The organism is Nonomuraea sp. B10E15 (assembly GCF_039871615.1).
In the GTDB taxonomy this organism is placed as follows: Bacteria; Actinomycetota; Actinomycetes; order Streptosporangiales; family Streptosporangiaceae; genus Nonomuraea.
Window position 1 is genome coordinate 1 of the sequence record NZ_JBDPMB010000009.1, and the last position, 56,853, is coordinate 56,853.

Below are 56,853 nucleotides of genomic sequence, written 5' to 3' on the forward strand. Positions count from 1 at the left end.
CACCCAAGACGGCCTGTCCAAGAAAGAGATCATCCGCTGCCTCAAGCGCTACATCGCCCGCGAGCTCTATCGGGTCATCACCAGAACTGATCATGAACCCAGTGCTTGACATCAATAGGAGCATCCCGACCCTCGGCCCGCGCGCCGGCTCCCGTACGGTTCCGTCCATGACAGAGCGACGCGCGATTCTCAGCGGCTCCACCTTCGAGGAGCAGATCGGGTACGCCCGCGCCGTGGTGGACGGCGACCGGGTGCACGTGTCGGGAACGACCGGCTTCGACTACGCGACGATGACCATCTCGGACGACGTGGTGGAGCAGGCCGCCCAGTGCCTGCGCACCATCGGGGACGCCCTGGCCGAGGCCGGCTGCACCTTCGCCGACGTCGTACGAGTGCGCTACCTCCTGCCCGACCGTGCGGACTTCGAGCCCTGCTGGCCGGTCCTGCGCCGGTGTTTCGGCGACGTGCGGCCGGCCGCCACCATGCTCGTGTGCGGTCTCGCCGACCCGCGCATGAAGATCGAGATCGAGGTGGACGCGCGGTGGGGCGGCGCCGCATGAGCGTCTCGCCGCGCTGGAGAGAGCTGCACCGCGACCGCGTGGACGAGGCGGTGCGGAGGTTGTCCGCGATCCCCGGCGTGCACGGCCTGATCGTCGGCGGCAGCGTCGGACGCGGCGAACCCTGGCCGATGTCCGACATCGACGTGCTCCCCCTCTACGACGGCGACCCCGAGCGGACCGCGGCGCACGTCGAACGCGAGCAGGCCGAGCTCGTGGACTGGTGGGCCGCCAGCGGCCGGGCTCAGACGCTCGACCTCGGCTGGCTGGCGTTCACCGTCGCGGAGGCGGGGGAGGCGGTGTCGGCGGACGCGGCGTGGGCGGTGGAACGGCTGACGCGTGACCGGCGCTGGTTCCACGGGATGGACAAGGCCTTCCGTGGACGTCCCGCCGACCTCGGCGACCTGCTCACGGGCCGCTTCGTGGCCTGGCTGACGGAGATGCGCTTCCATCCCGCCGTGGTCGAGGCCAGGATCGGCTGGTGGTCGCGGAGCGCGGCCGAGGCCCGCGATCGGGCCCATCGGGAACGCGCGGCGCAGCGCCTGGACGCGGCCACGTACGAGCTGCGGGAGGCGGCGCGGGCCCTTCGCCTGGCCGTGCTGGAGCGGTGGGGCGAGCGGCTGGGCTCCATGGGCAGGGAATGGACCAGGTTCGAGCGGATGGCGGCCGCTCGTGGGGAGGAGGCCCTGGCCGAGCGCATCGCCCTCCTGGCCGGCGCGCGTGCCGGCGACGCGGCCGAGCGTGAACGGCTGGCGCCGCCGTGGTTGCGTGAGCGGATCGACCTGTGCTGGGAGGCCCGCCAGGCCGTGGGGGAGCAGGTCACGTACCAGCAGAACGCCCGCGACCAGCTGGCCGCTTTCGACGTGCACGTCGCCCGCCACCGCCCGGATCTGGCGGGCCCCTGGACGGGCAGCCCGGACCCCGCCCTCGACGACCGGCTCCGCCGGCTCGACGTCCTGCTCGCCGAGCATTCCGACGGCCGGTCCTCAGATATCTAAGTGCTGTTACATTTATCCAAGCACTGTTACATTTGAGAGGGACCGCCTTGAATTCCCCCATCGAGCCGTACGAACACGGCATGCTCGACGTCGGTGACGGCAACCTCGTCTACTGGGAGGTCTGCGGCAACCCGGAGGGCAAACCCGCTCTCGTCGTGCACGGCGGGCCGGGCTCGGGCTGCTCGACCAACGTGCGCCGCACCTTCGACCCCGAGCGTTACCGGATCGTCCTGTTCGACCAGCGCAACTGCGGGCGCAGCCGCCCCCATGCCGCCGACCCGGCGACCGACCTGAGCGCCAACACCACCCACCACCTGATCGCCGACATGGAACTGCTGCGCGAGCACCTCGGGATCGACAGGTGGTTGCTGTACGGAGGGTCGTGGGGGTCGACGCTGATCCTCGCCTACGCCGAGACCCACCCCGAGCGGGTGTCGGAGATCGTCATCCCCGCCGTCACGACCACCCGCCGCTACGAGATCGACTGGCTCTACCGGGGCGTCGGGCGGTTCTTCCCCGATGCGCTGGAGCGGTTCAGGGAAGGAGTGCCCGAGGCCGACCGTGGCGGCGACACGTTCGCGCTGCTGGCGGCGTACGCGCGGCTGCTGTCCGACCCCGATCCCAAGGTGCGGGAGAAGGCCGCCACCGACTGGATCACCTGGGAGGACGCGGTGATCTCCATGGAGGTCAACGGCAAGCCGAACGCCTACAGCGACCGGCCCGCCGACGCGGTGATGGCCATGACGCGCATCTGCTCCCACTACTTCTCCAACGGCGCGTGGCTGGAGGAGGGAGCGCTGCTGCGCGACGCCCACAAGCTGGCCGGCATCCCCGGCGTGCTGATCCACGGCCGCCTCGACATGGGCGGCCCGCTGGAGACGGCCTACCAGCTCGCCCAGGCCTGGCCCGGCGCCGAACTGGTCGTGGTGGAGGACTCCGGGCACACCGGCAGCACGACGTTCAGAGACGCGATCTTCGCGGCTCTCGACCGTTTCGCCGGCACGTGAGAGCGAACCCGCGGCTCGGGATCATCTGGGGGATCAGGACGGTGCCCCTGGTGACCATCGCCTCGCCGTCGGTCGGGTGAGCCGCGGGTTCGTACGGCCCGCAGGGGAAAGGGCGCGGCCAAGCACCGGCGTCCGCATCGCCGTGCCCCGGCCCCCGTGCTGACCTGCTGTTACGCTAACCGCGGCGGACGTGCGCACACCACCGGTTTTTCGCCTGCGGCCGGTGCGCGCGCTCCGGTCGCGGATCAGGGACGGGCCGCCACGCCGCGCGGAGCCCGCCCGACCGTGCCCGCGGCTCCCGCCACGACCAGCGCGGCGACCACCAGCGCGGCGCTCACCCACAGCGGAGAGCGGAAGCCGAGCCCGGCCCCGATGGCGAGCCCGCCGAGCCAGGGCCCGGCTGTGGCGCCGACGTTGAGCGCCGCCGTCGCGAAGCCGCCGCCCAGGGTGGGCGCCTCCGACGCCGCGTAGAGCGCCTGGGAGATCAGCGTGGAGCCGACGGCGAACGACAACGTTCCCTGCACGAAGACGAGCACGATCGCCGGCGCCGGCTCCCCGGCCGTCATCGCGAACGCCGCCCATCCGGCGGCCAGCGCCACCCCGCCGCCCACCAGCAGCCCGATCGGACGCACGTCGGCGAGCCGCCCGCTGATCGTCACCCCGGCGAACGACCCCAGCCCGAACAGGGCCAGCATCGCCGGCATCCAGCCCGGCCCGATCCCGGTGGCCTCGGTGAGCAGCGGGGCGAGGTAGGTGAACGTGCAGAAGGTGGCGCCGTTCACCAGCGCGCCCAGGAGCAGCAGCACCAGCAGGCGCGGGCTGCGCAGCGCCCGCGACTCGCCCCGAGCAGTGGGCCCGTGGAGGTCAGCGGGGGCGGCGGGGACCGATCGTACGACCGCGACGATGGCCGGGAGCAGGGCGGCGGCCACCGCCCAGAACGCCGAGCGCCACCCCCACACCTCGCCCAGCAGGGCGCCTGCGGGCACGCCCGCGACGCACGCGAGCGTGATGCCGCCGAGCAGGACGGAGGTGGCGCGGCCCTTGGCGTCCGGCGGGGCCAGGCCGATCGCGGTCGCCATGGCCACGGCCAGGAAACCGGCGTTGGCCAGCGCCGCCACGACCCGGCTGACCAGCAGGACCTCGTAGCCGGGAGTGACCGCGCCGGCCACGTGGGCCAGCAGGAACGTGAGCAGGAAGGCCAGCAGCGCGCGCCGCCGGGGCCAGCGCAGGCTCAGCACCGCCATCAGCGGCGCGCCGGCCACCATTCCCACGGCGAAGGCCGACGTCAGCAGCCCCGCGGCGGGGACGGATATGTGCAGGTCTCGCGCGATGCCCGGCACCAGCCCGGACAGCATGAACTCGGACGTGCCCTGGGCGAAGACCGCCAGCGCGAGCAGGTAAACGGCGAATGGCATGAGAAGAACTCCGCGACCACGATCGGGCAGGCCGGACGTCGGCCCGCCGATGGAAGAAGAACCTGACGGCGGCGCGCGAGAGCGGCGCACGGCTCAGGTGGGAAACAGCCCGCAGCGGTGATCCGAGTGGCGAGCGGTCGCGGGACAGCGAGGATCCCGGCCTCAGCGAGGCCGGGCGAGGCGACAGCGCGAATCAGCCACCGGACGACCGGTGGCTAGCGTCTTGACGCCTCAGGGCTGGACATACGCGGCAACCTAGCAACCCTGCGGGCGGCCCGTCCAACGCTTTCCTCGCCTCATGCCCTTCCCGGTGCCGGCGATCACCGGTCTCTGCCAGGGAAGAAGTCCGCGCTCTGGACGTACTCCATCGCTTTCGTGAACTCCGGGTCACCCAGGCGGCGCTCCATCTCCTCCTCCGAGACGTCCTCGATGTGGGTCTGGATCCAGTAGAGGTTGCCGAACGGGTCACGCACACGCCCCACCCGGTCGCCGAAGAACAGATGGGTGACCTCGGTGACCGACGTCCCACCCGCCTCGACGGCCCGGCGGTGGACGGCGTCGGCGTCGGGGACGTACAGGCGCAGGAAGGCGGGGGTGGGCGGCCAGTCGGGCTGGGCGTCGAACATCATCACCACCGCGTCGCCGACGCGGACCTCCGCGTGCCCGATGCGCCCGTCGGCGCCGGTCATGCGGCCCAGCTCGACGGCGTCGAAAGCGGCCTTCAGCCAGTCGATCAGGCCGGCCGTGTCGTGGCCGATGATCCACGGCGTGACGCTGGTGTAGCCCTCGGGTATCGCGCTGACGGTCATGATTCCTCCTGGTGCGAGTGGGTGCGGACCACGCTAGACGCCCAGTAGGTCAGGACTTGTCCTATATGTCGGGCATGCTGAGATTTATGAGCGACTCCCGCCTCCTGACCCTGCTGTCCCTGCTCCAGACCCCGCGCGAGTGGCCGGGGGGCGAACTGGCCGAACGACTCGGGGTCAGCCGCCGCACGGTCCGGCGCGACGTCGAACGCCTGCGCGCCCTCGGCTACCCGGTAGCGGCCAGCATGGGCGCCGACGGCGGATACCGGCTGGTCGCCGGCACCGCGATGCCGCCCCTGCTGCTGGACGACGAGGAGGCGGTGGCCATCACCGTCGGCCTGTCCACCGCCGCCCGGCATCCGGTGCAGGGCATCGAGGAGGCTTCGGTACGCGCCCTGGCCAAGCTCGAACAGGTGCTGCCGGCCCGCCTGCGCCATCGCGTCGGCGCGCTCGGCGCCGCCACCGTGCCGATGCCCGTGCCCGGCGCGCCCGAGGTCGATCCCGAACTGCTCGCCGCCCTGTCGATGGCCGTGACGGGAAAGGAACGCGTGCGCTTCGTGTACCGGACCAACGACGGCACGACGGGCGGGCGGCTGGTCGACCCGCACCGGCTGGTCGCGGCCGGGCGGCGATGGTACCTGCTCGGGCACGACCGCGACCGCGACGACTGGCGGATCTTCCGCATCGACCGCATCGCTGATCTGCTGCGGACGGGCGCCAGGATCGCACCGCGCGAGCCGCCGGCCGACGCCGCCGCCTACGTCGCGGACCAGCTCTACTCCACCGCCCCCGCGTACGAGGCCGTCGTCACGCTGCACGGCCCCGGCACGGAGGTCGTCAGGGCGCTCGGCGAGGTCGTCGGCGAGGACGAGCGGACCTGCCGGCTGCGCATGCACGCCGACACCCTGGACTGGCTCGCCTTCCGGCTGCTCTCGCTGGGCTGCGAGTTCGAGGTGCACGAACCGGCCGAGCTGGCCGCGCACCTGCGGAAACTGGCCGCCCGCCTCACCCGGGCCGCCGGCTAGACCGCGCGGACCGCGCCGCTCAGCCCTGCGCCGGCCAGCTCTCCCGGTCGGCGACGAAACTGCCCCGTTGCGGCAGGGTCATCACCCAGCCTTCCTCGCGCAACAGGGCAACGGCCTGACGGGCCGTGTCACGCGCCACCCCATGGTCTCGGACCATCTCTGATTCGGACGGAAGCCGGTCGCGAGGGCCCAGCTCTCCGTTCTTGATCCGCTCCCTGATGATCGCCGCCACCTGCTGGTAGATCGGCGTTGGGTCAAACCTGTCCACACGTCTCGATCCGGGCCGCGACTTCCCCGCCTGCCTGGATCTTTCCGCCTGGTACGGCGACGGCGAGCAACGCGCCACTATCGCCACCACGTCCCGGCACGTGGAATTGGCCCAGGTCCAAGCCGTGTACTACCGGCGGCCCACCCCGTACCTCCACGGACCCGCCGCACCACAGCACGCCCGGTTCACCGCGGCGCAGGCACGATTCGGGCTCGGGGGTGTTCTGGCGTCGCTAAGGTGTCCGTACATCAACCATCCATGGCGGATCGCGGCAGCCGAACACAAGCCGCTGCAACTCGCCACCGCTCGTACCGCAGGATTCACGATCCCGGCGACGCTGATCACGAACCGCATGGCTGACGCACGCGCCTTCGCCGATGAGCATGGGCCGATCATCTACAAGCCGCTGCGTATGACACCCCTCGACGGCGCGGACGGGCAGCCGGCAACCATCTGGGCGACGCCAGTGAACTCCGACCAGCTCGACCAACGGGTGAACCACGCTGCCCATCTGTTCCAGGCCCGTGTCCACAAAGCCGCCGACATCCGAATCACAGCCGTAGGAAATCGCTTGTTCTGCGTCCGCATCGAATCCGGGATGCTGGACTGGCGGCAGGACTACGAGAAACATCGTTATGTGGTCGTCGACCCTCCTCCTACCATCACCGAGGCGTGCATGGCCTATCTCAAGCACCTGGACCTGCGCTTCGCCGCGTTCGACTTCGCCGTGACCGACGATGGGCGGTGGGTGTTCCTCGAAGCCAATCCGAACGGTCAATGGGCATGGCTGCAAGACGCCACCCGGCTACCGATCGCACCTGCGATCGCTGACCTGCTCCTGGAGGGGAAGTGAACGCACACCACGGCGAGGACCTGGGGATGCGGCTACGCCGTGGCTTGGCCGACCAGCTGAGGGAAGGTCGCGACCTCCGCAGCCCACTGTGGCGTCGCGCGGTCGAGACAGTGCCCCGCGAGGCATTTCTGCCGGACGACGTGTTCCGCAACATCGACGGACGGTGGGAGCCGGTCTGTCGTGCCCAGTTCGGTGACGAAGCGTGGCTGCGTCTGGTCTACGAGGACCGGACCATCGTCACGCAGCGCAATGAGATCGGCGAGCCGACCTCTTCTTCGACGCTGCCCGGCCTGGTCGTTCGCATGTTGGAATACCTTGACCTGCACGAAGGGGACAAGGTGCTGGAGATCGGCACAGGCACCGGCTATTCCACGGCGCTCATGTGCCAGCGACTCGGCCCCGAACTGGTCACCTCCATCGAAATAGACCCCGCCGTGGCCGAACGCGCCGCCGCGGCACTGCGCGGGCTCGGTCACGAACCAGAGCTGATCACTGGGGACGGACTCCACGGCCATCCGGGCAGCGCACCCTACGACCGGATCATCGCAACGTGTGCCGTGCGCCACATCCCCAGGGCATGGCTGCGGCAGAGCCGTACGGGCGCGATCATCCTGGCCACCTTGTCGGGCTGGCAGCACGGATTCGGCCTGGCCAAGATGACAGTTGACGGTCCCGGCAGCGCGCATGGCGAATTCCTGCCCGGCCACGTGTCGTTCATGATGGCTCGCCCTCACCGCGCCCCGCTGCCGGACGCCGGCCTGCCGGGCAGGGGCGGGTCACTCCGCCCGGCAAGCCTCGACCCCAACGACATCTGGGCAGACTGGACCTCCACCTGGGTGGCTCAGCTCGCCGCCCCCGACACCCAGCACTCGCTGGTCCTCGCCGATGACGGGCCCGCCGAGCATCTGCTCACCGACCACGTCTCACGGTCATGGGCGTGGATCTCGGCGAACGGCGAGGGGTGGGTGGTCCGCCAGAACGGTCCACAACGATTGTGGGATGTCATCGAGAGGGCGATCCACACCTGGGACGGCGCAGGACGCCCCCACCAGTCCGCGTTCGGGATCACCATCACGCCCAGCGCCCAACAGGTATGGCTGGGAACCCCTGACGGCCCGAGCTGGCATCTGCCCACCTCCGCCGGTTGATCCCCGGCCGTACGTCAGTGAACGGCGGCGGCGAAGCCGCGTACGTGGCGGGCCGGCTCTACTCCTCAATCAGGCCGCGCGGGCCGAGCCGGCCAGGAACTCCAGCACCAGCGGGCTCGCGACCTCGCGGAACTCCTCGAAGTACGCGTGCCGCGCCCCCTCCACCATCCGCAGCCGCGCGTCCGGGATGCGTTCGGCCAGCAGCGGCGCGTTGGCCGCCGGGTTGAACACGTCGTCGGTGCCGTGCACGATCAGCGTGGGGGCGGTGATGGAGGGAAGCGCATCCCAGCTGTCGTGCCCGGCGCTGGCGGCCAGGTGGCGGCGCCGCGCGTACGCCGGCATGCTCGGGTCGCCGACGGTGCGATGCGGGCCGGGGTGCGTGGCCAGCCAGGCGGGGGTGTACATGAGCTCCAGCAGCGCCCGCTCGGCCGCGGCCCGGTCCGGCTGGGCCAGCGACCTGCGGACGTCGTCGTCCCGCTCGAACCCGTGGGCGCCGCCCGGCGAGCTGCACCCGAGCACCAGCGCCCCGACCCGATCCGGATGGTCGGCCGCCAGCCACTGGGCCACCCGCCCGCCCATCGACGTGCCGTAGATGTGCGCCCGTTCCACGTCCAGCTCGTCGAGCACGGCCAGCACGTCGGAGGCGAACCCGCGGGTCGTGTACGGCTCGTCGGGCTTGTCGCTGTGGCCGGTGCCGCGGTAGTCGAAGGTGATCGTGGTGTACGACGACCCGAAGTCGGCCCGCACCGGGTCCCACCAGCGGTGGTCGTTGGCCTGGCCCTGCAGCAGCACGAGGGGCGGCCCTGCGCCGCGGATCTGGTAGGACAGCTTGACGCCGGTGGCGTTCGCGTATGGCACGCCTTCGATGGTGCCCTACGCGCGGGCCCGTACGTCATCGGGGCGGTCACGGGCGTGGACGGCGGCGGCGTGCTCGTGTGAATCTTTTCCGGGAACGTGTCCGGCACGCGGCCTCGGCTCCGACGTCCCTGGCGAGAGGCAACGGAGGAAGGAATCACCACGATGAAGTACATGATCCTTTCGTACGGCTCGCAGCGTGACTACGACGTGCTGTCGGGCAAGGACTCCGGCGGCGAGGCCGCGTGGAAGCCGGAGGCCGTGGAGGCGATGGTCGCGTTCATGACCGAGTTCAACAGGGAACTGGAGGAGTCGGGGGAGCTCGTCGAGACCCGGGGCCTGGCGGCGCCCGTACACACCAGGAGGCTGGAGTCGAAGGACGGCCGGCCGGTCGTCACCGACGGGCCGTACGCGGAGACCCAGGAGGTTCTCGCCGGCTACTGGATCGTCGACTGCGAGAGCTTCGACCGCGCCACCGAGATCGCCGCCAGACTGGGGCGGTGCCCCTACCCCGGCGGCGCCTACGACGACGCCTACGCCGACGTCAGGCCCATCGTCGACGCCGCGGCCGACATGGGGTTCTGAGTGACGGACGAGCCGGTGACCGAGGACCTGCTGCGCGAGCTGGCGCCGCAGGTCCTCGGCGCGCTCGTCCGGCGGTACGGGCACTTCGCGACCGCCGAGGACGCCGTGCAGGAGGCGCTGCTCGCGGCCGCCCTGCAGTGGCCGGACGAGGGCATGCCGGACGACCCGCGGGCCTGGCTGATCACCGTGGCGTCGCGGCGGCTGACCGACCTGCTCCGCAGCGAGCAGGCGCGCCGGCGCCGCGAGGACACCCTCGCCTCGTGGACGCTGCCGGAGGAGTGGCTGTCGCCCGCCGCCGACCAGCCCGCCCCGGCGGCGGACGACACGCTGGTCCTGCTGTTCATGTGCTGCCACCCGTCGCTCGCGCCCGCCTCGCAGATCGCGCTCACGCTCCGCGCGGTGGGCGGCCTCACCACGCGGGAGATCGCCCGCGCCTTCATGGTGTCGGAGCACACCATGACGCGCCGCATCACCAGGGCGAAGAACCAGGTCAAGCGGAGCGGGGTGCCGTTCCGGCTGCCCGGTGAGGGCGAGCGGTCCGTACGCCTCGGCGCGGTGCTGCACGTGCTCTACCTGATCTTCAACGAGGGCTATTCCAGCTCCTCGGGGCCGCACCTGCAGCGCGCGGAGCTGGCGGCGGAGGCGATCAGGCTCGCCCGCGTGGTCCACCGGCTGCTGCCCGACGACACCGAGGCGGCCGGGCTGCTCGCGCTCATGCTGCTCACCGACGCGCGGCGACCGGCGCGTACGGGCCCTGACGGCGCGCTCATCCCGATGGCCGAGCAGGACCGCGGCCTGTGGGACGCCGCCGCCATCGAGGAGGGCATCGCTCTCGTCACCGCCGCGCTCTCCCGCCGCACGCCCGGCCCCTACCAGCTCCAGGCGGCGATCGCGGCGCTGCACGACGAGGCGCGCACCGCGGAGGAGACCGACTGGCCGCAGATCGTGGCACTGTACGAGCGGCTGCTGGAGATGTCCGGCAACCCCATGGTGGCGCTCAACCACGCCGTCGCCGTGGCCATGGCCCGCGGCCCTCAGTCGGGCCTCGACCTGCTCGAACGCCTCCAGCACGACGACCGGCTGGCCGGTGACCACCGGCCGTACGCGGTCCGCGCGCACCTGCTGGAGATGTCCGGCGACCACGCGGCCGCCCGCGAGGCGTACGAGGAGGCGGCCGGTCGCGCGATGAGCGGGCCCCAGGAGCGCTACCTGCACGCCAGGGCCGCCCGGCTCGCGCCCGACGGCGCCCCCCGCGCATGAGCCGCCGGGAAAAATCGCCTGACGGGGAATGTCCGGCCGCCTGGCGGGGTTATATGACGCGTGGCCGGTGTGATCAGTGTCCCCGGGCCTCACCTATTGCCTTCGCGGACTACCGTTCGGCTGGAGCCGCGTTGTGCCTTTCGCCGAGAGGCGACCTGCACACCGGTGCGCACTCGTGGAGCGCCCGCCCTCTCCGGAGGGCGGGCGCTTCGCGCTTTTCAGGCCCTCCCGTAGTAGGGGTCGGTCACGCCGCCCGGGGAGGCCAGGGCCTCGGTGTCGAGCCGGGTCAGCCTGGCGCCCGCCAGGTAGGCGCTGTCGAGGAACTCCAGCACCGCCGCCACCGGGTCTTCCATGCCCCGCACGTCGTCGTAGCGGAGCACGGCCAGGTGGCTGCCCCTGGCCGGCAGCCATTCGGCCTGCGCGGGCCGCAGCGGCTCGCGCTCCAGCCCTTCGGGCTCGGGCGCGGTGTAGGAGTAGAACGCCGGCCATGGACGTTCTTTGTCGCCGAACCAGAAGCCCGAGCTGATGACCTCCCAGCTGTAGGCCTCGCGGGTCACCGGGTCGGTGTCGGGCGAGACCCGGACCACGCGCCCGGTGAACCGGGTGACGGCGACGTCGAACGTGTGCCAGAAGTGGTGCACCGGGCTCGTCTTGCCGGCGAATCCGGCGGCGAACCGGTCGAGGAGCTGCACCACCTGCGACAGGATCCGCCAGTAGCGGTTGATCAGCACGGGGTCGTAGCGGGCGTGCAGGCTGTCCTCGGGGAACGGCGTGTCGTCCCCCATGTCGAACGGCACCGCCCAGATCTCGGGCCGGATGCCCAGCCCGGCCAGGGTCTCGAACAGCCGGTCGTGGAACGACGCCACGGACCGCCCGATCAGGCCGAACTCCGCGCTGCGCCCGTCGAGCACGTCGATCAGCAGGCGGTGGCGGACGAGGTCGAAGTCGATGCAGAACAGCGGCTGCTCGCCCAGGCCGCCCATGGGTCGCGTGGTGAGCCCTCGCCCGGTCGGGTGGAAGGGCACCTGCCACCAGTGGTTGCGCCGGTTGCTCGACGCCAGCCGGATCTTGCCCACGATCTGCGCGAACCTGTGAAAGGTCTCCTTGGCCTCCGTCCACTCCGCGAGCGGCATGGCAGGGAACAGCTCCATGACGGCCCCCCTTCTGGTGCTGCCCCGCCATCGTAACTACCGCACGTGTTCGAACAGCTCTCCGGGGTCATGGGCGGAGGCCGGAGCTCATCCCGAGCTGACGTATTTCCTCGGCCGCAGCGCGTGTGCGCGCAGCGCCGCCAGCGCGGCCAGCTGGCCCGGGCGGCGCATCCGCACCGCCAGCTCGTCGCTGTAGGCCAGCTCCAGCGCCGTGAGCTGGGCGACCAGGTCGGTCACGGGCGCGGCGACGTCCTCCAGGCTCGTCGCGGGATGCCAGCCCTCACCGCCGACCACCTCCGCCACCCGCTCGCGCAGCTCGGCGGGCGACATCAGGGTGCCGTCGGCCAGCAGCATGAGCGCGGCCTCGCGGGCCGACACCTCGAACTCGTGCTCGCCCCTGGCCAGCAGCAGCTTGGTGACCGCCCTCCACATCGCCTTCGGGGACTTGAGCAGGCGCTTGCCGCGCTCGGTGATGATCAGCTTGGCGCCGTCGCGGCTGATCGCGCCCAGCTCGCGTTCGGCGAGCTCGCGCAGCCTGAGCGCCTCCGGAGACGGGGCCAGCCGCAGCGGCAGGCTGCCTTCCGAGGCGGCGGCCAGGGAGAGCAGCCGGTGCAGGGCGGGCAGGGGTTGCGGGGTCACGGGCGCGTGCAGGCGCACCTCGAACGGCTGGGCCAGCTCGCGCCTGGCCGGGCCGCGGCCCAGCACCCAGCGGTTGAGCCGCTCGCCGTGCACCCGGTTGAGCCAGCTGTCGCCGCCCAGCTCGGCCCGTGGCTCGGTGAGCCAGCGGCGGGTCAGCGCGGTGCGGTCGACGCTCGCGCGGGCGACGATGGCCAGCTCGAGCGCGGCGGAGCAGGCCAGGTGGGCGCCCAGCTCCTCCGGGCCCATGATCATGCTCCACTGGAGTTCCGGCACGTCGGGCGGGAGCACGCCCGTGGCCTCGAGCGCCTGCTGGTAGGCGCTCGCGCCGGCGTCCTCGCCATCGCGGGTGTACGTGCGCAGGATCTTGATCGTCGTGGGGGACGTGCACAGGTCGGCGTACCGCTCCAGCCCGCCGAGCCGCAGCAGTTGGCCGAGCGAACGTGCGAGGCGCTCGTGGTCGCCTCCGGGCTTGAGCGGCCCTACCTTGATCGGCAGGGTATACCAGAGAAACTCGCAGACGTCGAGCTGGGTTACCGTCTCCAACGGCTCCCCACCCGTCAACCATTCGACGGCGGTCCTGGCCTCTTCGGCAAGGTCCGGCTGAGAGCGCTCCAACTCGGCGAGAAGGGCGGTGACATCCGGTGCACTCATGCCTCGAAGTTTGCCGTATCGACCCCGGACCTGACGATGTCCGAAGGTGGTGCGTATCGGGTCTTGCACTGCGACTGCCCTAATAAACCACTATTGAGCCGACGAAAACGTGATCATATCCACTGCTTCTCGAACAGCATGCGGGCCTTCCACTCGACGTACGGGATCAGCTCACCCGACAGGACGGGATGCAGCCACCAGAAGTTGATCAGAGCGAGCAGGGCGAAGGCGCCGACGACGGCGGCAGCGGCCGGCCGGCGATAGTAGGGGTATCCCGGCACCCTCTTGCCCGCGCGCCCGATCATCAGCCCCGCGCACAGCGTGATGGCCAGCACCATGAACGGCACCATCGGGATGGCGTAGAACAGGAACATGGTGCGGTTGCCGGCGATGGCGAAGTAGAACCACGGCAGCCAGCCCATGCCGTAGGCCAGCAGCACGGCGCCGGCCCGCCAGTCGCGCGAGGAGACGTACCACGCGATGAGGGCCACCAGCGCCGCCGCCGCGCCGAACCAGATCACCGGGGTGCCCACGCCCAGCACCGCCTCCGAGCAGTCCTTGACGCCGCAGGCGTTCTGCCTGGCCTCGTAGTAGAAGGCCACGGGACGCAGCAGCAGCGGCCACTGCCACGGCTCGGACATGTAGGGGTGCGAGGTCTCCAGCCCGCTGTGGAAGGTGAAGACCTGCCATTGGTACTGGACCCACGACCGCATCGAGTCGAAGACGAAGTAGAGCGGCCCGGACGAGGTGGCCTGGTCCCAGTTGCGGCCGTAGCCGGTGGCGTTGACGAACCAGCCCGTCCAGGTGGCCATGTACGCCACGAACGGCACCGCCAAGAACGCCAGCGCCCCCTGCGGCACGTCCCTGTTGAACGCCCCCATGTACGGGCTGCGCAGCCCCACGGCCCTGCGCGCCCCGAAGTCCCACATCAGCGACATGATCGCGAACGCCACCGCGAACGCCAGCCCTGACCACTTGACCGACATCGCGAAGGCGAGGCACACGCCGGCGGCGATCCGCCACCACCTGATGCCCAGCCACGGCCCCTGCGGCGACAGCGGCGAGCTCTCGTACCAGGCGACCAGCCGTTCCCGTGCCTGGTCGCGGTCGGCCACCAGGCAGGCGAACGCGGCCAGCACCCAGAACATGAGGAAGATGTCGAGCAGCGCCGTGCGGGAGAGCACGAAGTGCAGGCCGTCGAGGGCCAGCAGCAGACCGGCGAAGCAGCCGAGCAGCGTCGAGCGGGTCATCCGCCGCGCCACCCTGGCCAGGACGAGGATCGACAGGGTGCCGATCAGCGCGGCGGCGAAGCGCCAGCCGAACGGGTTGAGCCCGAACAACCACTCGCCGGCGCCGATCATCCACTTGCCCAGGGGCGGGTGCACGACATAGGAGGCGCACTTGTCCATGGTCTCGGCCGTGCACGACTGCCAGATGCCGCCGGTGTCGCCGGCGATGATGGCCTTGTCGGCGTCCTTGACCGTGACCCGCTCGACCCCCCAGGTGATCAGCGAGTAGCCGTCCTTCATGTAGTACGTCTCGTCGAACACCACGGCCTTGGGATGGCCGAGATCGAGGAAACGGAGGACCCCGCCGAACACGGTGACCAGCAGCGGGCCGAGCCACCCCCACAGCACGCTTCCGCGCATGGGAGGAATCACCCGATCGCGTACGGACCGGGCGGCCTCGTGCTGGCCGTCGCCGGCCTCCGAGTCGTCAAAGGCCTGGTACGAGGAGTCGGTCACCGCCATTCGGCCATCGTACGGGCCCCCAGCGGAAAGCCATGCAGAAACACCGTCTAATAGGGATAGCCTGCCACAATGGTCGGGTGACTGGAGAGCGCGGCAGGCTGGTGCTGGCAGGAGCCCCCATAGGCCAGGCGGGCGACGTCTCGCCCCGCCTGCGCGAGGCGCTCGAAGACGCCGACGTGGTCGCCGCCGAGGACACCCGCCGGCTGCGCAGGCTCGCCGCGGAGCTGGGGGCGGAGATCACCGGCCGGATCGTGTCCTACTACGACCAGAACGAAGCGGGCCGGGCCCAGGAACTCGTCGAGGTGCTGCGGGAGGGCCGCACGGTCGTCGTGATCACCGACGCGGGGATGCCGGGCGTGTCGGACCCGGGCTACCGCCTGACGACCCTCGCGGTCGAGGCGGGCGTCACGGTCACCGCGCTGCCGGGCCCGAGCGCCGTCACCACCGCCCTGGCCGTGTCGGGGCTGCCGAGCGACCGGTTCTGCTTCGAGGGTTTCCCGCCGCGCAAGCCGGGCGAGCGCGCCCGCCGCCTGGCCGCGCTGGCGGGCGAGGAACGCACGATGGTCTTCTTCGAGGCGCCGCACCGGCTGGCGAGCTCCCTCACGGCCATGGCGGAGGCGTTCGGGCCCGGCCGCGAGGCGGCGGTCTGCCGCGAGCTGACCAAGACGTACGAGGAGGTGCGCCGGGGCGGCCTCGGCGAGCTGGCCGCGTGGGCCGAGGGCGGCGTCAAGGGCGAGATCACGGTCGTGGTCGCCGGTCACGTCGCGCGGGCGGAGGAGCAGGACATGGACGCGCTCGTCGCGCAGGTCGACCGGATGGTCGCCGAGGGCGCGCAGCGCAAGCTGGCCGTCGCCGAGGTGGCCAAGGGGGCGGGCATTCCCAAGCGCGAGCTTTACGATCTGGTGCACAGGAGATCAGCGACACCATAAGGTGCGCTTCGTGAGTAAATGGGGGGCTTCACCGCGTCGACTGATCCCGCCCATGCAGGACGGCGTCCTGCTGGGGTGGGTCGGGCCGATCGTGGTGGCGATCTTCGGCGGCATCCTCAGGTTCGTCAGGCTCGGCGATCCCAAGTCCGTCGCCTTCGACGAGACGTACTACGTCAAGGACGCCTACTCGCTGCTGCTCCACGGCGTCGAGCGGACCATGCTCGGCGACGCCGACAACCCCATCGCCGACCGCCGGCTCATCGCCGGCAACCTGGACATCTTCAAGCAGTGCGCGCAGCCCTCCGACTGCGCGTCGTTCGTGGCCCATCCGCCGCTCGGCAAGTGGATGATCGGCGCGGGCGAGTGGTTGTTCGGGATGAACCCGTTCGGCTGGCGCTTCGCCGCCGCGCTGATCGGCACCCTGTCGATCCTGATCATGGCCAGGGTGGCGCGGCGGATGACCCGCTCGACGCTGCTCGGCTGCCTGGGCGGGCTGCTGCTGGCGCTCGACGGGCTGCACCTGGTGTTGTCGCGCACCGGGCTGCTGGACATCTTCCTCATGTTCTGGGTGCTGGCCGGATTCGCCTGCCTGGTGGCCGACCGCGACCAGGCGCGGGAACGGCTGGTCGCCTGGTACGAGAGCTCGCCCGTCGCCGGCATGGGGCCGCGGCTCGGGCTCAGGCCCTGGCGGATCGCCGCGGGTGTCTGCCTCGGCGCCGCGTGCGCGGTCAAGTGGTCGGGCATCTTCTTCCTGCTCGCGTTCGCCGTCATGAGCCTCATGTGGGACATGGGGGCCAGGCGGGCGCTGGGGGCGCGCGAGCCGGTCAGGGGGGCGCTGGCGTACGACCTGCCGGGCGGGTTCGGGGCGATGGCGCTCGCGTCCGCGGCGACGTTCACGGCGTCGTGGGCCGGGTGGTTCGTCAGCGCGGACGGCTGGGGACGCAACTGGGCGCAGGCCACCTCGTCGGGGCCCGCGTTCTTCGTGGTCGACTCGGTGCGGTCGTGGCTGCAGTACCAGCTGCAGGTGCTCGGCTTCCACAGCGGGCTGGACACCTACCACCAGTACATGTCGGAGCCCTGGCAGTGGCCCGTGCTGCTGCGGCCCGTCACCTTCCACTACGCCGGTGACCTGCCGCCGTCGGCGTGCGGGGCCGACAAGTGCTCGCAGGCCGTGATCGGGGCCGGCACCCCCGCCCTCTGGTACGGGGCCGCGCTCGCACTGATCGCCCTCGTCGTGTGGTATTTCAACACCCGCGACTGGCGGGCCGGCGCCGTGCTGCTGGCCTACGCGGTCGGCTGGCTGCCGTGGTTCTACTACGCCATCGCCGACAACCGCACCATGTACCTGTTCTACATGATCCCCGTCGTGCCGTTCATGGTGCTGGCGCTCGTGCTGGTGGCAGGGCTGATCCTGGGCAAGGCCGCGGCCACGCCCGCGCGCAGGGCGTTCGGGGCCGCGGTCGTGGGCGCGTTCACGCTCATCGCCCTGGTCAACCTCTGGTGGCTTTACCCCGTGCTGACCGCCGAGACCATCGCACACGCAGAATGGTGGGCCCGGATGTTCCTGCGCTCCTGGGTGACCGTCGCACCGAAGTGACGCCCTTGCGCAGCGTGATCGCCGCCGCGATGCAGGCCAGCGGCACGGCCGGAAGCACGTAGCGGTAGTCGAACTCCGCCGTCGCGGCCGGGGCCAGCAGCAGCCCGAACGCGCCGAGCCACGGAAGCACGACCGGGCCGCCGAACTTGCGCCACCGGACCGCGACGCCGTACAGGCCGATCAGCAGGATCCCGCCGAGCACGATGCCGCGCAGGTAGAACACCTTCTGGTAGCCGCTCATGATGTCGGCCCACGGATGCACGATCCTCGTCTCGGGCGGGCCCTGCTCGTAGCTGAACGCGTCGGTGTCGGTGCGGCCGCCCGCGTACGACGACCACTTCGGCAGCCGCTTGGGCTGGCCGTTCGCGTCGATCTCGTAGTAGGGCTTGAACTGGTACATGTTGTACGTGGACTCGTCGGGGAAGCGCGGCCGGGCCCAGTGGAACGAACGGAAGAAGTCGCGCACGACCACCTGCAGATAGTCGCCGGGCTGCGACAGGATCGCCCGCGTGGCGAACTTGCTGGCCGCCTCGTTGGTGATCTCGCTGAACTTCTTGTTGGTGCCCCAGCGGTGCAGCACCTCGCCCGTGCCCGTGCCGTCGCCGTTGCCCTGCCCCCACAGATACCACTGGGCATAGTCTTTGCGCTGGCTGACCGGGTCGTTGATGCAGAGCAGCAGCAGCTGCACCTCGGTGTACTTGTCGATGTCCATCTTGTTGCAGTCGGCGAAGATGGCCGTGCGCATGTACAGGATGAGGCCGTCGCTGTTGGTCATGGCGAATTTGCCGTACGCGGAGGCGAACCAGCCCATGTAGGCCAGCACCGGGATCGCGCAGGCCGTGATGACGGCCGTGACGGGCCGCCAGCCGGTGCGCTTGACCAGGAGATAGAGCACCACCAGGGCCAGGATGGGCAGGCCGATCGAGCGGGTCAGCCACGTCAGCGACAGCAGCAGGCCGATCACGGTGCCCGCCTGCCACGTCAGCCGCCGCTTCCACAACACCATCGTGATGACGCCGACCACGAGCAGCATGAACATGGTGTCGGACATCACCAGCTGCTCCAGCTGGATCTGGTAGGCGTCGAACAACACCGGCGCGGCGGCCAGCGTCGCCCCCCACTTCGGCAGCCTGAACTTGATGCGCAGCAGCGCGTAGATCAGGCAGGCCGTGGCCAGGCCCATCAGGTGCTGCGTCAAGACCACCAGGGTGAAACTGTGGAACGGCTTGAGCAGCATCAGCCAGAAGCTGTAACCGTCGGGCCTGATCGGGTGGGGCCTCGGGTGCAGGGCCACCGAGACGTACTCGTAGGAGTCGTTGAACCACATGGCCGGGCCGTAGCCGAGCATGGTGATGAGCCGCAGCACGGCGCCGACGCCGAAGGCCGCGGCGAACACCCGATGCCGGCGCACCATGGACAGCGCACGGGCTGCCGGGCCGGGAGCGGAGTGGTCCACAGGGGTAATCTCCGCGACGCTCACCATGCTGTAAAGAATGCCAGTCGTTTGTGGGTCTTGACCCGACCACACTCGGGCACAGGGCATGATGGTTGACTGGAACAGCCTTAACTGAAGGGTAGACACGTGGAACTGACGGTGGTCATGCCCTGCCTCAACGAGGCGGAGACCGTGGAAGTCTGTGTGCGCAAAGCACTGGCGTGCATGGAGGAGCACGGCATCGAGGGCGAAGTCCTGATCGCCGACAACGGCAGCACGGACGGCTCGCAACAGCTGGCCCGTGATGCCGGCGCCCGCGTTGTCCACGTCGATGAGAAGGGCTACGGCAACGCCCTCATGGGCGGGATCCGGGCGGCGCGCGGCAAGTTCGTGATCATGGGCGACGCTGACGACTCCTACGACTTCACCTCGTTGCTGCCGTTCGTCGAGCAGTTGCGCGACGGCGCCGACCTGGTGATGGGCAACCGCTTCAAGGGCGGCATCGCCCCGGGGGCCATGCCCCCGCTCCACCGCTATCTCGGCAACCCGGTGTTGTCGTTCATCGGCAGGCTGTTCTTCCCGTCGGCGATCGGCGACTTCCACTGCGGGCTGCGCGGCTTCAGGCGCGAGTCCATCCTGCGGCTGCAACTGCAGACCGGCGGCATGGAGTTCGCCTCGGAGATGGTGGTCCGCTCCACGCTGTCCGGCCTCGACGTGCGCGAGGTGCCCACGACGCTCTCGCCCGACGGCCGCTCACGCCCGCCGCACCTGCGCTCGTGGCGCGACGGCTGGCGTCACCTGCGCTTCCTGCTCCTCTACAGCCCCAAGTGGCTGTTCTTCTACCCCGGCGTGCTGATGATGATCATCGGCCTGGTCGCGAGCACCGCGCTGACGTTCGGCCCGGTCGAGATCGGCGAGCTGGCCTTCGACGTCGACACGCTGGTCGGCACGTCCGCGCTGATGGTGATCGGCTTCCAGGCCGCGCTGTTCGCGCTGTTCACGAAGGTCTACGCGGCCGAGGAGGGCTTCCTGCCGGAGTCGCCGCGCATCCGCAGGATCATCGACATCGTTACCCTGGAGAAGGGGCTCGTGGTGGGCGGCCTGCTGGCGCTGGCCGGCCTGGTCGGGCTGGTGATGTCGCTGGTGCACTGGCAGGTGCGCAGCTTCGGCGAGCTCAACCCCCGCGAGTCGCTGCGGCTCGTCGTGCCGTCGGCGACGGCGCTCGTCATGAGCTTCCAGACGATCTTCGCCTCGCTGTTCATCAGCATCCTGGGCATCCGCCGCACCCGCGAGAGCTCCATCGACGTGGCCGCCAAGGCAGCCGAGGAGGCCGCCGAGGCGCTCTCCCTCGAGAAGTCCAAGCAGTAGACATCTTTCACGCGTTGCCAGGACCGGCCACCCGCCGACCCTGGCTCGCCTCTGTCCAGGGAAACGCCCTCTGACCGGTGTGTGGATAAGTATCTTTTACGCGTTGCCAGGGCCGGCCGTCCGCCGACGAGGGTTCCCGTCTGTCCAGGGAAACGCCCTCTGACCGGTCAGTGGCGGGCCGCCGTTACGGAGCGACCCGCCCGCCCGGGCCGTGGTCAAGGCGTGGACCACGGGACACAGGCAAGGGTGGCTCGCGTTGCGGCGGGTCGGTGGTGAAGGGTCAGCGGGCGTTTCCTGGAGGGCCCTCAGCCGGAGTGCGGCGGGTGGCGGGCCGCCGGTGACCGTAACGAGAAAGTCGAAGACGTGCGGGTGGCGGGCCGTCGGTGACCGTAACGAGAAAGTCGAAGACGTGCGGGTGGCGGGCTGTCGGCGACCGTAACAAATGATCTTCAGGGACCCCGTAGGCTTAGGACATGTCCCAGCACATCTTGACCGCCGTCGCGTGGCCGTACGCTAACGGCCCTCGCCACATCGGGCACGTTTCAGGTTTCGGCGTGCCGTCCGACATCTTCAGCCGCTACCAGCGGATGGCGGGCAACAAGGTGCTGATGGTCTCCGGCACCGACGAGCACGGCACGCCGATCCAGGTGCAGGCCGACAAGGAGGGCGTCAGCGCCAAGGAGCTGGCCGACCGCTACAACCGCGTCATCGCCGAAGACCTGACCGGGCTCGGGCTCGCCTACGACCTGTTCACCAGGACGACGACGAAGAACCACTACGCCGTCACGCAGGAGATCTTCAAGGGTCTCTATGCCAACGGCTACATTTTCCCCCAGACCACGATGGGCGCCATCTCGCCGTCGACGGGCCGTACGCTGCCCGACCGCTACATCGAGGGCACCTGCCCCATCTGCGGCTACGACGGCGCGCGCGGCGACCAGTGCGACAACTGCGGCAACCAGCTCGACCCGATCCAGCTGATCAACCCGGTGAGCCGCATCAACGGCGAGACGCCGGTGTTCACCGAGACCGAGCACTTCATGCTCGACCTGCCCGCCTTCGCCGAGGTGCTCGGCTCCTACCTGCAGTCCAAGCAGGGCGAGTGGCGGCCCAACGTGCTGAAGTTCGCCCTCAACCTGCTCGGCGACCTGCAGCCGCGGGCGATCAGCCGTGACCTCGACTGGGGGGTGCCGATCCCGCTCGACGGCTGGCGCGACCAGCCCAACAAGCGGCTCTACGTGTGGTTCGACGCCGTCATCGGCTACCTGTCGGCCTCGATCGAGTGGGCCAGGCGCTCAGGAGACCCCGACGCGTGGCGCCAGTGGTGGCAGAATCCCGACGCCCGCGGCTACTACTTCATGGGCAAGGACAACATCGTCTTCCACGCCGAGATCTGGCCGGCGATGTTGTTCGGCTACAGCGGGCGGGGCGACCGCGGCGGCACGCCCGGCTCGCTGGGTGCGCTCGACGCGCCGTCCGAGGTGGTCTCCAGCGAGTTCCTGACGATGGAGGGCCGCAAGTTCTCCTCCTCCCGCCAGGTCGTCATCTACGTGCGCGACTTCCTCGAGCGCTACGACGCCGACGCCCTGCGCTACTACATCGCGGTGGCCGGCCCGGAAAACCAGGACACCGACTTCACCTGGCAGGAGTTCGTCAACCGCAACAACGGCGAGCTGGTCGCGGCGTGGGGCAACCTGGTCAACCGGTCGATCTCGATGGCGGCGAAGAACTTCGGGGCCGTGCCCGAGGCCGGCGACCTGACCGACGCCGACCGGGCGCTGCTGGAGCGCTCGCGCAACGCGTTCGGCCCGGTGGGCGAGGAGCTCGGCAGGTCGAGGTTCAAGAACGCGATCGGCGAGGCGCTCGACGTGGTCCGCGAGGCCAACAAATACCTGGCCGAGCAGGAGCCGTGGAAGCTCAAGGGAGACCCCGGGCGGCAGAAGTCGATCCTGCACGTGGCGCTCCAGGTGGTCGACGACGCGAAGACGATGCTGACGCCGTTCCTGCCCAGCTCGTCCAACAAGGTCCACGCCATGCTGGGCGGCGAGGGCGTGTGGGCGGGCATGCCGGAGATCCACGAGGTCGACGAGGACGGCGGCGACCCCTACCCGGTGATCACCGGCGACTACGACGGGGCGGCCCGCTGGGAGCACCAGCCCATCAAGCCGGGCACGCCGCTCGCGGCGCCGGTGCCGCTGTTCAAGAAGCTGGACCCGAAGGTCGTCGACGAGGAGCTCGCCAGGCTGGGGGAGTGACCGTCTGACGGAGACGCACACGCCAAGGCGCCGTCCCTGCGGGCGGCGCCTTGGCGTGTGCGCGGCCCTCGTGGGCGGCGCCGGGGCCGGGGGCGGCTACCTTGGATGCCGTGAGCAAGCTTCCCGCCGCGCCTGAGCCGCTTTCCTCGCCCGTGTTCGACAGCCACTGCCACCTCGACATCATGGTGGGCGACAGGCAGGCGTCGTCGGGCGATCCGGTGGCGCAGGCCGCGCAGGCGGCTTCGGCCGGCGTGCGCGGCATCCTGGAGGCCGCCAGGGCGGTCGGCGTGACCCGGCTGGTCACGATCGGCTACGACCTGGCCTCCTCCCGGTGGAACGCGCGGGTGGCGGCCGGGCAGGAAGGCGTCTACGCCGGCGTGGCCGTCCATCCCAACGAGGCCCACGAGGCCACGCCCGAGGTGCTGGCCGAGATCGAGGCGCTGGCCCGGCGGCCGGAGGTGCGCGCGGTGGGGGAGACGGGGCTCGACTACTACCGCGACTGGTCGAGCAGGGACGACCAGCACGCGAGCTTCCGCGCCCACATCGAGATCGCCAAGCGCACCGGCAAGGCGCTGGTCATCCATGACCGCGAGGCGCACGACGACGTGCTGAAGGTGCTGGCCGAGGAGGGGGCGCCGGAGAAGGTGGTGTTTCACAGCTTCTCCGGCGACGCCGAGATGGCGAAAAAATGCGCCGAAGCGGGATATTTCATGTCGTTCTCTGGCCCGGTGACGTACAAGAACGCCGGCTACCTGCGCGAGGCCGCCGAGGTCGCGCCCGAGCAGCTCATGCTGGTCGAGACCGATGCCCCCTACCTGCCGCCCGTCCCGCACCGCGGCAAGCCCAACGCCCCCTACCTCATCCCGCTCACCCTTCGCTGCCTCGCGGAGGTCAAGGGCGCCCATCCTGACCGGTTGTGCGAGGCGATCAGCGCCAACGGAGTCACGGTCTTCGGCGAGTGGTGACCATCGTTTGGTGAACCGGCGGATCCGGCGGCACGACCACCGCTAGCGTTCGGGCGTTTCCCGCCCGTAACCGGAGGTGGTCCGTGCGAGGTAAGAGGCGCGCGCCGCGCCCGCCGATCCCGTGGCGCTCCCCGTGGACGCCCGTCGTGTGCCTGGCGGGCGCGGTGGCGCTCGGCACGCTCGTGGCGGTGTCGCTGCTGGTCAAAGAGGTCGTCGTCATCGTGGACGGCGAACAGGCAACCGTCCGCGCCTTCGCGGGGACCGTGGAGGAGGTGCTCACCGACGCCGGGATCTCGATGGGCACGGGCGACGTCGTGCGCCCGGCCGCACGGGAGCACGTCGCCGACGGCGCCGTCATCGAGGTGCGCCGCGCCCGCCCGCTCACGGTGACCGTGGACGGCCGCACGAGCACGCATCTCGTCACCGCGACGAACGTCGCCGACGCCCTGACCGAGCTGGACATCGAGGCGGCGCGCGGCACGCTCTCCGCGTCGCCCGGCCACGCGGTGCCGCTGTCGGGGATGGCGCTCACCGTCCACACCAGGCGCGAGGTGCACATCGTCGCGGGCAACCGGCGGCTCACCTCGCGGACGACCGCCAGGACCGTACGGCGGGTGCTCGAGCAGCAGCACATCGCGCCGCGCCACGGCTACCACGTGAGCCCGCCGCTGGGCAGCTTCCCCGAGGACGGCACGGTCATCACGCTCACCCCGCAGCACGTCGAGCCGGTCGAACCCGCCGTGACGCGGCTCGACTGGCCCGCCCTGGCCGAATGCGTCGCCCACGGCGACCCGCTCGCCTACAACCCCGACGGCCCTCACTACGGGATGTACCAGTTCAGCACGCGCATGTGGGAGGCCGTGGGCGGCATGGGGCTGCCGAGTGACTGGCCCGCCGACGAGCAGACCTACCGGGCCCAGATCCTCTACCAGCGGGAGGGCGGCGGGGAGAGCCAGTGGCCGGCCTGCGGCGACCGCCTGTTCCCCTAGCCGGTCACCGCTGGTCGCGCCGGCGGGCGATCGCCTGTCGCGCTGACCTCGTGACCCGCTAACCGGCCACCGACACCCCGAAGTCGGCCCCCTTGGCCGGCTGCAGCGGCCGCGGCGTCTCCGCGTTGCGGCCCGTCACCGCCACCCTCCCGTACGGCTGCGCGTCCGGCTGCCCCACGAAGAGCTTGTTGCCGCTGAAGGCCACCGACCAGCCGAACAGCCCGTCGCGGGTCGGCAGGATGCGTTCCTCGGAAGGGTCCTGCCACGACACCACCCGGACGCCGCCGCCGTAGGGCGCGCCGACGGCCAGCCTGCCGTCATCGGATGTGGCCAGAGAGAAGCCGAACGCCTGCTCGCCCGGCTGCGCCACCGTGCGCACCGGCTTCCTGTTCTCGTCGAGAAGCTGCACGTTCCCCGGGCCCGGCGAGCTCACCGCGTACCCGGCGCCGTCGGCGTAGGCCACCGCGTAGCCGTACCTGTCGCCCGAGGCGTCGGTCGGCGAGTCCAGTTTCACCGTCGTCAGCCTGGTCGCCAGGACGTCGTCGATGAAGACGACGGAGCCCGAGTCGATCTTGCCGTCCTCGACCTGGCGGCCCAGGCCGTCGTCGTTCTCGTACGGGACGCCGACGAGCAGCCCGTTCCCCGGCCCGTACACCAGCGACCAGCCGAACTGGTCGCCCACCTCGCTGTTGCCCCGCACGTCCACGGACTCCTGGCTGATCCTGCGCAGCTCGCCCGTGCCCTTGCGCACGTAGACGGCTCCCACGTCGAGCAGCCGGTTCTCGTCCTCGTACGGCGCGCCGATCGCCACCAGGTCGCCACGCGCCGCCAGCGACCAGCCGAAGTGTGCGAACCGTTGCGGCCGCGCCGCCGTCAGCCGCTGCGGGGGCGAGGAGCCGGCGCCGTAGACGACGTACGCGGCCCCGGCGTCCTCGGCGCCGTCGACGTCCGCGTACGGGGCGCCGATCACGAGGTCGGCGCAGGCGTCACCGTCGACCTTGGCCAGCCGCACCGACCAGCCGAACGCGTCGCCCCTGGCCAGGCCGGGAACGGTGACGGGAACGACCTTGCCGCCCGACAGCACGTGCACCGACCCCTTCTGCCCGTCGCCGAACGGGTCGCCCACCGCGACGTCGGCCACGCCGTCACCGTCGAAGTCGGACCCTCCCGCGCACGCGGCCGCTGAGGCTGGCACGAGCGGCATCACCGCGGCGAGCAGGAGCGCGACGAGGGCGGACCGGATCATCACAGCGTGACCTCGATCTGCCTGCCGTTCTCCAGCACGGTCGCCGTCACCTTCGCGGGTTTGCGGTAGTTGGGCAGGTCGAACACGAACGCGCTGTCCACCCGCCCGCCGGGCAGGATGGCCGGAGGAAGGGTGACGGCTGCCGGATCATGCTCGGCGCCCCGGTCGTCGACCATGGAAACGACGGGCTGGACCAGCGGTTGCCGCTCGCCACCCGGGTTGATCATCGTCCAGCGGACGACGCAGAACTGGCCCCTGGACGCCGCCGTCCCCTCGTACGTCTTCAGCCCGCACTCCGGGGCGGAGGCGACGACGGCGACGGGGTCGTCGAAGTCCGCGCCCAGCGCGAACCTGCGGCCCACGTCATTGGGGCGCGCGCCGGTCGGGGAGGCGGCGCCCGCGTCGCCGGGGGTGGTGCCGGTACGGCCGGTGGTCACGATCAGCACGCCGGCCGTCACGACGATGGCCAGCACGGCGGCCGCGGCGGCGATGAGCCAGCGGGTGCCGGACGTCCTCGAGCCGCCGAGCGTGGCCGGCTCGCCGGCGGGCGTGGAGGCGCCCTGCTCCCCGGGCCAGGTGTCCGTACGGGTGGCGGGCGCCGCATCCGGCCGCACCTGCTCTTCGGCGGGCGTCGCGCCCGATCGCGCCGCCCGCGTCCCGGTCCCGCCGGGCGAGCTCTCGCGAGGGCTTTCCACAGCGGGCTGAGGCCTGCCAGGCGGGACGCCGGAGTCACGCGGATCGCCCTGCGGGGGCGAATCCGGGTCAGGAGGGACGCCCGGGCCGCCGATCACCCTCTCCCGGCGCGTGGTGTCGCCCGGCGAGGGAGCCGTGAACGCGGCCGTGACGTCCTGATCGTCCTCCTGCGGCGGCCGCCAGTCGTCCAGCATCTCGGTCGCCACCAGCGTGGGCGGGTTGATCGACGGTGTGGGCGTGTTCCCTCCCACCAGCGCGATCAGCAGATCCTGCGCCGTCGGGCGCTGCGCGACGTCCATCGAGGTGGCCAGCCGGACGAGGTCGTCCAGCGGCGCGGGCAGCGTACCCAGGTCGGGAGGGGTGTTCAGGACACGGTGGGCCAGCGTGATGGGGTCGCCCCGGCCGAACGGGTGCCGCCCGTTGCCCGCGTACGCCACCAGGCAGCCCCAGGCGAAGATGTCCGCGGCCGGGCTGACCGGCTCGCCGCGCACCTGCTCGGGCGCCCACCAGCCCGGGCTTCCCAGGAGTTCGCCGGAGAGCGTGAACCCGCTCTCCCGGTCGAGCGCCCTGGCGATCCCGAAGTCGATCACCCGGGGCCCGGACAGCGAGAGGATCACGTTCGCCGGTTTGAGGTCCCGGTGCACGAGCTCGGCGACGTGGATGGCCGCCAGCGCCGCCGCGACCCCGAGCGCGACGCCGTGCAGCGGGCCAGGGTCCAGCGAGCCGTGCCTGGAGATCTGGTCGGACAGGGGGGTGCCCGCGATGTACTCGGTCACCATGTAGGGCCTGCCGTCCCCGGTGTTGCCGTTGTCCAGCACCTGGGCCGTACAGAACGAGGCCACCCGCCGGGCGCTGTCGACCTCCGCGTGGAACCTGGCCGCGAACCCCTCCTGGTTGGCGAACTCCGCCTTCACGACCTTGAGCGCCACGAACCGCCCCGTCGGCGCCCGTGCGAGGAACACGGTCCCCATGCCCCCCTCGCCCAACCGCCCGAGCAGGCGGTACGGCCCGACCTCCCGCAAGTCCGTCGGGCGTAGGGGCGCGGCGCCCGTTGGCTCCATGCGGTGCGTCCCTTCCTGTTCCACGCCATCCTCTCCTTTGGTCTCCCCGTACGCCATCGCAGGTTCTTCGATGCGGGAGACTGATGGGATGATGAGGCTGTTGGGCCCTGCGGAAATACGTATTTTGGCGAACAAGCTAGATCTTCGTCCGACAAAAAAGCTAGGGCAGAACTTCGTGATCGACGGGGGCACCGTCCGCCGCATCGTACGCGTGGCCGATCTGTCCCCGGACGACGTCGTCATCGAGGTGGGCCCCGGCCTCGGCTCGCTCACGCTGGAACTCCTGGCGTCCGCCGCGCACGTCGTGGCCGTCGAGATCGACCCGGTGCTCGCCCAGCAGCTTCCCCTCACCGTCGCCGACCGAGGCGCCTCCGACCGGCTCACGGTGATCAACGCCGACGCCATGAAGATCTCCGAGACCGACCTGCTGGGCTTCGCCCCCACCGCCCTGGTGGCCAACCTCCCCTACAACGTGGCCGTCCCGGTGGTGCTCCACCTCCTGGAGGCCCTGCCGTCGCTGCGCAAGGGCCTGGTCATGGTGCAGTCGGAGGTGGCCGACCGCCTGGCCGCCGGTCCCGGCTCCAAGGTGTACGGCGTTCCGTCGGTCAAGGCCGCCTGGTACGCGGACGTGCGCAGGGCGGGCCCCGTCGGCCGGTCGGTCTTCTGGCCCGCGCCCAACGTGGATTCCGGGCTGGTCTCCCTGGTCCGCCGCGACCCGCCCGCGGCGACGGCGTCGAGGGAAGAGGTGTTCGCGGTGATCGACGCGGCCTTCGCGCAGCGCCGCAAGACCCTGCGCGCGGCCCTGGCCTCGTGGGCGGGCAGCCCGGCCCAGGCGGAGGCCGCGCTCAGAGCCGCAGGGGTGGACCCTTCGGCGCGCGGCGAGCAACTCGACATCCAGGCCTTCGTCCGCATAGCCGAATCCGCCCCCTGACCGAACGCCCCGAGCATCTCCGTGTTCCCGAACCGCATCGGGGCGCGCCACGCTGGTTGAATCGCAGGGGTGGAGACAAGAACCCAGGGCCTGAACGATCTCGCTGATGTGGCTGAAGAATCCTCAGGCGGCTCGACGGACTCGTCGGCGCGGTGTGTCGTGATGATGTGCGGGATCGCGGGATCAGGCAAGTCGACCTATGCACAGGCGTTGGAGCGACACGGCTATGTCAGGCTGTCGATCGATGAAGTGATCTGGTCCCGGTTCGGGCGCGATGCCGTCGAGTTCGATTCGGCAGAGTACGAAGGCCACAAGGCGGCTGCCGAGGAAGCGTTGAGGAAGCGGCTCGTAGACCTGATGAAAGCCGGCCAACCGGTGGTCTTGGACTACAGCTTCTGGCGCCGGACGACTCGTGATGGCTACAAGGCCCTGATCGAGAGTCATGGGTGCCGGTGGAAACTGATCTATCTCAAGGCAAGCCCGGAGACGCTGCGCCAGCGGCTGGCGGTACGCAACAAGCTGCACGGGGCCAACTCTGTGACCGTGTCCGAGGATCTGCTCAACAGGTACCTGGCCGGATTTGAGGAGCCCGTCGACGAAGGGGAGCTCACGATCCTGCAGGACTGATGCGACAGGCGTACGACATCGTTCGTGAATGCGCCGGCAAGAGGCGACGTTCTTCGTGCCGGGGTGTGCGAACCTGCGGCAGTGCCTTTCCACAGCCCGCCTGCTGTCGCCACTCTTCATCCACAGAACCCCGCTCGGCCCCAGGTCCCCTCGCCCCGCCGGATCATCCTGGCCTCCCGCGAAGTCACGTACGAACCCGGGAGGCTCACATGCTCCGACGCATCGCTCTCATCTGGCTCGCCCTCGGCGGAGGCCTGTGCACCACGCTCGTCGCCGTCCCCGATCCCGCCCTGGCGCAGCTGAAACGCACCCCGACCAGAGGCGAGACGGCCGCCGCCGCGGCCCTCAGCCAGTTGGGCGTCTCCTTCTCCTGGGGAGGAGGCTCGGTCAAGGGCCCCACCATCGGCATCGGGCGAGGAGCCGCCACGACCGGCTTCGACTGCAGCGGCCTGACCCTTTACGCCTGGTCCAGAGCCGGGGTGCGGCTGAGCCACTACACCGGCGCCCAGTTCCGCCAGGGCCGCAGGATCCCGCTCAGCGCTCGCCGCCGAGGTGACCTGTTGTTCTTCGGCGGTGGCACGGGCGACCCCACCCACGTGGCCCTGTTCCTCGGCGGCGGCGTCATGATCCATGCTCCCAAGACGGGCGACGTGGTGCGCCGGGCCAACTTCCTCCGCTCGCCCTACTTCCGCTCCGCGTTCCGCGGCGCCGTGCGTCCGGGCTGACCGCTGGCGCCGGCCGCCGTGCCGAGCGAAGAGCCGACTGCTGGGTCGAGCGGGGTGCCGTGGCAAGGCCGCGACCGCGTCCACGAGGGCCGCGGCATCCGCCTCCAGGGCATGCCGGATCCCTCGGGCCGCGACGAACTCCGCCTCCGCGGTGTCGAGATCGCGCCCGCCGGCCCGCACGATCCGCTCCGGCGGTACCGCCACCTCCGGCACCAACCCTCCGGGGCCCTCTCCGGTGAGCGCGCGCAGCACCATCCCGTGATAAGCCCCGGAAGGCGACGACTCAGGCGTGTTGAGATCCCCATCAGAGTCTCCCGAGGGGACCGTCGACTTGAGGCGACGGGGGATCGGGAGCGGGAGGGCCGTCGATGCCTGTGCGTGCCCTTACCTGTCGGGTCCGCACATCAGGGATGTCCTTCCTGGGTTTGTCGGCGGCAGCCGGTATCGTGGTGGTGTCGTTACCGAATGTGATGGGGGTGGGGTGTGCGCAGGTCGTTCCGGTTCCTGTTGCGCCCCACCGCCCGGCAGGCGGCGGCGCTGGCGGCGTGCCTGGAGGACCACCGCCAGCTCTACAACGCCGCTCTGGAGCACCGCCGCACCGCCTACGCCAAGGCGGGCGTGAGCGTCCGGTACGGCGAGCAGTCGGCCGAGCTGAAACACATCCGCGCCGGTGATGCGGACGGGCAGGCGCGTTGGTCGTTCTCGTCCCAGCAGGCCACGCTGCGACGGCTCGACAAGGCGTTTCGCGCGTTCTTCGACCGGGTCAGGGCCGGACGCGCGCCGGGGTTCCCGCGGTTCAAGGGGCGTGGCCGGTTCGACACGGTCGAATGGCCGAAGGACGGCGACGGCTGCCGGTGGGATGCTCAGCCCGGCCACCCCACCACGACCTACGTGCGGCTGCAGGGTGTCGGGCATGTGCGCGTCCACCGGCACCGGCCCGTGCACGGCCAGGTGAAGACGGTCAGCGTCAAGCGCGAGGGCTCCCGCTGGTTCGTGGTCCTGTCGTGCGACGACGTGCCCGCCGGACCGCTGCCCGCCACCGGCGCGGTCGCCGGGATCGACATGGGCGTGGCCTCGCTCGTCACGACCAGCGACGGACAGCATCTGACCAACTCCCGTCACCTGGCTGCGTCCGCTGACCGGCTGGCCGCCGCGCAGCGGGCTCTGGCCCGCAAGGAACGGGGTTCCAAGCGGCGGCGCAAGGCGGTGGCCCGCGTGGCCGCGCTGCACGCCAGGGTGCGCAGGCAACGTCTGGACGGCGCGCACAAGGCCGCGCTCGCCCTGGTGACCGCCTATGACGTGATCGTGCACGAGGACCTGCGGATCGCGAACATGACCCGCTCGGCGTCCGGCACGATCGAAGTCCCCGGCCGGAATGTCGCGCAGAAGTCCGGCCTCAACCGGAGCATCCTGGACGCGGGCTGGGGGGTGTTCCTGACGATCCTGTCGTACAAGGCTGAAAGCGCCGGTCGCAAGCTGATCGCGGTGAACCCCGCCGGCACCTCCCGCACCTGCGCCCGCTGCGGGCACAGCGCACGGGAGAACCGCGTCACCCAGGCCGGGTTCGCCTGTACGGCGTGCGGTCATACCGCGCACGCCGACGTCAACGCGGCCAAGAACATTCTCAGGGCAGGGCTTGCCCTTCGCCAGGCTGCGCAAGCGGCTTAGCGAGAAGCCACTCCCTTCAGGGAGCGGAGGAGTCACCTTCCGAGAACCGCATGTCAGGGCGGCGTGCCCCGATAACATCGAGTGTCCTTGACCCCGGCAAGTGATGAAAGTGGCAGAAGATCGATGAGTTCGGTGACCGTACGTGTGCCTGCGAAGGTCAACGTGCAACTTTCTGTCGGCCCGCTCAGGGAGGACGGCTTCCACGACCTGGTCAACGTCTTTCACGCCGTATCGATCTTCGATGAGGTGACGGCCAAGGAGTCCGAGGCGATCACGGTGTCGGTGCCGGGGAAGTGGTCCGGTCAGGTGCCGGTCGACGACGGCAACCTGGCGATCAGGGCTGCCCGCGCGCTCGCCAAACACGCGGGCCGCGGCTACGGCGCCGACCTGCTCATCCAGAAGGACATCCCGGTCGCCGGCGGGATGGCGGGCGGCAGCGCCGACGCGGCGGGCGCGCTGGTGGCCTGCAATGAGCTGTGGGGGATCGGGCTGCCCTTCGAAGACCTCATGGAGATCGCCGCCGACCTCGGCAGCGACGTGCCGTTCTCCCTGCTCGGGGGCACGGCGGTCGGCACGGGCCGCGGCGAGCAGCTGAGCGAGTTGCCCACCGGGGGCTTGTTCCACTGGGTGTTCGCGCTGGCGGACGGTGGGCTCTCCACGGCCAGCGTCTACGCGGAGTGCGACCGCCTCAGGGAGGCTTCGGCCGCCGAGGTGCCCTGGCCCCAGATCGACGACTCGCTGATGGAGGCTCTGGGCACCGGCGACGCCTACGCTCTGGGCGCCCACCTGAGCAACGACCTCCAGGAGGCCGCGCTCAGCCTCCGCCCGGAGCTCGCGCCGACCCTCGAAGCAGGGCGCCAGCACGGAGCGCTGGGGGCGATCGTCTCCGGCTCCGGTCCGACGTGTGCATTCCTGGCCATCGACGCCCTGCACGCCCGCGATCTGGCCCGTGGCCTGACCACGACAGGCGCCGCCCACACCGCCGTCCCCGCCCACGGCCCCGTCGCCGGCGCCACCCTCCTCTGACCACCGCCGCCATCCAGTTCCCGTCCGAGGAACCGCCCTTCCGCCCTCCTTGTGGTGGCCGCCACCCCCTTCCGCTCCCGTACGGTGGCCGCTGCCACCGTTCGGCGACCGTCGCGCCTCTCGTTCACCGCCGGCCCGCCCGGGTGGCGGACCGCTCTTCGCTGTCGGCCGGCTTGCCACGAGCCGATACCCTGGGATTGCCATGAATCTGGTCAACCTTGAGTCGGTCTCCCATGCTTACGGGCCCAAGCCACTCCTCAGCGACGTCTCCCTGGGCGTGGAAGCGGGGGAGCGCATCGGGGTTGTCGGGCGCAACGGGGGCGGTAAGACGACGCTGCTGTCCGTCATCGCCGGGGCGGTGCGGCCGGACACCGGCCGGGTCACCCACAACCGCGGGCTCCGCGTGGGCTTCCTGTCGCAGCGCGACGAGCTCGACCCCGGCGCTGCCGTGAAGGAGATCGTGCTCGGCGGGCTGGCGGAGCACGAGTGGGCCGGCGACCAGCGGGTTCGCGAGATCCTGGCCAACCTGATCGGCGACCTCGACCTGGATGCCAGGGCCGCCGATCTGTCCGGTGGCGAGCGCAGGCGTACGGCGCTGGCGCAGTTGCTGATCGACGACCACGACCTGGTCATGCTCGACGAGCCCACCAACCACCTCGACATCGAGGCGATCGCCTGGCTGGCCGGGCATCTGGCGGGCCGGAAGAGCGCGCTGGTGGTCGTGACGCACGACCGGTGGTTTCTCGACGCGGTGTCCACCCGCACGTGGGAAGTCGTGGACGGACGGGTCGAGCGGTATGAGGGCGGATATGCCGCTTACGTGCTGGCCAAGGCGGAGCGGGCACGGATCGCCCAGGCCGCCGAAGAGCGCCGCCAGAACCTCATGCGCAAGGAGATCGCGTGGCTGCGGCGCGGTCCGCCCGCCCGCACGTCGAAGCCGAAGTTCCGCATCGAGGCCGCCCAGGCGCTGATCGCGAACGAGCCGCCGGCGCGGGAGACCGTGGAGTTGATGCGGTTCGCCGCGGCCCGCCTCGGCAAGACGGTCTACGACCTCGACGACGTCACCCTCCACGCGGGCGGGCCGGGCAGCGGGCCGCTGGTGCTCGATCGCCTGACGTGGCAGTTCGGCCCGGGAGACCGGATCGGTCTGATCGGCGTCAACGGATCCGGCAAGTCGTCGGTGTTGCGGCTGCTCGCCGACACGGTCAAGCCCGACGAGGGCCGGGTGGTCAAGGGCAAGACGGTGCGCCTGGCGCACCTGTCGCAGGAGCTGGCCGAGCTCGACCCGCAGCGGCGGGTGCTGGAGTCGGTGGAGGAAATACGCAAATACCTCCAGGTCGGCAAGAAGGAATGGTCGGCGTCCCAGCTGCTCGAACGTCTGGGGTTCAAGGGCGAGGCGCAGTGGAAGGTCGTCGGCTCCCTTTCGGGTGGTGAGCGGCGACGGCTGCAGCTGCTCCGGCTCCTCATGGACGACCCCAACGTGCTGCTGCTCGACGAGCCCACCAACGATCTCGACATCGAGACGCTCAACGAGCTCGAAGACCTGCTGGACGGCTGGCCCGGCACGCTGATCCTGGTGAGCCACGACCGCTACTTCCTCGAGCGGGTGACCGATCGCTGCGTCGCGCTGCTGGGTGACGGGAAGTTGTCGCTGCTGCCCGGCGGGGTCGACGAATATCTCGAACGCCGCGCCGCCGGCACGGCCCTGACGGCCCGTGTGGCCGGCACCACCACGACGACCACCACGACCACGGGTCCCGGCGCCGCCGGCTCCCCTGCGTCGGATCCGGCCCCTGCTGCTCAGAGCGGGCTCTCGGCCAAGGAGGAGCGCGAGCTCCGCAAGGAGCTCAACCGCCTCGAACGCCAGCTCGACAAGCTGAGCGACCAGGAGTCCAGGCTGCACGCCGCGATGGCCGATGCGGCCACCGACTATGCCAGGCTGGGCAGCCTCGACGCCGAGCTCCGCGAGATCACCGCCCAGAAGGACACCATCGAAGCCGAGTGGCTGGAGACCGCCGACCGTCTCGGCGACTGACCTCACCACCTGGCGTTCTGGTGCCGCCGCGGCGAAGCGGACGGTGAAGGGACGCTCGTGACGGCGAGTGCGCCGTTGGCCCTCACGACCGGCGCGTGACGGAGGGCCGCTGACGTCGGCGGGGCGGGTAACTCGGCTTGCCGTACAACAAGCTGGGGCGCGCGCGAGCCGACCCGGGCAGCGCCGCCGGCTCGACCCGCCACGGCGGGCGCTGAGCGGGTGGGCGGGGGACGGCGCTGCGGAGAGGGGCCGAGCGGGTGGAAGAGGGGTGAGGGGCCCGCCCGGGGGAGAGGCTCACGGCGGAGAGTCGAACGGGGTGAGGAGGGTGCGGAGGAGGGAGGCGAGGGCGCGCTGGTCGGTGGGGCCGAGGCCGGACAGGAGGTCGTGTTCGCGGCGGAGCAGGTCGGAGAAGGCGGCGTCGACGCGGGCGAGGCCGGTCTCGGTGAGGGAGACGAGCACGCCGCGCCGGTCTTCGGGGTCGGGGCGACGCCGCACGTGCCCGGCCTGTGCGAGGCGGTCGATGCGGTTGGTCATCGTGCCGGAGGTCACGAGCGTGGCCCGCAGCAGGGCGCCCGGGCTGAGTTCGTACGGTTTGCCGGCCCGCCGCAGCGCTGTCAGCACGTCGAACTCCCACGGCTCCAGGTCGTGTTCGGCGAACGCCGCCCGTCGAGCCCTGTCGAGATGCTTGGCCAGTCGTGACACCCTGGAGAGCACCTGGAGCGGTTCGACGTCGAGGTCGGGGCGCTCCGTCCGCCAAGCCGCGACGAGGCGGTCGACCTCGTCTCTAGCATCCTCGGTCATGACACAAGAGTGTACTGTCTTGACATCGAGATATCTCTCTCGATATCAATTATCTTCATGTCAAGAGATATGTGGGACCCTGTAACGTACGCCGTCTATGCGGACGAGCGGTCGAGGCCCTTCATCGAGCTGATCTCCAGGGTAGGGGCGGTCGATCCCGACTATGTCGTGGACGCCGGCTGCGGCAGCGGCGAGCTCACCGCCCAGCTGGGCGCTCGCTGGCCCGGCGCGACCGTGGAGGGTTTCGACTCCTCGCCCGCGATGATCTCCAAGGCGCGGCGGCTGGAGACGAAGGCCAGGTTCGCGGTCGCCGACGTGGCCATGTGGCGGCCCGACCGGTCGGTGGACGTGATCGTCTCCAACGCCGTGCTGCAGTGGGTGCCCGATCACCACTCCGTGCTGGAGCACTGGGTCGAGGAGCTGGCGCCGGGCGGCTGGCTGGCCTTCCAGGTGCCGGGCAACTTCGATGCGCCCAGCCATGTCGCGATCCGCGAGCTGTGTGCCTCCCGCGCCTGGTCCGACCGGCTCGGCGACGTGCTCAGGGGGAAGCCGGTCGACGAGCCCTTCGACTACCTCGACCTGCTCAACCAGGGCGGCTCTCAGGTCGACGCCTGGGAGACGACCTACATCCACGTGCTCCACGGCGAGAATCCGGTGCTCGACTGGGTGTCGGGCACCGCCCTGCGGCCGGTTTTCGACCGCCTCGCCCCGGACGAGCAGCGGCGGTTCAAGCGCGACCTCGCCCCGGCGCTCGCCGACGCCTATCCGGCCAGAAATTACGGTACGCCCTTTCCGTTCAGAAGAATCTTCGTCGTGCTGCAGAAATGAGGCAGGGAAAATGATGATCAGAGCACTGCATCACGTTCAGCTCGCCGCGCCCGCGGGGAGCGAGCCGCTGCTGCGAGAGTTCTACGCGGGCGTGCTCGGCCTGGAGGAGGTGCCCAAGCCGCCCGAGCTGGCCAGGCGCGGCGGCGCGTGGTTCAGGGGCGAGGGCGTGGAGGTGCACCTCGGCATCGAGGACGGCTTCAGGCCCGCCCGTAAGGCCCACCCCGCGTTCCTGGTGGACGACATCGACGCCTACGCCGCGAAGATCCCCGGAGCCGTGCCGGACGACCTCTTTCCCGGCTTCCGCCGCATCTACGTCTCCGACCCGGTGGGCAACAGAATCGAGCTCCTGCAATTCGCCTGATGTTCACCTAAGGGTGGCATTATTGTCCTAAATCGGACTTTTGCGAGGCGTAGTGGGAATCGAGATCGAGGACAAGTTCGATGTCACCGCAGAGTACGAGATTCCGGACCTGAGTGGGCTGGCCGAGATCGTCGGTCCGAAGACTTACCAGCTCGTGGCGCTCTACTATGACACGCCCGATCTGCGGCTGGCCTCCCGGGGCGTCACCCTCAGACGACGACGAGGGGGCGCCGATTCCGGCTGGCACCTCAAGCTGCCCAAAGCCAAGGGCGCGCGCCAGGAGATCACCCGTCCCCTCACCCGCAGCACCAAGATTGTGCCGGCGGAGCTGGCCGAGCTCGTCCGCGCCTTCACCCGCGGCGCCGCGCTCCGGCCGGTCGCCCAGCTCGACACGCGCAGGAGCGTCACGGTCCTGTTCGACGGCGACACGAGGCTCGTCGAGGTCGCCGACGACCGCGTGAAGGGCACCGTCTTCGGCGTGGAGCCCATGGTCGTGCGGTGGCGCGAGGTCGAGGCCGAGCTGCTCGAAGGCGGCGACAAGGCGCTCCTGGCCAAGGTCGGCAAGCGGCTCAGGAAGGCGGGCGCGACCCCGTCGGCCTCCTCCAGCAAGCTCGCCAAGCTCCTCGAACCCGCCCCGCTCCCCAAAGCCCTCACCGAGCCGGGCACGGCCGGCGAGATCGTCGTCGCCTACCTGGCCGGCCAGGTGGCCGCCCTCCTCTCGCAGGACCCCCGCGTACGCAGGGCGGAGGACGACGCGGTGCACCAGATGCGGGTGGCCGCCCGCAGGATGCGCAGCGCGCTCAAAGCGTTCAAGACCGTCGTGACCGGCACAGACCAGCTCCAGGACGAGCTGCGCTGGGTCGGCGCCGTCCTCGGCGAGGCCCGCGACCTGGAGGTCATCAGGGCCAGGTTCGGCAAGGCGCTGGACGGGCTGGCCCCCGAGCTGGTCACGGGCCCCATCCGGGCCCGGCTCGGCGCGGATCTGCTCGAACGCGAACAGGAGGCGTACGAGCGGATCAAGGAGGCGCTCAGCGGCGAACGCTACTACACCCTCCTCGACTCGCTCGATGCCCTCGTCTCCGTCCCGAAGCTGGGCAAGGCCGCGGCCAAGCCCGCGCAGAAGCGGCTCAGCGCCATCGCGGCGGCCAACTGGGACCGCGTGACCAGGGCGTACGACACCGCCCAGGCCATCGAGGACCCCGAACGCCGGGAGATCGCCATGCACGACGTGCGCAAGGCGGCCAAACGCGCTCGGTACACCGCGGAGGCGCTCCGTCCCACGCTGGGCGACACCATGGTCAAGCTCGCCGAACTCTCCGAGGGCATCCAGGAGATCCTGGGGACGCACCAGGACGGCGTGGTCGCGCAGGAGACCCTGGAGAAGGAGGCTGGGAAGGCCCGCCAGGCAGGCGAGGACACCTTCACGTACGGGCTGCTCGTCGGGCTCGAGCGCGGCACGGCCGAGCGGGCACACGCCGAGTTCCCCAAGGTCTGGGCACAGACCGTCGAAGCGGTGAACAAGGTTCTGTGACGACTCTTCCGGTCATCCCGTTCGCACGGAGCGGGCTGCTCGAGGTGCCGGCGGCCTGGTCCCGGCGTGTTCGGCATCCGCCGCCCGGCCGCCCGCCACTCTCACGCCGGGTAACGCTCGACGCCGACGACGTGCCCGCCGGCCCGGTGCAGCACGGCGAAGGCGCCCTTGCGCAGGTGCACGCTCCTGCCGCTGAGCGCCTCGATGAGCCCGGGCAGCACCTTCCCGTGGCTGCACACCGCCGCGGGCGCCGTGAGGTCGCCGACCAGGGCCGGGGTCTCGCGCGGGTCCTGGTCCTCCTCGCTGAGCAGCGGCTCGATCCGGATCGTCGCTCCATACGGCAGCGCGTCCCGGTACGGCTCCACGGTCTGGACGCACCGGACGCTGGGGGAGCTCACGAGCAGCTCGGGCCGGTAGGCGGGCAGCGCGGTGGCCAGGCTCGCCGCCTGGGCACGCCCGGCGTCGTCGAGCGGGCGTTCCGCGTCCTCGCCCCGCCACTCACTCCTGGAGCCGGCCGAGCCGTGCCGGACGAGGACGAGGGGCGTGGTCTCCAGGGGAGCGGCGGCCAGCGCCCGCAGCAGTCCCGCGTCCCACTCGTACGTCAGCAGCCGCCTGGCCTCGTCCACCGGCAGCCAGCGCAGCTCGTCCACCTCGTCGCCGGGCACGAACCCGTCGTCGGCGACCACCCTGCCCGCCCAGTAGTCCACCCGCTTGAGCCGCTCGGACCTGAGGTAGTGGATGGGGGGCAGCGCGCGGCCGAGCACGACTGTCATGCCGGTCTCCTCGCGCACCTCGCGCAGGGCGGCGGCGATCACGTGCTCGCCGGACTTCAGCTTGCCCTTGGGGAAGGTCCAGTCGTCGTAGGCGGGACGGTGGATGACGGCCACGTCGGGGCTGCTCTCCTCGCCCCTCCAGACCACGGCCCCGGCCGCGCGGAGCAGGTCAGTCATCAACGGTCCTCCAGCGGCGGGTGCCGATGAGGTGGCTCTGCAGGTCCTCACCCGGGTGGCGGACCCATGCGCCGTCGGAGCCGAGCCACCACGAGTTGGTCGTCTCGGCCATGACCCGGTCCATCAGCTCGACGAGGTACGTCTTGTGCTGCTGGGATGTCACCTTGACCAGGGCTTCGACGCGGCGGTCCAGGTTTCTGCGCATCAGGTCGGCGCTGCCGATCCAGACCTCGGGCCGGCGGCCGAGGCCGAACTCGTACACCCGGGAGTGCTCCAAAAAGCGCCCCAAGACCGACCTTACGCGGATATTTTCGGACAAATCTGGAATCCCTGGCCGGAGCGTGCAGATGCCCCGCACCCAGAGATCCACCGGCACGCCGGCCCTGGACGCCCGGTAGAGCGCGTCGATGATCGGCTCGTCCACCAGCGAGTTCGTCTTGATCCTGATCCTGGCCGGGCGCCCGGCCAGCTGATGGGCGATCTCCCGCTCGATCCTGGCCAGCAGCCCGCTGCGCATGGAGTGGGGCGCGACCAGCAGCCGCCGGTAGGCGGAGTGGTTGGAGTAGCCGGTCAGGTGGATGAACAGGTCGGTGACGTCCTCGCCGACCAGCGGGTCCGCGGTGAGCAGGCCGAAGTCCTCGTACTGGCGGGCGGTCTTGGGGTTGTAGTTGCCGGTGCCGATGTGGCAGTAGCGGCGCAGCTCGCCCGAGATCTCCTGGCGGATCACCAGCGCCAGCTTGCAGTGCGTCTTCAGCCCGACCACGCCGTAGACGACGTGGCAGCCGGCGCGTTCGAGCTTGCGGGCCCAGGAGATGTTGGCGTGCTCGTCGAAGCGGGCCTTGATCTCCACGACCACCACGACCTGCTTGCCCGCCTCCGCCGCGTCGATCAGCGCGTCCACGATGGGCGACTCGCCGCTGGTGCGGTAGAGGGTCTGCTTGATGGCCAGGACGCGGGGGTCGGCCGCGGCGACCTCGATGAAGCGCTGCACGCTGGTGGCGAACGAGTCGTACGGGTGGTGCAGCAGCACGTCGCGCTCGCGCAGGATCGTGAAGACGTCGTCCTCGGCGTTGATCACTTCGGCGGGCACGAACGGCCGGTAGCCGAGCTCGCCGCGGTCGAGGTCGGCGATGGCGTGCAGGCCGCTCAGGTCGAGCGGCCCCGGCAGCCGGTAGATCTCGTGGGGCGCGAGCTCCAGCTCCTCCACGAGCGGCGCCAGCACCTCGGGCGTGATCGTGTCCTCGACCTCGAGCCGCACCGGCGGGCCGAAGCGCCGCTTGAGCAGCTCTTTCTCCAGGGCCTGCATGAGGTTCTCCGTGACGTCCTCGTCCACGTCGAGATCCTCGTTCCTGGTCACGCGGAAGACGTGGTGCTGGAGGATCTCCATGCCCTTGAAGAGCTGGCCGAGATGCGCCGCGATGACGTCCTCCAGCGGCACGAAGCGGTCCTTGGACGCGGGGACGAACCGCGGCAACTGCGACGGGACCTTGACCCGCGCGAACACGGTGTGATCGGTCGACGGGTTGCGCACCAGGACGGCCAGATTCAGGCTGAGCCCTGAAATATAGGGAAAAGGATGGGCGGGGTCGACGGCCAGCGGCGTCAACACCGGCCTGATCCGCTCCCTGAACAGCTTGCGCAGCTCCGTGCGCTCCTCCCGGCACAGGTCGTCCCACCTGACGATCTCGATGCCCTCGCCCGCCAGCCGCGGGAGGATGTGGTGGTGGAAGGCCGCCGCGTGCCGTCTGGCCAGCTCGTCGGCGACCGTGCCGATCCTGGCCAGCTCCTCACGGGGCTTGAGGCCGCTCTTGGTCCGCAGCAGCAGGCCGGTGGCCATCCGCCGTTTCAGCCCGGCCACCCGTACGCGGAAGAACTCGTCGAGGTTGCTCGCGAAGATCGCCAGGAAGCGCACCCGTTCCAGCAGCGGCACCGAGGCGTCCTCGGCCAGTTCGAGCACGCGCTCGTTGAACTGGAGCCAGCTCTCCTCGCGGTTGAGAAATCGTTCCTGGGGGAGGGGCAGGTCGTTGGCGGGGTGAAACGCTTCCGCGGACATATGGGGTATATTGCCCCGATTAATTGAACAGAACGTTAACGTCGTCGCAACGGCTCACCCTCATCGGTCAGCCCTGCTCAACCCCATCGTCATCCGTGATGACCTGCACGTTCAAGAGGTCACTCCGGGTGATCCACGTGACCGAGACGCGCCGCGCGCTCCGCCAGGCGGGCCTCGCGCTGGCGGATCTTCTCCTCCCGTTCGCGCGCCTTCTCGGCCTCCTTCAGCAGCCGTTCGCGCTCCTTCAACTCGCGCACCCTGGCCTTCTCGGCCTCTTTGAGCTCGCGCTGGCGGAGCTTCTCGGCCTCCTTGAGCTCCTTCTCGCGCGCCTTCTCCAGCTCGCGCAGCTCCTTCTCGCTGGCGCGCGCCTTGACCGGCGGCGTCAGCTGGCGGGTCGTGAGGCTGATGGCCGGGCTGGGGTTGAGCCCCGTAAGACCGTTCCACGCCAGGTTGACCAGATGAGCGGCCACCTCCTCGCGCCCCGGCTTGCGCACGTCGAGCCACCACTGCCCGGTCAGCGCCACCATGCCGACCAGCATCTGCGCGTACATCGGCGCGAGCTTGGGCTCGTAGCCGCGGGCGGCGAACTCGTCGGCGAGGACGTCCTCCACCTGGCTCGCGATCTCGCTGATGAGGCTCGCGAACGTGCCCGTGCCCGAAGCGGCGTGGGAGTCGCGCACGAGAATGCGGAAGCCCTCGCTGCTCTCCTCGATGTACTGCAGCAGGGCCAGTGCGGCCCGCTCCAGCTTGATGAGGGAGTGGGAGGCGGCGAGGGCTTCAGTGATCATGCCGAGCAGCTTCTGCATCTCGCGGTCGACCACGACCGCGTAGACGCCTTCCTTGCCGCCGAAATGTTCGTAGACCACGGGTTTGGACACCTGCGCGGTAGCGGCGATCTCTTCGATAGAGGTCCCGTCGAACCCCTTCTCAGCGAAGAGCGTGCGGCTGATGCGGACCAGCTGCTCTCTTCGCTCGCTACCGGACATGCGCCTGCGGGATCGGGGTTCCGTCACGGTCTCCATAATGACGGCCACGGCAGTGTGGCCGCCCTTCGGCTGTTCGGCGTCAGGCAATGCGTTTCGCCGCCAGCCGCTCCGGAGTAGGCCAGCGTACGTCGTACACCCAGCCCAGCCGCTCGAAGATGCGGATGAGGCCGGCGCTCAGGTCGATCTGGCCCTTGAGCGCGCCGTGCCTGGCGCAGGTCGGGTCGGAGTGGTGCAGGTTGTGCCACGACTCGCCGAAGGACGGGATGGCCAGCCACCACACGTTGCGCGACTTGTCACGCACCTGGAAGTCCTCCTCGCCGAAGACGTGGCAGATGGAGTTGATGGACCAGGTGACGTGGTGCAGCAGGCCGATGCGGACGAGCGAGCCCCAGAACAGCGCGGTCAGCGCGCCCTGCCAGGACAAGGTGACGAGCAGACCGAGCAGGCCGGGCAGGAGGATCGAGACGAGGGCCAGCGGGCCGAACCACTTGTGCAGCTTGATGACGTCGGGGTCCTTGCACAGGTCGGGGGCGTACTTCTCCCTGTTCGTACGCTCGCTCTCGAACAGCCAGCCCATGTGGGCGTAGAGCAGGCCCTTGGTCATGTTCTTGAATCCGGGGCCGAAGCGCCACGGCGAGTGCGGGTCGCCCTCCTTGTCGGAGAACTTGTGGTGCTTGCGGTGGGTGGCGACCCAGTCGAGGACCGACATCTCCAGCGACAGGCTGCCGGCGATGCCCATCGCGATCTTGAGCGGCCGCTTGGCCTTGAACGATCCGTGCGTGAAGTAGCGGTGCAGGCCGACGGTGACGCCGAGCCCCGAGACGACGTAGAAGACGAGGGCGATGATCACGTCCGTCCATCCGAGGCCCCAGCCCCAGGCCAGCGGTACGGCCGCCGCGATCGCCACGAGGGGGAGCCCGACGACGAGGGTGAAGGTGACGAGTTCGGTCTTCGACCGTGGTTCTGGTTCGAAGTCCGGCTTCGGGGCAGGGGCGGAACGTTCGGTGGTAACGGTCATGGGCGACCTCCAAGTGCCTGTATAGGGATGAATGTCCGGCTACGCCACCGTAACCTACGCCAGCGTAAGTTAGGAAGACCTAAGCCGGGAATATGGCGAAGGTGACGATCCGCTGGGCAAGGTGGGTGGGGTTCATGCCTTGCGACTTCTTGGCTGGTCTGTTAAGGGTGGGGCGTATCCGTATCGTCGCTCTCACCTGGGCGGATCATCCGCCACGCGGAGCCGGGGCGTAATTTCGGGCGCGCGCGCACGTGCGGGCTCGGTATCGTAGGGATGTGTCGGACGCCACGTGTCCGATCTGTCCCGGATCGTCTAATCGGCAGGACAAGTGGTTTTGGTCCACTTTGTAGGGGTTCGAGTCCTCTTCCGGGAGCTTAGAGGTGATCCCCCCGCTGAGCGTCCGGGCTGAGGCCAGGTATCCTCACGGTGTCGGGAGGGTGTCGGTGCGGTAGCCGCACCGTACAACCCTGATCCGTCCAGCCACAGGGAGCCTCAGTCCGTGAGTGTGCCGCGCCCGGCAGCCGTCATCGTCCTCGCCGCGGGCGAGGGCACCCGGATGAAAAGCCAGACCCCGAAAGTCCTGCACGAGTTGTGCGGCCGCGCGCTGCTCGACCACATGCTCGCCGCCGCCCGCGATCTCGGCCCCGAGCGGCTCATCGTGGTGATCGGCCACGCGCTCGAACGCATGCGCGGCCACCTGGCGGCCACCAGCCCCGACGCGCGCGCCGTCGTCCAGAACGAGCAGCGTGGCACCGGCCACGCCGTGCGCACCGTCCTCGAAGAGGTCGGCACGATCTCCGGCACGGTCCTGGTCACCTACGGCGACGTGCCGCTGCTGCGCCCCCAGACCCTCGCCACGCTGCTCGAACGACACGACGCCGACGGCAACGCGGTCACCGTGCTGACGGCCGAGGTGCCCGACCCGACCGGCTACGGGCGGATCATCCGTGACGATTCCGGCGCCGTGCTGGAGATCGTCGAGGAGAAGGACGCCGACGCCGGGCAGCGCGCCGTCAAGGAGATGAACTCCGGCATCTACGCCTTCGACGGCGAGCTGCTGGCCGACGCCGTCAAGCGGGTGTCCGCCGACAACGCCCAGGGCGAGGAATACCTCACCGACGTGCTGGCCATCCTGCGCGGCGACGGCCACCGGGTCGGCGCGTGCGTGGCCGGCGACTTCGTCGAGGTCGAGGGCGTCAACGACCGCGTCCAGCTGGCCGCCGCCCGCCAGGTGCTCAACCGGCGGCTGCTGGAGGCCCACATGCGCGCCGGCGTCACGATCATCGACCCGGCCGGCACCTGGATCGACGTGAGCGTACGCATCGCGCCCGACGCGGTGATCCACCCGGGCACCCAGCTCCACGGCGACACCGTCATCGAGGCGGGCGCCGAGATCGGCCCCGCCACCACGCTCACCAGCACCCGGGTCGGGGCGGGTGCGACCGTCCGCAACGCGGTCTGCGACCACGCCGACATCGGGCCGGAGGCCAACGTCGGCCCCTACGCCTACCTCCGCCCCGGCACGGTGATCGGCCGCGGATCGAAGGCCGGCACCTTCGTCGAGATGAAGAACACCAAGGTCGGCGAGCGTTCCAAGGTGCCGCACCTGTCCTACGCCGGTGACGCCACGATCGGCGACGACGTCAACATCGGCGCCTCCACCGTCTTCGTCAACTACGACGGGGTCGACAAGCACCACACCACCGTGCGCGACGGCGCGTTCGTCGGCTGTGACACCATGCTCGTCGCCCCCGTGACCGTCGGCGACGGCGCCTACACGGCGGCGGGCTCGGTGATCGCCGACGACGTCCCGCCGGGCGCGATCGGCGTGGCACGGGCGCGGCAGCGCAACATCGAGAAATGGGTCCTGCGCAGGCGCGCGGGCACCAAGTCGGCCGCGGCCGCCCAGCGGGCGCTGGCCGAGCGGGATCAGGAGAAAGAAGCATGACCGAGCTTGCCGAGGTCATCGAGCAGCACGGCACCGTGGTCGTGAGAGTGACGAAGGGGGTCTCATGACCAGCATCAAGCAGCCGGGCGAGAAGAATCTCATGCTCTTCTCCGGCCGGGCCTACCCCGAACTGGCCGAAGAGGTGGCCGAGCACGTCGGCGTCTCCCTCACGCCCACCAAACTCATCGACTTCGCCAACGGCGAGATCTACGCCCGCTACCTCGAGTCCGTACGCGGCTGCGACGCCTTCGTCATCCAGAGCCACACCGGGCCCATCAATCAGTGGATCATGGAACAGCTCATCATGGTCGACGCGCTGAAGCGGGCCTCCGCCAAGCGCATCACCGTGGTCATGCCGTTCTTCGGCTACGCACGCCAGGACAAGAAGGGCCGCGGCCGCGAGCCCATCACGGCCAGGCTGATGGCCGACCTGTTCAAGACCGCCGGCGCCGACCGCCTCATGTCGATCGACCTGCACACCTCGCAGATCCAGGGCTTCTTCGACGGCCCGGTCGACCACCTGTTCGCCATGCCGGTGCTGGAAAACTACCTGAAGAACAAACTCGACCTGGCCAACACCACCATCGTCTCGCCCGACACCGGCCGGGTCCGCCTGTCGGAGCGCTGGGCCGACACGCTCGGCACGCCGCTGGCGTTCATCCACAAGCGGCGCGACCTCGACGTGGCCAACTCGGTCAAGGTCAACGAAGTCGTCGGCACCGTACGCGGCCGCACCTGTGTGCTGATCGACGACATGATCGACACCGCGGGCACGATCTGCAAGGCCGCCGACGCCCTCTACGAGCAGGGCGCCACCAACGTCATCGCCGCCGCCACCCACGCGGTCTTCTCCGAGCCGGCGGTCGACCGGCTGAAGAACTCCCGCATCAGCGAGGTGATCGTCACCAACACCCTGCCGCTGTCGGCGGCCAACAGGTTCGACAAGCTGACCGTCCTGACGATCGCGCCGCTCATCGCGCGCGCCATCACCGAGATCTTCAAGGACGGCTCCGTCACGAGCCTGTTCGAGGGTGACACGTGATCGAGCGGGACGGATGAAGGCCGGCCGGCCGGTAGACTATGAGGGTTGCGCTCGTAACGCCTTCCGCTAGGGCGGGTGAGGGGGAGCGCTCACCGATCCGATGAAGCATCCCTAGGAGATGTCGTGGCTGAAGTACGTATCGCCGCCGAGCAGCGCACCGCGTTCGGCAAGGGCGCCGCCCGCAAGATCCGTCGCGCGGACAAGGTGCCCGCCGTTCTCTACGGGCACGGCACCGACCCCAAGCACCTGACCCTGCCCGGCCACGAGGTGCTGCTCGCGCTCCGCACGGCCAACGTGCTGATCCGCCTCGAGGGTGAGGGCATCGACGAGCTGGCGCTGCCCAAGGGCGTGCAGCGCGACCCGATCAAGGGCTTCGTCGAGCACGTCGACCTGCTCCTGGTCAAGAAGGGGGAGAAGGTCACCGTCGAGATCCCGGTCACCGCCGTCGGCGACGTCCACCCCGACGGCCTGCTCGACCAGCAGCTCGTCTCCATCGCCGTCGAGGCCGAGGCCACCCACATCCCGACCGGTGTCGAGGTCGACGTCGAGGGCCTGGAGGTGGGCAAGGTGATCACCGCCGCCGACCTCCCGCTGCCGCAGGGCACCACGTTGTCCGCCGACGCCGACGTCGTGGTCCTCCACGTCATCAACAAGCCGGTCGAGGCTGCGGAGGAGGGCGCCGAGGCCGAGGGCGAGGGCGCCGAGGCTCCCGAGGGCGCCGAGGCCTCCGCCGAATAACGGTCATCCGGGCAACGGGGCGGCTTCGCACGAGCCGCTCCGTTGCGCTATGAGGGGATCACATGGATCGCTGGCTGATCGCCGGGCTGGGCAATCCAGGGCCCGAATACGCGGGCAACCGGCACAATGCGGGCTTCATGGTGCTCGACGAGCTGGCCGCCAGGGCCGGCGGGCGGTTCAAGGCGCACAAGAGCCGGGCCGAGGTCTGCGAGACCCGCGAGGCCATCCTCGCCAAGCCCTTGACCTACATGAACCTCTCCGGCGGGCCCGTCAAGGCGCTCTCCGACTTCTACAAGATCGGCGTCGACCGGCTGATCGTCGTCCACGACGAGCTCGACGTCCCCTACGGCGCGCTGCGGGCGAAGCTCGGCGGCGGCGACAACGGCCACAACGGCCTCAAGTCGATCACCAAGGTCCTCGGCACCCGCGACTACCTGCGGGTGCGGTTCGGCATCGGACGCCCGCCCGGCCGCATGGACCCTGCCTCCTACGTGCTCAGAGACTTCGCCACCGCCGATCGTAAAGACCTGCCCTTCCTCGTCGACCGGGCGGCCGACGTGGTGGAGTCGTTGATGGCCCGAGGCCTCGAGGCCACCCAGAACGATTTCCATCGGGCTGATCTGCACATTTCCGGCCCACCTCGCTGATCGCCGCATAGAGCCGTTCGCCGGTTCCTCCAGCTTCCCCGCCGCTACGATCTGTGACTGTCCGTACGGGAATGGTCACCGGGGAGGCGCGTGTGCGCGGTGAAGGGCTCATGGCCGTCGCCGGAAACGGTCATGCCGTCTCCTGGGGGGTCGGGCCGCGCGTGCCCTCCTGGGTGCGCTCCTACCAGGTGCGGGCCGTGCTGGCCGACCTGTGCGGGGCGGGCGCCGCGGCCACGATCGCCTTCACGATCAGGTTCGGCGGGCTCACCCCCTACGTGCTGCCGTACCTCCTGGTCAGCATGGCCCTGCCGGTGGTGTGGTGCTGCGCGGTGGCGCTCAACAGGGCCTACGAGCCGCGCATGCTGGGCGTCGGCTCCGAGGAGTTCCGCAGGATCCTGCAGGCGGGCGTGGCGCTGACCGCGGGCACCGCCATCGGCTCCTACGTGACCAAGACCGACGTCGCCCGCGGCTACGTCGTGCTGGCACTGCCCCTGGTCACCCTCTTCACGCTGGTGCTCCGCTACGGCCTGCGGCGCTCGCTGCACCGGCGCAGGGCGGCGGGCGGGTGCATGCGCCGGGTGGTCGCGGTCGGCCACCCTGTCGCGATCGCCGAACTGGTGCGGCTCTTCCGCAGGGAACGCCATCACGGCATGGACGTCGTGGCGGCCTGCCTGCCCGGCGGACGTGCCGGCGACAACGTGGGCGAGGTGCCGGTCGCCGGCGACCTCAGCGACGTGCCGATCGCGGTCGGCCAGTACACCGCCGACACCGTGGCCGTCCTGGCCTGCCCCGAGATGGACGGCCAGGCGCTGCGCCGGCTGGCCTGGCGGCTGGAGCGCACCCACACCGAGCTCGTGGTGGCCCCCGCGCTGATGGACGTCGCCGGCCCGCGCACCACGATCAGGCCCGTCGCCGGGCTGCCGCTGCTGCACGTGGAGCATCCCGAGCTCACCGGGGCCAGGCAACTGGTCAAGAACGTCTTCGACCGGCTGGTCGCGGCCGCCCTGCTCGTGCTGCTGGCGCCCGTGCTGGTGGTGCTGGCGATCGCCGTCCGCGTGACGAGCCCGGGGCCCGCGCTGTTCCGGCAGACCCGGGTCGGCAAGGGCGGGAAGGTGTTCACCATCGTGAAGTTCCGCACCATGCGGCGCGGCGCGGAACGGCAGAAGATCACACTGGTCAGCGACCGCGACGGGCTGCTGTTCAAGATGCGCAACGATCCGCGGGTCACGCCGCTCGGGGCGCTGATGCGCCGCCACTCGCTCGACGAGCTGCCCCAGCTCATCAACGTCGTACGGGGTCACATGTCGCTCGTCGGCCCCCGCCCGCCGCTGCCCGAGGAGGTGGCGCGCTACGGTGACGACGTGCGCAGAAGACTCCTCGTACGCCCTGGGCTGACCGGGCTGTGGCAGGTCAACGGTAGATCTGACCTATCGTGGGAGGAATCCGTCCGTCTAGACCTGCGTTACGTCGAGAACTGGTCCCTCACTCTGGACCTCCAGATCCTGTGGAAGACTTGGTCGGCCGTCGCCCGCGGGCAAGGAGCTTATTGATGACGATTCGCGACGATCACGCCCTCGCCGCTGACCTGGCCACCGAGGCCGGCGAACGGCTGCTGGGGGTCCGCGAGCGCACCGGGTTCGACGACCCCGCCGCGCTGCGGGCCGAGGGCGATCGCGCCGCCCACGTCCTGCTGATGGAGTCGCTGGCCAGGCTGCGGCCGAGCGACTGCGTGCTGTCGGAGGAGGCCACTCGCGAGGAGCGCCTCGACCCGCGCCGCCTCACCGCCGACCGGGTGTGGATCGTCGATCCTCTGGACGGCACCCGCGAGTTCTCGGAGCGGCGAGCAGGCCCCGGAGGCGGCAGCTCGCGTGACCACGAAGGGGCCGTGGGGAGCGCGACCATGGGCACTGAGCGGCGAGCAGGCCCCGGAGGCGGCAGCTTGCGTGACCACGAAGGGGCCGTGGGGAGCGCGACCATGGGCACTGAGCGGCGAGCAGGCCCCGGAGGCGGCAGCTCGCGTGACCACGAAGGGGCCGTGGGGAGCGCGACCATGGGTGCGGAGGGCCGGTCGGACTGGGCTGTGCACGTGGCGTTGTGGGAGCGCGGCAGGCTGACCGCGGGCGCCGTGGCGCTGCCCGCCCAGGGCCGTACGCTGACGACCGCCGACCCGCCCAAGCCTCCCGCCCACGAGAAGGGGCGTTTCCGCATCGCGGTGAGCCGCACCCGGCCGCCCGAGTTCGTCCAGAAGCTGGCCTACCTGGTCGGCGCCGATCTCGTGCCGATCGGATCGGCGGGGGCGAAGATCTCGGCGGTGCTCACCGGCGAGGTCGAGGCGTACGTACACGCCGGGGGCCAGTACGAGTGGGATTCCGCCGCGCCGGTCGCCGTCGCCCTGGCCGCAGGGGTTCACGCGAGCCGCATCGACGGCTCCGAGCTGATCTACAACCAAGCCGACCCGTCCCTACCCGATATCCTGGTTTCCCTACCCGATCTGGCGGCATCCCTGCTGGCCGGGATCAGGGACCTGCACTGCTGACCTCCGGAGGAAGCTTCCATGCTCCAGCGCGACTACACGACGTCGCAGCTCGACGTGCTCGAGGCAGAGGCCATTCACATCATGCGTGAGGTGGCCGCCGAGTTCGAGCGCCCCTGTCTGCTCTTCTCCGGAGGCAAGGACTCGATCGTCATGCTCCGCATCGCGGAGAAGGCGTTCTGGCCCGCACCCATCCCGTTCCCGCTCATGCACGTCGACACCGGCCACAACTTCGACGAGGTCATCGAGTTCCGTGACCGCCGCACCGCCGAGCTCGGCGCGCGCCTGATCGTGGCCAGCGTGCAGGAGTCGATCGACCAGGGCAGGGTCGTCGAGCAGACGGGCCGGCGCGCCTCGCGCAACCGCCTGCAGACCACCACCCTGCTCGACGCGATCGAGGCGCACGAGTTCGACGCCGTGTTCGGCGGAGCCAGGCGCGACGAGGAGAAGGCCAGGGCCAAGGAGCGGGTGTTCTCCTTCCGCGACGACTTCGGCCAGTGGGATCCGAAGAACCAGCGCCCCGAGCTGTGGAACCTCTACAACGCCCGCATCCGCAAGGGCGAGCACATCCGTGTCTTCCCGCTGTCCAACTGGACCGAGCTCGACGTCTGGGACTACATCAGGCGCGAGGGCATCGAGATTCCCTCCATCTACTTCGCCCACACCCGCAAGGTGTTCGAGCGCGACGGCATGCTGCTGCCCGACGCCGACGTTGTCCAGCGCGGCGACGACGAGCCGCTGTACGAAGCGGTGGTGCGCTACCGCACCGTGGGCGACATGACCTGCACGGGCGCCGTGCAGTCCCCGGCCACCACGGTCGAGGAGATCATCGAGGAGATCGCGGCCACCCGGATCACCGAGCGCGGCGCCACCAGGGCCGACGACCGGGCGTCCGAGGCCGCCATGGAGGACAGGAAGAGAGAGGGCTACTTCTGATGGACATTCTTCGCTTTGCCACTGCGGGGAGCGTCGACGACGGCAAGTCCACCCTCATCGGACGGTTGCTCTACGACTCCAAGGCGATCTTCGAGGACCAGCTCGAGGCCGTCGAGCGCACCTCGCGTGACCGCGGCACCGAATACACCGACCTGTCGCTGCTGACCGACGGGCTGCGGGCCGAGCGCGAGCAGGGCATCACGATCGACGTGGCCTATCGCTATTTCGCGACACCGCGCCGCAAGTTCATCATCGCCGACACGCCCGGCCACATCCAGTACACCCGCAACATGGTCACCGGCGCCTCCACAGCAGACCTGGCGATCATCCTCATCGACGCCCGCAAGGGGGTGCTGGAGCAGTCGCGGCGCCACGCGTTCCTGGCCTCGCTGCTGCGCGTGCCGCACCTGGTGCTCGCCGTCAACAAGATGGATTTGGTCGACTACTCGCAGGAGCGGTTCGAGGAGATCAGGGAGGAGTTCACCTCGTTCGCGTCCAAGCTGAACGTCGGCGACCTCACCTTCATCCCGATCTCCGCGCTCAACGGCGACAACGTGGTCTCCCGCTCGGAGAACATGCCCTGGTATCTCGGCACGTCGCTGCTGCACCACCTGGAGAACGTGCACATCGCCTCCGACCGCAACCTGACCGACGTGCGCTTCCCCGTCCAGTACGTGATCCGCCCGCAGCGGGCCACCGACCACGCCTTCCACGACTACCGCGGCTACGCCGGCCAGGTGGCGGGCGGGGTGCTCAAGCCGGGCGACGAGGTGATGCACCTGCCCTCGGGGCTCACCACGCGGATCGCGTCGATCGACACGTTCGACGGTCCGGTGGAGGAGGCGTTCTCGCCCATGTCGGTGACGCTGCGCTTCGAGGACGACCTCGACATCTCGCGCGGCGACATGATCGCCAGGCCCAACAACCAGCCGCACGTCGCGCAGGAGCTGGAGGCGATGATCTGCTGGATGGCCGACGGCATCAAGCTGACGCCCCGCACCAAGCTGACGATCAAGCACACCACCCGTACGGCGCGCGCCCTGGTGCGCGACCTGCACTACCGGCTCGACGTCAACACGCTGCACCGGGACGAAGAGGCCACGTCGCTCGGCCTCAACGAGATCGGGCGGGTGTCGCTGCGGGTCACCCAGCCGCTGTTCGTGGACGACTACTCCCGCAACCGGATGACCGGCGGCTTCATCCTCGTAGACGAGGCCACGAACGGCACGGTCGCCGCCGGCATGGTCATGGACGCGCACTGAGGTAGATCTTTTGGCGAATCCGTGACCATCTGATTACGCTCCGCGCTAGGGTCTTCGCGTTCCGTGTTGGCGACGCGAAGGCCCTTTTCCGTGACCGACCACCCACCCACCCGGGTCATCTACCTGGGAGGCCTCGGCCGCAGCGGCACCACGCTGCTGGAAAGGCTGCTGGGCGAGCTGCCCGGCGTGGTGGCGCTGGGAGAGGTGGTGCACGTCTGGGAGAGGGGCGTCCTCGCGCAGGAGCTCTGCGGGTGCGGTGCGGCCTTCCCGGCCTGCGCCTTCTGGCGTGCGGTCGGTGAGCGGGCGTTCGGTGGCTGGACCACGTCAGTGGCCGGAAGGGTCCTGACGTTGCGGCGCCGGGTCGACCGCACCCGCAGGATCCCCCGCATCGCGCATCCCGACCTGGCCGAATACGCGCGGGCGTACCAGACGCTCTACTCCGCCGCGGGCGCGCCTGTCGTGATCGACTCCAGCAAGCACGCGTCCCTGGCCTGCTGCCTGGTCGCCGCGGGCGTGGACGTGTCGATCGTCCACGTGGTCCGAGACCCGCGCGCCGTCGCCCACTCCTGGGGCAGGACCGTCGAGCGCCCCGAGGACGGGCGTCCCATGACCCGCTGGGGCCCCGCCAGAGCGGCCGTCCACTGGACGGCCCAGAACGCCGCGCTCGAGCTGCTCGCCGGGCGCGGGGCGCGGGTGATCCGCGTCCGCTACGAAGACCTCGTGGCCGCGCCCGTGGCCACGCTCACCCGCCTGGCCCACGGCCTCGGCCTGGCCGCGGCGGACCTGCCGTTCATCGACGGCTCGACCGCCTGGCTCGGCCCCTCCCACACGGCCTCCGGCAACCCGATGCGCTTCCGCGTGGGGCGGGTGGAGCTCCGGCGGGACGACGCCTGGGTGTCGGGGCTGGCGGGCCGCGACCGGCGCGCAGTCGACCTGCTCACCTGGCCGCTCAGGGCCCGGTACGGCTATCGGAGCGCGGCATGACCCCATCCGTCGGCGTGGTGATCCCGACCCGCGGCAACCGCCCCGCCCAGCTGCGCGAGGCCGTGGCAGCGGTCCTCGCCCAGGACCATCCCGGCGGGCTCCGCGTGGTCGTGGTGGCCGACACTCCTGACGCCGAGCCGGCCGCCGCGGCCCGCGACGTCGCCGAGCAGGTGGCCGACGTGGCCTCTCCTGACCGGCCCGCACGGCTACGGGTCATGCCCAACCTGCTCACCCCCGGGCTCCCAGGGGCACGGAACACCGGGATCGCGGCGTGCGACACCGACCTCGTCGCGTTCTGCGACGACGACGACGTGTGGCTGCCCGGCAAGCTCGCCGCGCAGGTGCGGGCGCTGCGCGACGGCGGCGAGTTCGCCAGCTGCGGCATCGAGGTCGAATACGCCGGCCGTCGCGTGATCCGCCTCGCCGGCGCCTCGACGGTGACGGCCGGCGACCTGGTCCGTTCGCGGATGGTGATGGTGCACTCGTCGACGTTCCTGTTCGAGCGCGGCTCGTTGTGGGTGGACGAGACCGCCCCCGCCGGGCAGAACGAAGACTGGGACCTCGCCCTGCGCGCCGCCAGGCGCCGGCCGATCGTGCAGGTCGACCGTCCGCTGGTCCGGGTGCGATGGGGCGGATCCCACTACGCCACGCGCTGGGCCGACCGCATCGCCGGGCTCGACTGGATGCTCGCCCGCCACCCCGAGCTCGCCGGGGACCCGCGGGGCGCGGCGCGGATCTACGGCCAGCTCGCCTTCAGCCACGCCGCGCTCGGGCACCGCCGCGAGGCCGCCCGCTGGGCGCTGCGCACGTTCGCGGCCCGGCTGGGCGAGCCGCGCGCGGCGATCGCGCTCGCCGTGGCGGCTGGTCTCGTCTCCGCGCCCACCGTCCTCACAACGCTCCACCACAGGGGGCACGGCATTTGACTCCGCCCACCACCCCGCTACACGCCACAGCCTCGGGCGCCATGTCCCATGAGCGTCCCGCCGGGCCCTTAGCCTCCTCCGGGCGGGCGGTTCCCGTTCTCGCGGCACAGCTCTGTGCGGGGCCGGTGCCGTCCGTGGCGCCCGGAGCGGAGGTCCTCGACCCGGGAGCGCGGCGGGCGGCGCGGGTACGGGTGGGCGGGGTCGAGGTGGACGCGCTCACCGAGGACGACGTGGTCGCATGGGTGGCAGGCGAGCTGGAGTCGGGAAGGGGCGGCCGGATCGTCACCCCGAACGTCGACATCTGCAGAGCCGCCGTCGCCGATCCCGCCCTGAACGACCTGGTGTGCTCGGCGGAGCTCGTCGTGGCCGACGGCATGCCGCTGGTGTGGGCGGCCAGGCTGCAGGGCACCCCGCTGCCCCAGCGCGTCACGGGAGCCGATCTCATCTGGTCGCTCAGCCGCTCCGCCGCCCGTCACGGCTGGCCCGTCTACCTGCTCGGCGGCCCGCCCGGCGTCGCGCGCAAGGCCGCGGCCGAGCTCACGAGCCGCTTTCCGCGACTGCGGGTATGCGGCGCCCACGGTCCGCCGTACGGCTTCGACGCGACCACCGAGGGCAGGGAGAGCGTCCTGCGGAGGGTGGTCGCCGCACGGCCACGGCTCGTGTTCGCCGGGCTGGGATTCCCGAGACAGGACCGGCTCATCGCCGACCTGCGGCACGAGCTGCCGGGGACGTGGTTCCTGGGGTGTGGCGCGGCGATCGGATTCGCCGCGGGGACGGTCGCCAGGGCTCCGGAGTGGATGCGGCGGGCCGGGCTGGAATGGGCGTTCCGGCTGGCCGTCGAGCCAGGCCGGCTGGCGCGCCGCTACCTGGTCGACGACCTGCCGTTCGCGGCCCGGCTGCTGGGCGGCTCGCTCATCGCACGGGTCAGGTCCGGCGCCCGGTCACGTCCGGCGATCCGGCAGAGCGGCTGACTCCGACGGGATGAGCGCCGGATGGCCGGGTCAGGTGGCGGTGAGGGCTCGTACGCGGGCGGCGTCCTCGGGGGTGAGGCCGCGGGCCGCGTCGCGCAGGGCCCGGCGGGAGTCCATGGGCCGGTACGCCGTGCGTGACAGGCGCGACCAGGCGAACCCCCTCCCAGGCGCTGAGGGGCCGGTGCAGGCTCGCAGGATGCGGCGTTCGGCGGCGGGCGTCCAGGACAGGCCGGCGTGGTCGTACAGGTCGCGGAAGCGGGGGAGCGGGTCGGCGGCCAGGGATTCGTACGACGTGATGAGGATGCCCGGCGTGCGGGCCAGGATCGAGCGGGTCGCCCGCCACAGCGCGGCGGCCTTGGCGATGCGGTCCTGCGAGCCGACCAGGGCGCGCAACTCCAGCAGGCCGGGGTGGTCACGTACGAGCAGCGGCTGCTCCAGCAGCTCGTGGAAGTGGACGGTCCACCCCAGCCGCTGCCAGCTCGCCACGAACGACACCGGATCGCGCACCAGCGCGATCACCCGGCACCCCAGGCGGCGGGCGAACCAGCCGGCGCTCAGCACGGCGAACGGGTCGTCGAGCAGCGCCCGCCGGCCCGCCAGCCGGCCGAGCGTGAACGCGGTGCCGTAACGGACGAGGCGGGCCAGGTCGTACGGCGAGTGGTTGGCCCGCGCCTCGGACAGCCAGCGGTAGCGCAGGGCGACCGTGTCGCGGAAGGCGGGCAGCCAGGTGGCGGCGTTGTCGTCGCAGATGTACTGGAACCGGTGGGTCACCTCGGCCCTGAGCACTCCCGGGCAGCGTCCTGGCGGGTGTTGCGGGTTGAGCGGCTCGTTGACGTAGACGAGGTCGCCGCCGGCGGCGAGCATCTTGCCGGTCCAGCTCGTGCCGCTTCTCGGCAGGCCGGTCACCAGCACGGGGGCCCGGGTCACGCGGCGGCCCGCGTGCGCAGGCGCAGCGCCGCCAGGGTGTGGCGCCCGAACGGGTGCAGGCCGTAGCGGCGGTGGAGCTGCCACAAGGGGAGCAGGTTCTTCACCAGGACGCCGCCCGACCAGCCGACGACCGCTCCGAGAGCCCCGTACGAGGGGATCAGGGCCAGGTCGAGGGCCACGGTGCAGGCGATCGCGGCCAGCACGTTGAGCAGGCTCGCGCCGGTGTGCCCGGCGGCGGTCAGCACCACGTCGACCATCCCGCAGGCCGTGGCCACCATCATCGTCCCCGCCAGGACGAGCGCCACCGGCGCCGCCTGGCTGTAGGAGGGGCCGAACAGGTGCAGCAGCCAGGGCGCCAGCGCCGCGTACCCCAGCCAGACCGGCCAGGTCATCAGCACCAGCCAGACCGTGGCGGTCTGGTAGAGCTCCCCTGCGCGCGCCCGCTCGCCCGCGGCGAGCGCCCTCACCAGCCGAGCCTGTACGGCCTGCGCCAGTCCCTGGTTGGCGAGCTGCCCGACCACCTTGAACCGGGTGGCGGCCGTGTAGACGGCGGCCTGCGCGGGCCCGCCGAGCGCGGCGACGATCAGGATGTCCACCCGCTGGAACACCGCCTGGATCGCCCCCGCGACCGAGCGGGGCGCGGTGTGGCGCCACAGGTCCCTGCCCGTGCCCGAGAGGTACGGCGTGTGCGGCGCCCGTCCCCGCAACGTGGTGGCGGCCAGGACCGGCAGCAGCGCGTACGGCGCCGCCCACGCGACGGGCAGCCACCACACCGCCCCGGTCAGCGCCACGGCGGTCACCAGGGCGAGCTGGCAGCCCGGCACCAGCACGCCGTCCAGCACCACGGTGGGCCTCATGGCCCCGAACCCCCTGGTTGCGGCCAGCAGGACGTCGC

51 protein-coding genes and 1 tRNA gene (1 of these 52 only partly in view) are annotated in these 56,853 nt (G+C 70.6%); 35 read left to right on the forward strand and 17 right to left on the reverse strand.

Going from position 1 to position 56,853, the window contains the following annotated elements:
- Nucleotides 1-167 precede the first annotated feature (167 nt).
- The 3 genes from ABGB14_RS24595 to pip are packed head-to-tail and all read left to right on the forward strand — an operon-like array spanning nt 168 to nt 2,562.
- The gene (locus ABGB14_RS24595; RefSeq protein ID WP_347646182.1) at nt 168-560 is read left to right on the forward strand and encodes a RidA family protein; all 393 of its coding nucleotides are present in this window, start codon (nt 168-170) and stop codon (nt 558-560) included.
- Nucleotides 557-1,555, forward strand: coding sequence for a nucleotidyltransferase domain-containing protein (locus tag ABGB14_RS24600; RefSeq protein WP_347646183.1), 999 nt, complete (start codon nt 557-559; stop codon nt 1,553-1,555). The genes ABGB14_RS24595 and ABGB14_RS24600 overlap by 4 nt, the downstream gene beginning before the upstream one ends.
- Nucleotides 1,556-1,602: 47 nt before the next feature.
- A complete protein-coding gene (gene pip / locus ABGB14_RS24605; RefSeq protein WP_347646184.1) occupies nt 1,603-2,562 on the forward strand; it encodes a prolyl aminopeptidase in 960 nt (319 codons plus the stop codon).
- A gap of 245 nt (nt 2,563-2,807) precedes the next feature.
- Here pip and ABGB14_RS24610 read toward each other — a convergent pair whose 3' ends face one another.
- Both ABGB14_RS24610 and ABGB14_RS24615 read right to left on the reverse strand, forming a co-directional pair.
- Nucleotides 2,808-3,977, reverse strand: coding sequence for a Cmx/CmrA family chloramphenicol efflux MFS transporter (locus ABGB14_RS24610; protein WP_347646185.1), 1,170 nt, complete (start codon nt 3,975-3,977; stop codon nt 2,808-2,810).
- Between the two features lie 320 nt (nt 3,978-4,297).
- Nucleotides 4,298-4,786: a VOC family protein gene (locus tag ABGB14_RS24615; protein ID WP_347646186.1), complete on the reverse strand. Its 489-nt coding sequence runs from the start codon at nt 4,784-4,786 to the stop codon at nt 4,298-4,300.
- Nucleotides 4,787-4,872: 86 nt separating this feature from the next.
- Between ABGB14_RS24615 and ABGB14_RS24620 the strand changes: the two genes are divergently transcribed.
- Nucleotides 4,873-5,808: a YafY family protein gene (locus ABGB14_RS24620; RefSeq protein WP_347646187.1), complete on the forward strand. Its 936-nt coding sequence runs from the start codon at nt 4,873-4,875 to the stop codon at nt 5,806-5,808.
- A 19-nt stretch (nt 5,809-5,827) separates the two neighbouring features.
- Here ABGB14_RS24620 and ABGB14_RS24625 read toward each other — a convergent pair whose 3' ends face one another.
- On the reverse strand, nt 5,828-6,076 hold the full coding sequence (locus ABGB14_RS24625) for a winged helix-turn-helix domain-containing protein (protein WP_347646188.1): 249 nt from the start codon (nt 6,074-6,076) through the stop codon (nt 5,828-5,830).
- On the opposite strand from ABGB14_RS24625, the gene ABGB14_RS24630 reads away from it, so the two are divergent.
- Together ABGB14_RS24630 and tgmC are read left to right on the forward strand one after the other, a co-directional pair.
- The gene (locus ABGB14_RS24630; protein ID WP_347646454.1) at nt 6,069-6,929 is read left to right on the forward strand and encodes an MvdC/MvdD family ATP grasp protein; all 861 of its coding nucleotides are present in this window, start codon (nt 6,069-6,071) and stop codon (nt 6,927-6,929) included. The two genes, ABGB14_RS24625 and ABGB14_RS24630, sit on opposite strands and share 8 nt — an antisense overlap.
- 44 nt (nt 6,930-6,973) lie before the next feature.
- Nucleotides 6,974-8,077 carry an ATP-grasp peptide maturase system methyltransferase gene (tgmC, locus tag ABGB14_RS24635; protein WP_347646189.1) on the forward strand — a complete coding sequence of 368 codons (1,104 nt, stop codon included), beginning with the start codon at nt 6,974-6,976 and terminating at the stop codon, nt 8,075-8,077.
- A 69-nt stretch (nt 8,078-8,146) separates the two neighbouring features.
- On the opposite strand, the gene ABGB14_RS24640 is transcribed toward tgmC, so the two are convergent.
- The gene (locus ABGB14_RS24640; RefSeq protein ID WP_347646190.1) at nt 8,147-8,935 is read right to left on the reverse strand and encodes an alpha/beta fold hydrolase; all 789 of its coding nucleotides are present in this window, start codon (nt 8,933-8,935) and stop codon (nt 8,147-8,149) included.
- Between the two features lie 162 nt (nt 8,936-9,097).
- Between ABGB14_RS24640 and ABGB14_RS24645 the strand changes: the two genes are divergently transcribed.
- Both ABGB14_RS24645 and ABGB14_RS24650 read left to right on the forward strand, forming a co-directional pair.
- Complete coding sequence (locus ABGB14_RS24645; protein ID WP_347646191.1) at nt 9,098-9,517, forward strand: YciI family protein; 420 nt, start codon at nt 9,098-9,100, stop codon at nt 9,515-9,517.
- Nucleotides 9,518-10,777: a sigma-70 family RNA polymerase sigma factor gene (locus tag ABGB14_RS24650; protein ID WP_347646192.1), complete on the forward strand. Its 1,260-nt coding sequence runs from the start codon at nt 9,518-9,520 to the stop codon at nt 10,775-10,777. It begins immediately after the preceding gene.
- A 218-nt stretch (nt 10,778-10,995) separates the two neighbouring features.
- Here ABGB14_RS24650 and ABGB14_RS24655 read toward each other — a convergent pair whose 3' ends face one another.
- The 3 genes from ABGB14_RS24655 to ABGB14_RS24665 form a co-directional block, all read right to left on the reverse strand.
- The gene (locus tag ABGB14_RS24655) at nt 10,996-11,928 is read right to left on the reverse strand and encodes a DUF5996 family protein (protein ID WP_347646193.1); all 933 of its coding nucleotides are present in this window, start codon (nt 11,926-11,928) and stop codon (nt 10,996-10,998) included.
- Nucleotides 11,929-12,015: 87 nt separating this feature from the next.
- Complete coding sequence (locus ABGB14_RS24660; protein WP_347646194.1) at nt 12,016-13,218, reverse strand: hypothetical protein; 1,203 nt, start codon at nt 13,216-13,218, stop codon at nt 12,016-12,018.
- 113 nt (nt 13,219-13,331) lie between these two features.
- Nucleotides 13,332-14,969 carry a phospholipid carrier-dependent glycosyltransferase gene (locus ABGB14_RS24665; protein ID WP_347646195.1) on the reverse strand — a complete coding sequence of 546 codons (1,638 nt, stop codon included), beginning with the start codon at nt 14,967-14,969 and terminating at the stop codon, nt 13,332-13,334.
- A 77-nt stretch (nt 14,970-15,046) separates the two neighbouring features.
- On the opposite strand from ABGB14_RS24665, the gene rsmI reads away from it, so the two are divergent.
- Together rsmI and ABGB14_RS24675 are read left to right on the forward strand one after the other, a co-directional pair.
- Nucleotides 15,047-15,898, forward strand: a complete 852-nt coding sequence (rsmI, locus tag ABGB14_RS24670) for a 16S rRNA (cytidine(1402)-2'-O)-methyltransferase (RefSeq protein WP_347646196.1) — start codon at nt 15,047-15,049, stop codon at nt 15,896-15,898.
- A 52-nt stretch (nt 15,899-15,950) separates the two neighbouring features.
- On the forward strand, nt 15,951-17,495 hold the full coding sequence (locus ABGB14_RS24675; protein ID WP_347646197.1) for a phospholipid carrier-dependent glycosyltransferase: 1,545 nt from the start codon (nt 15,951-15,953) through the stop codon (nt 17,493-17,495).
- Here the strand turns inward: ABGB14_RS24675 and ABGB14_RS24680 are convergent.
- Nucleotides 17,389-18,978, reverse strand: coding sequence for a hypothetical protein (locus ABGB14_RS24680; protein ID WP_347646198.1), 1,590 nt, complete (start codon nt 18,976-18,978; stop codon nt 17,389-17,391). The genes ABGB14_RS24675 and ABGB14_RS24680 overlap by 107 nt on opposite strands.
- 99 nt (nt 18,979-19,077) lie before the next feature.
- Here ABGB14_RS24680 and ABGB14_RS24685 point away from each other — a divergent pair, with 99 nt between their 5' ends.
- The 4 genes from ABGB14_RS24685 to ABGB14_RS24700 all read left to right on the forward strand — a co-directional run bounded on the left by ABGB14_RS24685 (nt 19,078) and on the right by ABGB14_RS24700 (nt 24,507).
- Nucleotides 19,078-20,298, forward strand: coding sequence for a glycosyltransferase family 2 protein (locus ABGB14_RS24685; RefSeq protein WP_347646199.1), 1,221 nt, complete (start codon nt 19,078-19,080; stop codon nt 20,296-20,298).
- A 473-nt stretch (nt 20,299-20,771) separates the two neighbouring features.
- Entirely contained in the window at nt 20,772-22,553 is a 1,782-nt protein-coding gene (metG, locus tag ABGB14_RS24690; RefSeq protein WP_347646200.1) for a methionine--tRNA ligase, read from the forward strand.
- A 110-nt stretch (nt 22,554-22,663) separates the two neighbouring features.
- Nucleotides 22,664-23,518, forward strand: coding sequence for a TatD family hydrolase (locus ABGB14_RS24695; protein WP_347646201.1), 855 nt, complete (start codon nt 22,664-22,666; stop codon nt 23,516-23,518).
- 83 nt (nt 23,519-23,601) lie between these two features.
- Nucleotides 23,602-24,507 carry a ubiquitin-like domain-containing protein gene (locus tag ABGB14_RS24700; RefSeq protein ID WP_347646202.1) on the forward strand — a complete coding sequence of 302 codons (906 nt, stop codon included), beginning with the start codon at nt 23,602-23,604 and terminating at the stop codon, nt 24,505-24,507.
- Between the two features lie 58 nt (nt 24,508-24,565).
- Here ABGB14_RS24700 and ABGB14_RS24705 read toward each other — a convergent pair whose 3' ends face one another.
- Nucleotides 24,566-25,753, reverse strand: a complete 1,188-nt coding sequence (locus tag ABGB14_RS24705) for a hypothetical protein (RefSeq protein ID WP_347646203.1) — start codon at nt 25,751-25,753, stop codon at nt 24,566-24,568.
- The gene (locus ABGB14_RS24710) at nt 25,753-27,531 is read right to left on the reverse strand and encodes a protein kinase (RefSeq protein WP_347646204.1); all 1,779 of its coding nucleotides are present in this window, start codon (nt 27,529-27,531) and stop codon (nt 25,753-25,755) included. The genes ABGB14_RS24705 and ABGB14_RS24710 overlap by 1 nt, the downstream gene beginning before the upstream one ends.
- 46 nt (nt 27,532-27,577) lie before the next feature.
- Here ABGB14_RS24710 and rsmA point away from each other — a divergent pair, with 46 nt between their 5' ends.
- The 6 genes from rsmA (at nt 27,578) to ABGB14_RS24740 (ending at nt 34,519) form a co-directional block, all read left to right on the forward strand.
- Nucleotides 27,578-28,438, forward strand: a complete 861-nt coding sequence (gene rsmA / locus ABGB14_RS24715; RefSeq protein ID WP_347646205.1) for a 16S rRNA (adenine(1518)-N(6)/adenine(1519)-N(6))-dimethyltransferase RsmA — start codon at nt 27,578-27,580, stop codon at nt 28,436-28,438.
- Between the two features lie 69 nt (nt 28,439-28,507).
- Nucleotides 28,508-29,065 carry an ATP-binding protein gene (locus tag ABGB14_RS24720; protein ID WP_347646206.1) on the forward strand — a complete coding sequence of 186 codons (558 nt, stop codon included), beginning with the start codon at nt 28,508-28,510 and terminating at the stop codon, nt 29,063-29,065.
- A gap of 209 nt (nt 29,066-29,274) precedes the next feature.
- The gene (locus ABGB14_RS24725; protein WP_347646207.1) at nt 29,275-29,790 is read left to right on the forward strand and encodes an NlpC/P60 family protein; all 516 of its coding nucleotides are present in this window, start codon (nt 29,275-29,277) and stop codon (nt 29,788-29,790) included.
- Between the two features lie 483 nt (nt 29,791-30,273).
- Nucleotides 30,274-31,458, forward strand: coding sequence for a transposase (locus ABGB14_RS24730; RefSeq protein WP_347646208.1), 1,185 nt, complete (start codon nt 30,274-30,276; stop codon nt 31,456-31,458).
- A gap of 123 nt (nt 31,459-31,581) precedes the next feature.
- Nucleotides 31,582-32,484 carry a 4-(cytidine 5'-diphospho)-2-C-methyl-D-erythritol kinase gene (locus ABGB14_RS24735; RefSeq protein ID WP_347646209.1) on the forward strand — a complete coding sequence of 301 codons (903 nt, stop codon included), beginning with the start codon at nt 31,582-31,584 and terminating at the stop codon, nt 32,482-32,484.
- Between the two features lie 202 nt (nt 32,485-32,686).
- Nucleotides 32,687-34,519: an ABC-F family ATP-binding cassette domain-containing protein gene (locus ABGB14_RS24740; protein WP_347646210.1), complete on the forward strand. Its 1,833-nt coding sequence runs from the start codon at nt 32,687-32,689 to the stop codon at nt 34,517-34,519.
- Nucleotides 34,520-34,813: 294 nt separating this feature from the next.
- Here the strand turns inward: ABGB14_RS24740 and ABGB14_RS24745 are convergent, their stop codons facing one another.
- Nucleotides 34,814-35,320, reverse strand: coding sequence for a MarR family winged helix-turn-helix transcriptional regulator (locus ABGB14_RS24745; protein ID WP_347624150.1), 507 nt, complete (start codon nt 35,318-35,320; stop codon nt 34,814-34,816).
- Between the two features lie 57 nt (nt 35,321-35,377).
- On the opposite strand from ABGB14_RS24745, the gene ABGB14_RS24750 reads away from it, so the two are divergent.
- The 3 genes from ABGB14_RS24750 to ABGB14_RS24760 are packed head-to-tail and all read left to right on the forward strand — an operon-like array spanning nt 35,378 to nt 38,040.
- The gene (locus ABGB14_RS24750) at nt 35,378-36,148 is read left to right on the forward strand and encodes a trans-aconitate 2-methyltransferase (RefSeq protein ID WP_347646211.1); all 771 of its coding nucleotides are present in this window, start codon (nt 35,378-35,380) and stop codon (nt 36,146-36,148) included.
- A 10-nt stretch (nt 36,149-36,158) separates the two neighbouring features.
- Nucleotides 36,159-36,509, forward strand: coding sequence for a glyoxalase (locus ABGB14_RS24755; protein WP_347646212.1), 351 nt, complete (start codon nt 36,159-36,161; stop codon nt 36,507-36,509).
- A gap of 52 nt (nt 36,510-36,561) precedes the next feature.
- Nucleotides 36,562-38,040 carry a CYTH and CHAD domain-containing protein gene (locus ABGB14_RS24760; protein ID WP_347646213.1) on the forward strand — a complete coding sequence of 493 codons (1,479 nt, stop codon included), beginning with the start codon at nt 36,562-36,564 and terminating at the stop codon, nt 38,038-38,040.
- 101 nt (nt 38,041-38,141) lie between these two features.
- Here the strand turns inward: ABGB14_RS24760 and ABGB14_RS24765 are convergent, their stop codons facing one another.
- The 4 genes from ABGB14_RS24765 to ABGB14_RS24780 form a co-directional block, all read right to left on the reverse strand.
- Entirely contained in the window at nt 38,142-38,990 is an 849-nt protein-coding gene (locus ABGB14_RS24765; protein WP_347646214.1) for an NUDIX hydrolase, read from the reverse strand.
- On the reverse strand, nt 38,983-41,043 hold the full coding sequence (locus ABGB14_RS24770) for an RNA degradosome polyphosphate kinase (protein ID WP_347646215.1): 2,061 nt from the start codon (nt 41,041-41,043) through the stop codon (nt 38,983-38,985). Before ABGB14_RS24770 ends, ABGB14_RS24765 begins: the two co-directional genes overlap by 8 nt.
- A gap of 119 nt (nt 41,044-41,162) precedes the next feature.
- Nucleotides 41,163-42,029: a TetR/AcrR family transcriptional regulator gene (locus ABGB14_RS24775; protein WP_347646455.1), complete on the reverse strand. Its 867-nt coding sequence runs from the start codon at nt 42,027-42,029 to the stop codon at nt 41,163-41,165.
- A 79-nt stretch (nt 42,030-42,108) separates the two neighbouring features.
- Complete coding sequence (locus tag ABGB14_RS24780; RefSeq protein WP_347646216.1) at nt 42,109-43,047, reverse strand: acyl-CoA desaturase; 939 nt, start codon at nt 43,045-43,047, stop codon at nt 42,109-42,111.
- 301 nt (nt 43,048-43,348) lie between these two features.
- Between ABGB14_RS24780 and ABGB14_RS24785 the strand changes: the two genes are divergently transcribed.
- The 12 genes from ABGB14_RS24785 (at nt 43,349) to ABGB14_RS24840 (ending at nt 55,031) form a co-directional block, all read left to right on the forward strand.
- Nucleotides 43,349-43,420: transfer RNA gene (locus ABGB14_RS24785), tRNA-Gln, on the forward strand.
- A gap of 126 nt (nt 43,421-43,546) precedes the next feature.
- Complete coding sequence (gene glmU / locus ABGB14_RS24790; protein ID WP_347646217.1) at nt 43,547-44,995, forward strand: bifunctional UDP-N-acetylglucosamine diphosphorylase/glucosamine-1-phosphate N-acetyltransferase GlmU; 1,449 nt, start codon at nt 43,547-43,549, stop codon at nt 44,993-44,995.
- Between the two features lie 64 nt (nt 44,996-45,059).
- Nucleotides 45,060-46,037 carry a ribose-phosphate diphosphokinase gene (locus tag ABGB14_RS24795; protein ID WP_347646218.1) on the forward strand — a complete coding sequence of 326 codons (978 nt, stop codon included), beginning with the start codon at nt 45,060-45,062 and terminating at the stop codon, nt 46,035-46,037.
- 123 nt (nt 46,038-46,160) lie between these two features.
- On the forward strand, nt 46,161-46,775 hold the full coding sequence (locus tag ABGB14_RS24800; RefSeq protein WP_347646219.1) for a 50S ribosomal protein L25/general stress protein Ctc: 615 nt from the start codon (nt 46,161-46,163) through the stop codon (nt 46,773-46,775).
- A 62-nt stretch (nt 46,776-46,837) separates the two neighbouring features.
- Nucleotides 46,838-47,422 (forward strand): aminoacyl-tRNA hydrolase, encoded by a 585-nt coding sequence (pth, locus tag ABGB14_RS24805; protein ID WP_347646220.1) that lies wholly within the window; start codon nt 46,838-46,840, stop codon nt 47,420-47,422.
- Between the two features lie 110 nt (nt 47,423-47,532).
- Entirely contained in the window at nt 47,533-48,972 is a 1,440-nt protein-coding gene (locus ABGB14_RS24810; protein ID WP_347646456.1) for a sugar transferase, read from the forward strand.
- Entirely contained in the window at nt 48,972-49,958 is a 987-nt protein-coding gene (locus ABGB14_RS24815; RefSeq protein WP_347646221.1) for an inositol monophosphatase family protein, read from the forward strand. The genes ABGB14_RS24810 and ABGB14_RS24815 overlap by 1 nt, the downstream gene beginning before the upstream one ends.
- 18 nt (nt 49,959-49,976) lie before the next feature.
- Entirely contained in the window at nt 49,977-50,891 is a 915-nt protein-coding gene (gene cysD, locus ABGB14_RS24820) for a sulfate adenylyltransferase subunit CysD (protein ID WP_347646222.1), read from the forward strand.
- Nucleotides 50,891-52,153 carry a sulfate adenylyltransferase subunit CysN gene (cysN, locus tag ABGB14_RS24825; protein ID WP_347624137.1) on the forward strand — a complete coding sequence of 421 codons (1,263 nt, stop codon included), beginning with the start codon at nt 50,891-50,893 and terminating at the stop codon, nt 52,151-52,153. Before cysD ends, cysN begins: the two co-directional genes overlap by 1 nt.
- Before the next feature lie 90 nt (nt 52,154-52,243).
- The gene (locus ABGB14_RS24830; RefSeq protein ID WP_347646223.1) at nt 52,244-53,137 is read left to right on the forward strand and encodes a sulfotransferase; all 894 of its coding nucleotides are present in this window, start codon (nt 52,244-52,246) and stop codon (nt 53,135-53,137) included.
- Nucleotides 53,134-54,060 carry a glycosyltransferase family 2 protein gene (locus ABGB14_RS24835; protein ID WP_347646224.1) on the forward strand — a complete coding sequence of 309 codons (927 nt, stop codon included), beginning with the start codon at nt 53,134-53,136 and terminating at the stop codon, nt 54,058-54,060. The genes ABGB14_RS24830 and ABGB14_RS24835 overlap by 4 nt, the downstream gene beginning before the upstream one ends.
- Nucleotides 54,061-54,194: 134 nt before the next feature.
- Nucleotides 54,195-55,031, forward strand: coding sequence for a WecB/TagA/CpsF family glycosyltransferase (locus tag ABGB14_RS24840; protein WP_347646225.1), 837 nt, complete (start codon nt 54,195-54,197; stop codon nt 55,029-55,031).
- 30 nt (nt 55,032-55,061) lie between these two features.
- On the opposite strand, the gene ABGB14_RS24845 is transcribed toward ABGB14_RS24840, so the two are convergent.
- Entirely contained in the window at nt 55,062-55,958 is an 897-nt protein-coding gene (locus ABGB14_RS24845) for a sulfotransferase (RefSeq protein WP_347646226.1), read from the reverse strand.
- Nucleotides 55,955-56,853 carry the 3' portion of a polysaccharide biosynthesis C-terminal domain-containing protein gene (locus ABGB14_RS24850; protein ID WP_347646227.1) on the reverse strand. Its footprint extends 364 nt past the window's final position, so the window shows 899 of its 1,263 coding nt (coding positions 365-1,263); its start codon lies beyond the right edge, outside the window; the stop codon is at nt 55,955-55,957. Before ABGB14_RS24850 ends, ABGB14_RS24845 begins: the two co-directional genes overlap by 4 nt.

Bases quoted from the DNA above. Each gene is read 5' to 3' on its own strand.
- ABGB14_RS24595 (WP_347646182.1), top strand. From the start codon at position 168: ATGACAGAGCGACGCGCGATTCTCAGCGGCTCCACCTTCGAGGAGCAG.
- ABGB14_RS24600 (WP_347646183.1), top strand. From the start codon at position 557: ATGAGCGTCTCGCCGCGCTGGAGAGAGCTGCACCGCGACCGCGTGGAC.
- ABGB14_RS24610 (WP_347646185.1), bottom strand. From the start codon at position 3,977: ATGCCATTCGCCGTTTACCTGCTCGCGCTGGCGGTCTTCGCCCAGGGC.
- ABGB14_RS24615 (WP_347646186.1), bottom strand. From the start codon at position 4,786: ATGACCGTCAGCGCGATACCCGAGGGCTACACCAGCGTCACGCCGTGG.
- ABGB14_RS24620 (WP_347646187.1), top strand. From the start codon at position 4,873: ATGAGCGACTCCCGCCTCCTGACCCTGCTGTCCCTGCTCCAGACCCCG.
- ABGB14_RS24645 (WP_347646191.1), top strand. From the start codon at position 9,098: ATGAAGTACATGATCCTTTCGTACGGCTCGCAGCGTGACTACGACGTG.
- ABGB14_RS24655 (WP_347646193.1), bottom strand. From the start codon at position 11,928: ATGGAGCTGTTCCCTGCCATGCCGCTCGCGGAGTGGACGGAGGCCAAG.
- ABGB14_RS24660 (WP_347646194.1), bottom strand. From the start codon at position 13,218: ATGAGTGCACCGGATGTCACCGCCCTTCTCGCCGAGTTGGAGCGCTCT.
- ABGB14_RS24665 (WP_347646195.1), bottom strand. From the start codon at position 14,969: ATGGCGGTGACCGACTCCTCGTACCAGGCCTTTGACGACTCGGAGGCC.
- ABGB14_RS24675 (WP_347646197.1), top strand. From the start codon at position 15,951: ATGCAGGACGGCGTCCTGCTGGGGTGGGTCGGGCCGATCGTGGTGGCG.
- ABGB14_RS24680 (WP_347646198.1), bottom strand. From the start codon at position 18,978: ATGGTGAGCGTCGCGGAGATTACCCCTGTGGACCACTCCGCTCCCGGC.
- metG (WP_347646200.1), top strand. From the start codon at position 20,772: ATGTCCCAGCACATCTTGACCGCCGTCGCGTGGCCGTACGCTAACGGC.
- ABGB14_RS24705 (WP_347646203.1), bottom strand. From the start codon at position 25,753: ATGATCCGGTCCGCCCTCGTCGCGCTCCTGCTCGCCGCGGTGATGCCG.
- rsmA (WP_347646205.1), top strand. From the start codon at position 27,578: ATGCGGGAGACTGATGGGATGATGAGGCTGTTGGGCCCTGCGGAAATA.
- ABGB14_RS24725 (WP_347646207.1), top strand. From the start codon at position 29,275: ATGCTCCGACGCATCGCTCTCATCTGGCTCGCCCTCGGCGGAGGCCTG.
- ABGB14_RS24735 (WP_347646209.1), top strand. From the start codon at position 31,582: ATGAGTTCGGTGACCGTACGTGTGCCTGCGAAGGTCAACGTGCAACTT.
- ABGB14_RS24740 (WP_347646210.1), top strand. From the start codon at position 32,687: ATGAATCTGGTCAACCTTGAGTCGGTCTCCCATGCTTACGGGCCCAAG.
- ABGB14_RS24745 (WP_347624150.1), bottom strand. From the start codon at position 35,320: ATGACCGAGGATGCTAGAGACGAGGTCGACCGCCTCGTCGCGGCTTGG.
- ABGB14_RS24750 (WP_347646211.1), top strand. From the start codon at position 35,378: ATGTCAAGAGATATGTGGGACCCTGTAACGTACGCCGTCTATGCGGAC.
- ABGB14_RS24755 (WP_347646212.1), top strand. From the start codon at position 36,159: ATGATGATCAGAGCACTGCATCACGTTCAGCTCGCCGCGCCCGCGGGG.
- ABGB14_RS24765 (WP_347646214.1), bottom strand. From the start codon at position 38,990: ATGACTGACCTGCTCCGCGCGGCCGGGGCCGTGGTCTGGAGGGGCGAG.
- ABGB14_RS24770 (WP_347646215.1), bottom strand. From the start codon at position 41,043: ATGTCCGCGGAAGCGTTTCACCCCGCCAACGACCTGCCCCTCCCCCAG.
- ABGB14_RS24775 (WP_347646455.1), bottom strand. From the start codon at position 42,029: ATGTCCGGTAGCGAGCGAAGAGAGCAGCTGGTCCGCATCAGCCGCACG.
- ABGB14_RS24780 (WP_347646216.1), bottom strand. From the start codon at position 43,047: ATGACCGTTACCACCGAACGTTCCGCCCCTGCCCCGAAGCCGGACTTC.
- ABGB14_RS24795 (WP_347646218.1), top strand. From the start codon at position 45,060: ATGACCAGCATCAAGCAGCCGGGCGAGAAGAATCTCATGCTCTTCTCC.
- pth (WP_347646220.1), top strand. From the start codon at position 46,838: ATGGATCGCTGGCTGATCGCCGGGCTGGGCAATCCAGGGCCCGAATAC.
- ABGB14_RS24810 (WP_347646456.1), top strand. From the start codon at position 47,533: ATGGCCGTCGCCGGAAACGGTCATGCCGTCTCCTGGGGGGTCGGGCCG.
- ABGB14_RS24815 (WP_347646221.1), top strand. From the start codon at position 48,972: ATGACGATTCGCGACGATCACGCCCTCGCCGCTGACCTGGCCACCGAG.
- cysD (WP_347646222.1), top strand. From the start codon at position 49,977: ATGCTCCAGCGCGACTACACGACGTCGCAGCTCGACGTGCTCGAGGCA.
- cysN (WP_347624137.1), top strand. From the start codon at position 50,891: ATGGACATTCTTCGCTTTGCCACTGCGGGGAGCGTCGACGACGGCAAG.
- ABGB14_RS24835 (WP_347646224.1), top strand. From the start codon at position 53,134: ATGACCCCATCCGTCGGCGTGGTGATCCCGACCCGCGGCAACCGCCCC.